This is a genomic window from Pseudomonas pharyngis, assembly GCF_021602345.1.
Classification (GTDB): domain Bacteria; phylum Pseudomonadota; class Gammaproteobacteria; order Pseudomonadales; family Pseudomonadaceae; genus Aquipseudomonas; species Aquipseudomonas pharyngis.
In genome coordinates, this window is record NZ_BQID01000006.1 from 281,353 (window position 1) to 338,008 (window position 56,656).

Here is a 56,656-nt window from a genome sequence, read left to right on the forward strand (position 1 = left end):
GTCTGGTCGGCCTACGGCATCTGTCTGGCGGTACTGATCCTCAACGTGGCGGCGCCGATCGCGGCCCGCAAGCGCTATCTGCAACAAGAGGCGCGTCGTCTGCGCCGGGAGAACGGCAAGTGAATCCGCTGCGTAAAAAGCGTCTGATCATCATCCTGGCAATTCTGGTCGGGGTCGGCGCTGCCGTCGGCCTGGCCCTGAGCGCCCTGCAGCAGAACATCAACCTGTTTTACACGCCGACCCAGATCGCCAACGGCGAAGCGCCGCAGGACACCCGCATCCGCGCCGGCGGCATGGTCGAGAAGGGCTCGCTGCAACGCTCCACGGATTCCCTGGACGTCAAATTCGTGGTCACCGACTTCAACAAGTCCGTGACCATCACCTATCGCGGGATCCTGCCGGACCTGTTCCGCGAAGGGCAGGGCATCGTCGCACTGGGCAAGCTCAACGCCGACGGCGTGGTGGTTGCCGATGAAGTGCTGGCCAAGCACGACGAGAAATACATGCCGCCGGAAGTGACCAAGGCCCTGAAGGACAGCGGTCAATCCGCGCCAACCCCTGCGAAGGAGGGTTGATCGATGACATCCAGCATTTTCATTCCCGAACTCGGCCATCTGGCCATGATCCTGGCGCTGTGTTTCGCGCTGGTGCAGGCGGTGGTGCCGTTGCTCGGTGCCTGGCGCGGCGACCGTCTGTGGATGGGCCTCGCCCAACCGGCCGCGTGGGGGCAGTTCGCATTCCTGCTGTTCGCCTTCGGTTGCCTGACCTATGCGTTCATGACCGACGACTTCTCCGTGGCCTACGTCGCGATGAACTCCAACAGTGCTTTGCCGTGGTACTACAAGTTCAGCGCCGTGTGGGGCGCCCACGAAGGGTCGCTGCTGCTGTGGGCGTTGATCCTCGGCGGCTGGACCTTCGCGGTGTCGGTGTTCTCGCGGCAGTTGCCGCAAGTCATGCTCGCTCGTGTGCTGGCGGTGATGGGCATGATCAGCACCGGTTTTCTGCTGTTCCTGATCCTCACCTCGAACCCGTTTTCGCGGATCCTGCCGCAGATTCCGGCCGATGGTCGTGACCTCAATCCATTGCTGCAGGACATCGGTTTGATCGTGCATCCGCCGATGCTCTACATGGGTTACGTCGGTTTCTCGGTTGCGTTTGCTTTCGCCATCGCCGCATTGCTCGGCGGTCGTCTCGATGCTGCCTGGGCACGCTGGTCGCGTCCGTGGACCATCGTCGCGTGGGCCTTCCTCGGCATCGGCATCACCCTCGGTTCGTGGTGGGCCTATTACGAACTCGGCTGGGGCGGCTGGTGGTTCTGGGACCCGGTGGAAAACGCCTCGTTCATGCCATGGCTGGTGGGCACGGCGCTGATTCACTCGCTGGCGGTCACCGAGAAACGTGGCGTGTTCAAGAGCTGGACGGTGTTGCTGGCAATTGCCGCATTCTCCCTGAGCCTGCTCGGCACCTTCCTCGTGCGTTCCGGCGTGCTGACCTCGGTACACGCGTTTGCTTCGGATCCTGAGCGCGGCGTGTTCATCCTGATCTTCCTGCTGTTTGTGGTCGGCGGTTCGCTGACCCTGTTCGCGCTGCGTGCGCCAGTGGTCAAGAGTCAGGTCGGCTTCAACCTGTGGTCGCGGGAAACCCTGCTGCTGGGTAACAACCTGGTGTTGGTGGTGGCGGCGTCGATGATCCTGCTCGGCACGCTGTATCCGCTGATTCTCGATGCGATCAGCGGCGCCAAGCTGTCGGTCGGCCCGCCGTACTTCAACGCGCTGTTCATTCCGTTGATGGCGCTGTTGATGCTGGTGATGGCGGTCGGTGTGATCGTGCGCTGGAAAGACACCCCGGTGAAATGGCTGGTCAGCATGCTGACGCCGGTGCTGCTGGGCAGTGTTGCGCTGGCGGTGGTGGCCGGTGTCGCCTACGGCGATTTCAATTGGGCCGTCATCGCGACGTTCCTGCTCGCGGCCTGGGTGTTGCTGGCCGGCGTGCGCGACATCTTCGACAAGACCCGCCACAAAGGTCTGATCAAAGGCCTGCCGACCCTGACCCGCAGTTACTGGGGCATGCAGATCGCCCACCTCGGTATCGCCGTCTGTGCGCTGGGCGTGGTGTTGTCGAGCCAGAACAGTGCCGAGCGCGACCTGCGTCTGGCACTGGGCGAGTCGATGGATCTGGCCGGTTATCAGTTTGTGTTCGAAGGCGCCAAGCACTTCGAAGGCCCGAACTTCACCTCCGACAAGGGCACCGTCCGGGTGATCCGCAACGGTCAGGAAATCAGCGTGCTGCACCCGGAAAAACGCCTGTACACCGTGCAGAACTCGGTGATGACCGAGGCCGGGATCGACGCCGGTTTCACCCGCGACCTCTACGTCGCACTGGGCGAACCGCTGGGCGATGGCGCCTGGGCGGTGCGGGTGCATGTCAAACCGTTCGTGCGCTGGATCTGGTTCGGCGGTCTGCTGACCGGTTTCGGTGGTCTGCTGGCGGCGCTGGATCGGCGTTACCGGGTCAAGGTCAAAGCCCGCGTGCGTGAAGCGCTGGGCATGGAAGGAGCCGCTGCATGAGACGTTGGTTGATGCTGGTGCCATTGGCGATTTTCCTGCTGGTGGCCGTATTCCTTTATCGCGGTCTGTACCTGGATCCGGCGGAGTTGCCGTCGGCGATGATCAACAAGCCGTTTCCGGAGTTTTCCCTGCCGGCGGTGCAGGGCGACAAGACTCTGACCAAGGCTGACATTCTCGGCAAACCGGCACTGGTCAACGTCTGGGGCACCTGGTGCATTTCCTGCCGGGTCGAGCACCCGGTGCTGAACAAGCTCGCCGAGCGCGGCGTGGTGATCTACGGCATCAACTACAAGGACACCAACGCCGATGCGTTGAAGTGGCTGGCCGAGTTCCACAATCCGTATCAACTCGACATCCGCGACGACGAAGGCTCCCTCGGCCTGAACCTCGGTGTCTACGGCGCGCCGGAAACCTTCTTCATCGACGCCAAGGGCATCATCCGCGACAAGTACGTCGGGGTGATCGACGAGCAGGTCTGGCGGGAAAAACTGGCAGCCAAGTACCAGGCGCTGGTCGACGAGGCCAAGCCATGAAGCGCTTCTTAGCTGCCATGGTGCTGGGCTTGAGCCTGGCCGGGGTGGCCCACGCGGCCATCGACACTTACGAGTTTGCCAAAGAAGGCGATCGCGAGCGTTTTCGCGAACTGACCAAGGAACTGCGCTGCCCCAAGTGCCAGAACCAGGACATCGCCGACTCCAACGCGCCGATTGCCGCTGACCTGCGCAAAGAGATTTTCCGCATGCTCGGCGAAGGCAAGGACAATCAGCAGATCATCGACTTCATGGTCGACCGCTACGGTGATTTCGTCCGCTACAAACCGGCGCTCAATGCCAAGACCGCTTTGCTCTGGTTCGGCCCGGCCGGCCTGTTGCTGGGTGGGTTCGTGGTGATTGCCGTGATCGTCCGCCGCCGTCGCGGGCAACGCGCCGAGACGCCGCAATCGCTGTCCCCTGAAGAGCGTCAGCGCCTCGACCAACTGTTGGATAAAAACCAAGAATGATTGATTTCTGGCTTGCCGCAGGGCTGTTGCTTCTGGTCGCCCTGAGTTTTCTGCTGATCCCCGTCCTGCGCGAACGTCGCGCCCAGCGTGAAGAGGATCGAACCGCTCTCAATGTCGCGCTGTATCAGGAGCGCGTCGCCGAGCTGCAATCGCAGCAGGCCGAAGGCGTGCTCGACGCCGCGCAAATGGACAGCGGCCGTGCCGAAGCGGCCCGGGAACTGCTGGCCGACACCGAAGGTGTGGCGCCGGCGCGGGTTTCGCGTCTGGGCAAGCCGTTGCCATTGCTGGCAGCCGTGCTGGTGCCGGTGTTGGGCCTCGGTCTGTACCTGCACTTTGGCGCGAGCGACAAGGTCGAACTGACCCGGGAATTCGCCCAGGCGCCGCAGTCGATGGAAGAGATGACTCAGCGTCTGGAGCGCGCCGTGGCTGCGCAACCGGATTCGGCTGAAGGCGTGTACTTCCTCGGCCGCACCTACATGGCCCAGGATCGCCCGGCGGACGCGGCGAAGATGTTCGAACGCGCGGTCAATCTTGCCGGTCGTCAGCCGGAACTGCTCGGCCAGTGGGCGCAGGCCCAATACTTCGCCGACAACAAGAAATGGTCGGATAAGGTACAGGCCCTGACCGATGAAGCGCTGAAAGCCGATCCGAAAGAAGTCACCAGTCTCGGCCTGTTGGGCATTGCCGCGTTCGAAGGCGAGCGTTATCAGGAAGCCATCGACTACTGGAACCGTCTGCTGGCGCAACTGCCGCCACAGGACAAATCCCGCGAGGCCCTGCAGGGCGGCATCACCCGCGCCACCGAGAAACTGCAGGCCAGCGGCGGCAAGGTCGCCCAGGCACCGGCGGCAAAAGCGGCGGCGCTGTTGAAAGTGCGTGTGGATCTGGCCAGCGAGCTCAAAGCCAAGGTGCAACCGGGCGACAGCGTGTTCATTTTTGCCCGTGCGGTTTCCGGCCCTCCAGCACCGCTGGCAGCCAAGCGCCTGACCGTCGCCGACTTGCCGGTGACCGTGGAACTGGGCGATGCCGACGCGATGATGCCGCAATTGAAACTGTCGAACTTCCCCGAAGTCCAACTGGTTGCGCGCATCTCCCGTGCCGGTCAACCGACCGCCGGTGAGTGGGTCGGTCGCAGCGGGCCTCTGGCCAGCAGCACCACCGCGCCGCAGACACTGACCATCGACAGCCCGGACAAATAGCCGGAACCCACAGGAAAGCACCGCCATGAACGCCATCGCCCGAATCACAGTCCTCACACTGGCCCTGGGCTTGAGCGCATGTGCGGTGCAACGACCGGAGCCGACCACCAGGCTGCCGCCGATCCCGCCGTCACAACCCAGCCCGACCCCGTCGACCAGCCCGACGCCGAGCAAACCGGGCATCCCGGCCAAACCCGCCAAACCCGTCCCGCGCACCTCCGCCAGCTTCGCCCCGCCACCGGGCGGCAACAGTCACTGGGACCAGAAACTGGGCGTTTACGTGCTCGACGACCAGACCAACACCTTCTACCGTCAGCGCACCTACTACCGCTGGAACAACGGCTGGAGCCGCTCGATCAGCCCCAACGGCCCGTGGGAAGAAACCAACATCCACGGCGTACCGGCGGGACTGGGCAAACAATTTCAGTAACCTCTGACTGGATCGTAAAGTTCTTCCGGCGCTTCTCTTGCTCGAAACACGACAGCGCCGCTTGAGTTTTGCGTAAAGCGCTGCAACAGTGGCGCGATGTAAGTCTATTATCCTGTGCGTTGAATCGACGGGATGAAATGTGGGGAAGGGATTGTGTTAAAGAGTTTGAAACTGAGCCATGTAGGGCCGCTTCCACAACTGGATGTGCAGTTCTCCAGCCGGTTGAATTTGATCACTGGTGATAACGGTCTCGGGAAAAGTTTTCTGCTTGATATCGCATGGTGGGCGTTGACGCGAAAATGGCCAGGAGATTTAAACCGTGCCTTAACGGGAGCGGGCATGGTTCGACCTACCGATCCCGCCAAGGCCAGCATTGAATTCTCCGTTTCAGCGAAAACAAAAGACGTTTCTTACGCAACAACTTTTTCGCCATTGGATCAAGCCTGGACGGGCAAGGCGGGACGTCCGATCAACCCGGGTCTGGTGCTGTATGCCATGGCCGATGGTAGTTTTGCCGCATGGGATCCAGCCAGAAACTATTGGTTGAAAAAAGGCAATCTCGATGTACAGGATCGAGTGCCAGGCTATGTTTTCAGCGCTCGTGAAATCTGGGACGGTTTGGTCGATAGCGAGCGTGGTCTGTTGTGCAATGGTTTGATCGCAGATTGGGCAAGCTGGTACAAGGAGAAAGGCGAGTCTTATGAGCACTTGTGTGCAGCGCTTGCCAAGCTGTCGCCTGAAGAAGGTGAAAGCCTGGAGCTTGGGCCACTTACGAGAATAAGCCTAGATGACCCAAGGGACATTCCAACTTTGAGAATGCCTTACGGCCAGGACGTCCCGGTCGTACACGCGTCTTCAGGTATGAAGCGAGTACTGGCAATTGCCTATTTGCTGGTCTGGAGCTGGCAGGAGCACGTCAAGGCATCGGCACTACTTGGACAGGACACGACCCCTAGACTGACTTTTCTGATCGATGAAGTGGAGTCTCATCTGCACCCACGCTGGCAGCGCTCAGTTGTCGGCGCGTTACTTGATGTTGTAACCGCTCTGTCGCCGACGGCGCAGGTTCAGATTTTGCTGGTGACTCATTCACCGTTGGTGATGGCTTCTGTAGAGCCTCGCTTTGATAAGTCCCAAGACGCATGGTTTGATCTGGATCTGGAAACGAACAGCAAATCTGGCGAGACCGAAGTCCATTTCAGGCAGCGTGAGTTTGTTCGCTTGGGTGAGGTATCACGTTGGTTGATGAGCGATGCCTTTGATTTGGGAAGTGCCAGGTCAATCGAGGCGGAAAAGACGCTGGAGGAGGCATCGCGAATACTCTCCCAGGAAGTAATTGACGAAAAGCTCGCATTGTCTCTGGATGCCAGATTGCGGAAATTGTTGGGAGATACTGATCCTTTCTGGATTCGATGGAGATATGTGGGGGAAAAACAGGGATGGCTTAAATGATTTATGTCAAGCCTCAGCCTGAACCGAGTGATTTCGATAAGAAAGTGCGGGTAAAGGGTATTGCTCATCTGAAGGCAAAAGGCATTGCTCTCAATAAGGCACTCCCTTCAGGAACCGAGGTCACACCACTATGGCGGGAAAGCTTGACGGACCTTCATGTAGCCTATGGAGGTATCTGTGCTTACCTTGGAATGTTCTTTGAGCGCGTTGCGGGTTCCAGCGTCGATCACTTCATTGCCAAGTCTGTCAGCGCGAAGGATATTTACGAGTGGAGTAACTATCGTCTGGCATGTTCAACGCTGAATAGTCGAAAGCGCGAATACAATACGGTACTTGATCCTTTTTATCTGGCCCCTGACTTGTTCCGTCTTCAACTGAGTACCGGGCATATCTATCCGAACCCGAGTCTCTCGCCACACGCAATGCGGCTAGTTGAGCTGACCATAGAGACGCTGAGCCTGGATGACGCTCTTTGCCGAGACACCAGAGCCAGGTGTTACCAAGAGTATGTTAAGTACAAACTTGATAATGATTATTTTAGAAGCAAGTACCCATTTATCTGGTTAGAGGCTTATCGGCAGGGATTGCTGTTGACGTAATCGCGGGCTCATCGCCCACTATTAATTTCACATACTCAACAAACGCCCGCGCCTTGGTGCTCGCCATTCTGCCCGTGGGAAACACCGCCCATAATTCCTGATTCGGCAACACCCAGTCGTTCATGACGGTCTTGACCGTAGCGCTGACCAGTTTCGGCGCGAACAACCATTCCGAGCCCAGTGCCAGGCCTTGGCCTCGGATCTTATGCAGTCACCAGCGCCGGCTTCTGCGCAGCACTCAAAAACCGCACCAGCGCCAGCAGCGGGAACGCGCTGCCGACAATCACGATCCACAACCAGCCGCCATGTTCGTACACCGCACTCGCCACCGACGAGCCGAAGGCACCGCCGACGAAGATGCTGGTCATGTACAGCGCGTTCAGGCGGCCGCGGCTTTTGGCGTCGAGGGAGTAGACTGCGCGCTGGCCCAGCACCATGTTCATCTGTACGCAGAAGTCGAGTACCACGCCGGTCACGGCCAGGCCGATCACGCTGTAGGCCGGGTGGATGAAGGCGGGCAGGAAGCTCAGGCTGGCGAACAGCATGGCCAGCAGCGAGGCGATGCGGGTGTGGCCGGCGTCGGCCAGGCGTCCGCTGATCGGCGCGGCGATGGCACCGATGGCGCCGACCAGGGCGAAGATCGCGATTTCACTCTGGGACAGGCCATGGTTGCGCGCCAGTTCCAGCGGTACGGCGGTCCAGAACAGGCTGAAGGTGGCGAACATGCAGGCCTGATAAAACGCCCGCTGACGCAGCACCGGTTGTTTGCGCAGCAGCGTCCACAACGAACCCAGCAACTGGCCGTAGGAGGCGCTGTGATCCGGCTGGCGCTTGGGCACTGTCAACGCCAGCACTACGCTGATCGCTGCCATCAAGGCTGCGGCGATCATGAACATCGCCCGCCAGCCGAGATGGTCGGCGACCACGCTCGACACCGGACGCGCCAGCAGAATCCCCAGCAGCAGACCGCCCATGATCCCGCCGACCACCCGGCCGCGGGATTCCTCCGGCGCCAAGTGCGCCGCCAATGGAATCAGCACCTGCACCGACACCGAGCTGAAACCCACCAGCAACGAAATCAGCAGGAACACATTCGGCTGATCGGTAAACGCCGCGCCGAGCAGGCTGGCAATTGCCACCACGGTGGTGATGATCATCAGGCGACGGTTTTCCAGCAGGTCCGCCAGCGGCACCAGGAAGAACAGGCCCAGCGCATAGCCGATCTGGGTCAGCGACACGATGAAACTGGCCATGGTGTCGCTCAGGCCGATGTCCGGCGCGATCAGGCCGATGATCGGCTGGGCGTAGTAGATGTTGGCAACGATGGCGCCGCAGCAGAAAGCGAACAGCAGCACCATGCCTCGGGTCATTGCGTGAGTTGTGGCGGTCATAGGGTTTCTCGATCCAGCGAAAAGGAATGCGGTGAGGCTAAGGGACGGGCCGAGCCGGCAGTAGAGGCTTCTGATCGATATCAGTTATTCCGTTGCGGAACAGGTGGCGCCGAACAATCCATTGTTCATCGGCGAACCTTGCGTCCTACCGTTGAGCGTCGATGATACATTCACTTACATCTTGTTCGATAGCGTGCTTATGTTGTGACCGGTTTTCAGCGTTCATCAACGGAGGATTGCGATGTTTCGTCAGTTGCTTCGCCACACCACAACGATTGCCCTGATCAGTCTGCTCGGCGCCACGGCCGCACAGGCCGCCGAAGCGCCCGGCATGCGCATGGGCGTGCGCGGCGAGATCACCGGGGTCAGTCCCGACTCGCTCAAGGTTCACGTCAACAGCGGTGAAAACGTCGTGATCCAATTGACCCCGGACACCAAGGTCCGCGCGGTCACCCTGGCCAACATCGAAGACATCAAGCCCGGCAGCTACATCGGCTCGGCCGCCATTCCCCAGGAGGATGGCACGCTCAAGGCGCTGGAGGTTCACGTGTTCCCGCCGGAGCTGGCCGGCAGCGGCGATGGTCATCGGCCGTTCGACCTGGCCAAGGGCAGCAGCATGACCAACGGCAGCGTCGGCGATCTGGTGGTTAGCAACGGCCGGGTGCTGACCGTCAACTACAAGGGCGGCCAGCAGAAGATCCTGGTGCCGGAGGACGTGCCGATCGTCAACCTGACGCCGGGTGATCGCAGCCTGCTCAAGGTCGGGGTGAAGATCGTCACCTTCGTGACCCAGAGCGCGGACGGCACGCTGACCGCGCAATCGATCTCGGCGGGCAAGGATGGCGTCAAGCCGCCGATGTAAACGCATACAAAAAAAGGCGACCTCTGCAGGTCGCCTTTTTCATGTCAGCTCACGCCTTATTGGCCGTTGTAGATCTGGTCGAAGATCCCGCCATCGTTGAAGTGGGTCTTCTGCACGGTGCGCCAGTCGCCGAAGGTCTTCTCGACCGACAGGAAGTCGACTTTCGGGAAGCGATCGGTGTACTTGGCCAGTACCGCCGGGTCACGTGGACGCAGGTAGTTGGCGGCCGCGATTTCCTGACCTTGCGGCGACCACAGGAACTTCAGGTATTCCTCGGCAGCGGCGCGGGAGCCTTTCTTCTCGACCACTTTGTCGACCACCGACACCGGCGGCTCGGCTTCAGCGGAAACGCTTGGGTAGATGACTTCGAACTGGTCGCGGCCAAATTCGCGGGCGATCATTTCGGCTTCGTTCTCGAAGGTCACCAGCACGTCACCGATCTGGTTGGTCATGAACGTGGTGGTCGCGGCGCGGCCACCGGTGTCCAGCACTGGCGCCTGCTTGAACAGCTTGCCGACGAAGTCCTTGGCCTTGTTCTCGTCACCGCCGTTTTTCAGCACGTAGCCCCAGGCCGACAGGTAGGTGTAGCGGCCGTTACCCGAGGTTTTCGGGTTCGGCACGATCACTTGCACGCCGTCCTTGAGCAGGTCCGGCCAGTCTTTCAGGGCTTTCGGGTTGCCCTTGCGGACGATGAATACGGTGGCCGAGGTGAACGGCGCGCTGTTGTTCGGCAGCCGAGTGACCCAGTCCTTCGGCACCAATTGGCCGTTGTCGGCCAGGGCGTTGATGTCGGTGGCCATGTTCATGGTGATGACGTCAGCCGGCAGGCCGTCGATCACCGAACGGGCTTGCTTGCTCGAACCGCCGAAAGACATCTGCACCGTGATGTTTTCGTTGTGTTCGGCCTGCCAGTGTTTCTGGAACGCAGTGTTGTAGTCCTTGTAGAAATCGCGCATCACGTCGTAGGACACGTTGAGCAGGGTCGGTGCGGCCTGAGCCACGCTGCCGAAGGCAAGACCTGCGGCGAGAAGTGAGGCGCCAAAGAGTTTTTTCACTGCGCATTCCTTGTTCTGTGGGGGTGTTTTTGACAATGATAAGGCCATTTGCCAGCGACTATAGCGGGGCGCGCATAGTCGCTTAAAGATTAAAAAGAACTTTGCTTATTCCATTTTCTTGAATAACGGATTACCGCATCGCGAACAGAATGCGGCGCCGCTTTCATGGCTCTTTTTCTGGCAAACCGGGCAGTCGTGTTGCAACTGTTCACCACGCATCGCATTGGCCAGTTCGGCGGTGAAGATCCCGGTGGGTACCGCGATGATCGAGTAACCAGTGATCATCACCAGCGACGAAATCACCTGGCCCAACGGAGTCTTCGGCACGATGTCGCCAAAGCCGACGGTGGTCAGGGTCACGATAGCCCAATAGATCCCCTTGGGAATGCTGGTGAAGCCGTGTTCCGGGCCTTCGATCACGTACATCAACGTGCCGAACACGGTTACGAGTGTGCAGACGCTCACCAGAAACACCACGATCTTCTGCTTGCTGCCACGCAGCGCCGACATCAGGTAGTTGGCTTGCTTGAGGTACGGACTGAGTTTGAGGACGCGGAAAATTCGCAGCATCCGGATGATCCGGATAATCAGCAAGTACTGCGCATCGCTGTAGTACAGCGCGAGGATGCCCGGCACGATCGCCAGCAGATCCACCAATCCGTAAAAACTGAAGGCATAGCGCAACGGTTTGGGTGAGCAGTACAGGCGCAGAATGTACTCGCCGGCAAAGATGATGGTGAACCCCCACTCGATATACGCCAGCACATCGGCGTAATTGCGGTGAACGCTGTCGATGCTGTCGAGCATCACGATCACCAGGCTGGCGAGAATGATCAACAGCAGGATGCCGTCGAAACGTCGCCCGGCGGGGGTGTCGCTCTGGAAAATCATGACGTAAAGCTGTTCACGCCAGTGCTGGTTACTGTCCATGGATCACGCCTGAATCAAAGATCAGCGCAGCCTAGGTTGATTCTCCCCGCGAGCGCAAGGCGCGCCGCTGATCTGCGGTTGTTGCATCAGGCGAATGCCGGTGCGCAGCAGCCAGCAGGCGAGAATGAACGGTGCCGTGAGGGTTGCCAGACCCAGGGCACTGAACAGCGGCGCCAACAGCAGCGCCAGGCCGATGCCGAACAGCGGCAGCCACGGTTGCTGGCGCTGGGTGCTGAAGGCGAGGGCGGCGAGGACTGCGTTGTAACCACCCAGACCCAGCAACGCGATTTGGCTGTCGTGGTGCAACAGGCTGGAGCCCAGACCTATGACCGAAGCCAGCAGCGCCCAGGCAAAGGCCCGGCGATCGGCGATCAGCAAACCGGCGGCGATCAAACCACCGGCCAACGGATGGTCGAGGAACATCACCTGACCGAAGCCTTTCAGGCCGGCACCGAGCAGGTTCACGGTGTTCAGTTCAAGCGCCGGTGCGGCGGACAAAGGCTCGGCGAAACACAGGAACAGCCAGCTCAGCAATACGAACGGCGCGGTGTAGGCGGGCAGGTATTCGGTGAGGCGCACGCGCTTGAGCCACTGCTGCGTGATCATCGCGCTCAGCCCACCGGCCGCCAGAATCAGCGGCGGCAGCATCGGCGACCAGGGGAAATACAGGCTCAGCAACAGGCCGACCAGCACGCCGTTGTAGCTGAACAGTCCGGCCTGACGATCCGCCTTGGCGTAGTTGCGCCGTTGCGCGGTGAGCAAACCGGCGACCGCGCCGAGCAGCGCACCGGCGAACAGCACCGGCGCGGTGAATAGAATGGCCAAAAGGCACAGGAGTCCACACAGCGGATGACGCTGGAGGAAGATTTGACTGAAGCCGTTGAGCAAAGCCTCGGCCCAGTCAGGGCAGTGGGTGTTGAAATGATTGGCAGGCATGTCTGGAGAATCTGGGCAGTAGGAAAATCAAAGGGTCTTGCTTGAAGCTGTGGCGAGGGAGCTCATGCCCGGTGAATGCGGTGTCTCTTGTGGAAACCGTCATGCCGGGCGTCGGGAGCACGCTCCCTCGCCACACAGGTGTTGCTTAAATCAATGTTTCGATCCGCAGCGAATTAGTCGACCCCGGCTGCCCGAACGGCACACCCGCGGTGATCAGCAACGTATCGCCACGCTCGGCCATTCCTTGCGCCTGAGCGATTTCCAACGCGGTCGAGCACACCTCATCCACCTGACGCAGGCGATCATTGACCACCGAATGAATGCCCCACGCCACGCTGAGGCGGCGGGCGGTCTGCAGGTTCGGCGTCAGGTTGAGGATCGGCGCTTTCGGCCGCTCCCGCGCCGTACGCAGACTCGATGCACCGGACTCGCTGTAGTTGACCAGCACCGCCACCGGCAGCACGTTGCTGATCCGGCGGATCGCACAACTGATCGCATCGGACACGGTCGCTTCGGCTTTCGGCCGGCTGACGTCGAGTTGGGTCTGGTAGTCCGGACCGTTCTCCACCTGGCGGATGATCTTGCTCATCATCTGCACGGCTTCCAGCGGGTACTCGCCGGACGCGGTTTCGGCCGACAGCATCACCGCATCGGCGCCTTCGGCCACGGCGTTGGCCACGTCGGTGACTTCGGCGCGGGTCGGCGCCGGGGAGAAGCGCATCGACTCGAGCATCTGCGTCGCCACCACCACCGGTTTGCCGAGGTGGCGGCAGGTGGTGATGATGTTTTTCTGGATCTGCGGCACGCTTTCGGCCGGCACTTCCACGCCCAGGTCACCGCGAGCCACCATGATCGCGTCGCTCAGTTCGGCGATTTCGCGCAGTTGCTCGACGGCCGACGGCTTCTCGATTTTCGCCATCAGGAACGCCTTGTCGCCGATCAGCGCGCGGGCCTCGATGATGTCTTGCGGACGCTGCACGAACGACAACGCGACCCAGTCCACCCCCAGCTCCAGACCGAAGCTCAGATCGCGACGATCCTTGGTGGTCAGCGGGCTCAGATCGAGCACCGCTTGCGGCACATTCACACCTTTGCGGTCCGACAGTTCGCCGCCATTGAGCACGGTGGTGTCGATCGCGTCGGTGTATTTGGTCACGACTCGCAGGCGCAGTTTGCCGTCATCCAGCAGCAGATCCATCCCGGCTTCCAGCGCCGCGATGATCTCCGGGTGCGGCAGGCTCACCCGGCGCTCATCGCCCGGCGTTGCGTCCAGATCAAGGCGGAACGCCTGACCGCGATGCAAATGAACCTTGCCGTCAGCGAACTTGCCGACCCGCAGTTTCGGCCCTTGCAGGTCCATCAGGATCCCGAGCGGGTAGTTGAGCTGGCGCTCGACTTCGCGGATCCACTGATAGCGCTTGGCGTGGTCGGCGTGATCGCCGTGGCTGAAGTTGAGGCGGAAGATATTGACCCCGGCCTCGACCAGCTCGCGGATGTCTTCGATGCCGTCGACGGCAGGCCCGAGGGTGGCGAGGATTTTGACCTTTTTATCAGGCGTCATGATTTAGAGCTCTCGAGGATCAGGATGGCGCGGAAGTCGTTGACGTTGGTGCGGGTCGGTTCGGTGACGATCAGCGCATCGAGCGCCGCGAAGTAGCCGTAACCGTTGTTGTTATCCAGCTCGTCGCTGGCGCTCAGGCCCAGGGCGGCGGCACGGGCATAGCTGTCCGGGGTCATGATCGCGCCGGCGTTATCTTCCGAGCCGTCGATGCCGTCGGTGTCGCCGGCCAGCGCATAGACGCCGGGCTGGCCCTTGAGGCTGTCGGTGAGGCTGAGGAGAAATTCGGCGTTGCGTCCGCCACGACCATTGCCGCGCACGGTCACAGTGGTTTCGCCGCCGGAGAGAATCACGCACGGCGCTGCCAGTGGCTGGCCGTGATGGATGATCTGGCGCGCGATGCCGGCGTGGACTTTCGCCACTTCACGGGATTCGCCTTCCAGGTCGCCGAGGATCAGCGTGCTGAAACCGGCCTGACGGCATTTCACCGCCGCCGCATCCAGCGATTGCTGAGGGCGGGCGATCAACTGGAAGTGACTGCGGGCCAGGCTCGGATCGCCGGGTTTGACGGTTTCCGATTCCGGGCTTTGCAGCCAGCTGCGCACGGACGCCGGAATCTCGATGCCGTAGCGCTTTATGATCGCCAGCGCTTCGGCGCTGGTGCTCGGGTCGGCCACGGTCGGGCCGGAGGCGATGACCGTGGCAAGATCGCCCGGTACATCGGAAATCGCGTAGGTGTAAACAGTCGCCGGCCAGCAGGCCTTGCCCAGGCGTCCGCCCTTGATCGCCGAGAGGTGCTTGCGCACGCAGTTCATCTCGCCGATGGTCGCGCCGGATTTGAGCAGGGCTTTGTTGATCGATTGCTTGTCGGCCAGGGTGATGCCTTCGGCCGGCAGCGCCAGCAGGGCAGAGCCGCCACCGGACAGCAGGAAAATCACGCGGTCGTCTTCGCTCAGATTGCTGACCAGTTCCAGCACGCGTTTGGCCACGGCCAGACCGGCAGCGTCCGGCACGGGGTGCGCGGCTTCGACCACTTCGATTTTTTCGCACGGGGCGCCGTGACCGTAGCGGGTCACCACAAGGCCCGAGACTTCACCTTCCCAGCAGCGCTCGACCACTTGCGCCATGGCAGCGGCAGCCTTGCCGGCGCCGATGACGATCACGCGACCTGTGCGATCGGCCGGCAGATGCGCTTCGAGGACCTGGTTCGGATGGGCCGCGTCGATGGCTGTGGCAAACAGCTCGCGCAGCAGTTGTTGCGGATCGACCGACATGGCGGGCTCCCGGAATTCTTGTTATTCGAAAGGGCAACTCGGAACCCTGTGGGAGCTAGCCTGCTAGCGATTCAGGCGCTGAGGTCTGGCAGACACTCCGCGTTGATTCCATCGCCAGCAGGCTGGCTCCCACAGGTTTGATGCAGGTTGGGGCAGGCTTACTTCTTGTCGCGAATCGAGAAGTTGGCCATGTGTTCCAGGCCCTTGATCAGCGCCGAGTGGTCCCAGTTGCTGCCACCGATGGCCGCGCAGGTGCTGAACACTTGCTGGGCGTTGGCAGTGTTCGGCAGGTTGATGTTCAGCTCCTTGGCGCCTTGCAGGGCCAGGTTCAGGTCCTTCTGGTGCAGGCTGATGCGGAAGCCCGGATCGAAGGTGCCCTTGATCATGCGCTCACCGTGCACTTCGAGGATCTTCGAGGAGGCGAAGCCACCCATCAGCGCTTCACGCACCTTGGCCGGATCGGCACCGTTTTTCGAAGCGAACAGCAGGGCTTCGGCCACGGCCTGAATGTTCAGGGCAACGATGATCTGGTTCGCCACCTTGGCGGTCTGACCGTCGCCATTGCCACCAACCAGGGTGATGTTCTTACCCATGGCCTGGAACAGCGGCAGTGCGCGTTCGAAGGCATCGGCGTCGCCACCGACCATGATGCTCAGGGTTGCAGCCTTGGCGCCGACTTCACCGCCGGACACCGGAGCGTCGAGGTATTGCGCGCCTTTCTCGTTGATCTTCGCGGCGAAAGCCTTGGTGGCGGTCGGCGAGATCGAGCTCATGTCGATCACGACTTTGCCTTTGCCGATACCGGCCGCGACGCCGTCGGCGCGGAACAGCACGTCGTCGACCTGGGGGGTATCCGGCACCATCACGATAATGAATTCAGCTTCCTGGGCCACTTCTTTCGGGTTGGCCAGGGCAACGGCGCCAGCGGCGACCAGGTCGGCAGGGGCGGCGTCGTGGTGCGCCGACAGGAACAGGCTGTGACCGGCTTTCTGCAGGTTCGCTGCCATTGGGTGGCCCATGATGCCGGTGCCGATGAATCCGATTTTAGCCATGAGAAAATCCTCTTGTTTTTGTCTTGCTCAAGCAAATAGGGGGTCAGATCGCGTTGTGGGTCTTCAGCCAGCCGAGGCCCGCTTCCGTGGTGGTCAGCGGTTTGTACTCGCAGCCGACCCAGCCCTGATAACCGATGCGATCGAGGTGTTCGAACAGGAAGCGGTAGTTGATCTCGCCGGTGCCCGGCTCGTTGCGGCCCGGGTTGTCGGCCAGCTGCACATGGTTGATCTCGGCCAGGTGCGATTGCAGGGTGCGGGCCAGATCGCCTTCCATGATTTGCATGTGATAGATGTCGTATTGCAGGAACAGATTGGCGCTGCCGACCTGCTCGCGAATCGACAGGGCCTGTGCCGTGTTGTTCAGGTAGAAGCCCGGGATATCGCGTGTATTGATCGCTTCCATCACCAGTTTGATGCCGACGGCTTGCAGCTTGTCGGCGGCGTACTTGAGGTTGGCGACGAAGGTCTTTTCAACGGTGGCATCGTCCACGCCCTGCGGACGGATACCGGCCAGGCAGTTGACCTGGGTGTTGCCCAGCACCTGGGCGTAAGCGATGGCCAGGTCGACCCCGGCGCGGAACTCTTCGACCCGGTCCGGCAGGCACGCGATACCGCGCTCGCCCTTGGCCCAGTCACCGGCCGGCAGGTTGAACAGCACTTGGGTCAGACCGTTGGCGTCGAGTTTGGCCTTGATTTCGGCAGAGCTGAAATCGTACGGGAACAGGTACTCGACACCGCTGAAGCCAGCCTTGGCGGCGGCGTCGAAACGGGCAAGGAAATCCTGTTCGGTGAACAGCATGGACAGGTTGGCTGCGAAACGCGGCATGGTGGTCTCCTAAAACAGTTTTGACACGGTTGGTCAGACTGAACGCGATCAAGTCCCCTCTCCTGGGGGAGAGGGACATGTAGCCACCCTCTCCCGGAGGGAGAGGGAGCCGGTTACGTTCAGTCGAGCAACGAAATCGCGGTAGGCGCATCGTTGCCGACCAGCGCCAGGTCTTCGAATTCGTTGACGGCGTTGATCTCGGTCCCCATGGAGATGTTGGTCACACGCTCCAGAATGATCTCGACGATCACCGGCACCTTGAACTCTTCGATCAGCTCTTCGGCCTTGCGCAGGGCAGGGGCGATGTCAGCCGGTTCGAACACACGCAGTGCCTTGCAGCCCAGGCCTTCGGCGACTGCGACGTGGTCGACACCATAACCGTTGAGTTCCGGCGCGTTCAGGTTATCGAAGGACAGCTGCACGCAGTAGTCCATATCGAACCCGCGCTGGGCCTGACGGATCAGCCCCAGGTACGAGTTGTTCACCACGACGTGGATGTACGGCAGTTTGAACTGAGCGCCGACCGCCAGTTCTTCGATCATGAACTGGAAGTCATAGTCCCCCGACAGGGCCACGACTTTACGGTTCGGATCGGCCTTCACCACGCCCAGCGCTGCCGGAATGGTCCAGCCCAACGGGCCGGCCTGGCCGCAGTTGATCCAGTGACGCGGCTTGTAGACGTGCAGGAACTGCGCGCCGGCAATCTGCGACAGACCAATGGTGCTGACGTAGCAGGTGTCCTTGCCGAACACCTGGTTCATTTCTTCGTAGACGCGCTGCGGCTTGACCGGCACGTTGTCGAAGTGGGTCTTGCGGTGCAGGCTGGCCTTGCGCTGCTGGCAATCCTGCAGCCAGGCAGAGCGGTTTTTCAGCTTGCCGGCGGCTTGCCATTCACGGGCGACTTCGATGAACACGGTCAGCGCGGCGGCAGCGTCGGAAACGATGCCCAGGTCCGGGGTGAACACGCGGCCGATCTGGGTCGGTTCGATGTCGACGTGAATGAACTTGCGGCCTTCGGTGTAGACGTCGACCGAGCCGGTGTGACGGTTCGCCCAGCGGTTGCCGACGCCCAGTACCACGTCGGACTTGAGCAGGGTGGCGTTGCCGTAACGGTGCGAAGTCTGCAGACCGACCATGCCGACCATCAGCGGGTGATCGTCCGGAATGGTGCCCCAGCCCATCAGGGTCGGGATGACCGGAATGCCGGTCAGCTCGGCGAACTCGACCAGCAGTTCGCTGGCGTCGGCGTTGATGATGCCGCCCCCGGCCACCAGCAATGGACGCTCGGCCTGATCCAGCATTGCCAGGGCTTTTTCGACCTGCACGCGGGTGGCGCTTGGCTTGGCCAGCGGCAGTGGCTGGTAGGCGTCGATGTCGAATTCGATTTCAGCCATCTGCACGTCGAACGGCAGGTCGATCAGCACCGGGCCCGGACGGCCGGAACGCATTTCGTAGAAGGCTTTCTGGAACGCATAAGGCACCTGGCCCGGCTCCAGAACGGTGGTCGCCCACTTGGTCACCGGCTTGACGATGCTGGTGATGTCGACGGCCTGGAAGTCTTCCTTGTGCATACGGGCGCGGGGTGCCTGCCCGGTGATGCAGAGGATCGGGATCGAGTCCGCGGAGGCGCTGTACAGACCGGTGACCATGTCGGTACCGGCCGGGCCGGAAGTACCGATGCACACGCCGATGTTGCCGGCCTTGGTGCGGGTGTAGCCCTCGGCCATGTGCGAGGCGCCTTCAACGTGGCGAGCGAGGACGTGATCGATGCCACCGACTTTCTGCAGGGCGGAGTACAGCGGGTTGATTGCAGCGCCCGGAATGCCAAAAGCGGTATCAACCCCTTCACGGCGCATCACCAGAACGGCGGCTTCGATTGCTCTCATTTTGCTCATGGTTTTGTGCCTCTTTACGTTTTGTAATTGTATACAAGTGGCTTTGCGCAGAGTGTATTCACGGCGGACGGCGCAGGTCAATCCATTTTCTCAAGCGCCTGTTTCATTCGTCGGAAGCCTGTTCTGCTGTGGCTTTTCGTCGCATGGAGCGCTTTTCGGGAATTATTGTATACAAAAAAATAATTCATTGTGTTCTATTTGTTGCATCGGGCTGCGGCACTTGCGCGCAGTCCAACGACTTTCCCAATAACAAAATGAGGACGGCACCATGAGCGCTTTAACCTTGAAAGTCGCAGTCAAGCTGGTCAACGAAGCCATCAATGCAGGGCGGGCCATTTCCGCCGCGCCGCTGACCATCGCGGTACTGGATACCGGCGGCCATCTGGTCACCTTGCAGCGCGAAGATGGCGCCAGCCTGCTGCGCCCGAACATCGCCATCGGCAAAGCCTGGGGCGCCATCGCCCTGGGCAAGGGCTCACGCCTGCTGGCGCTGGACGCGCAACAACGCCCGGCGTTCATCGCCGCGCTCAACAGCATGGGGCAGGGCAGCGTCGTGCCGGCACCGGGCGGTGTGTTGATTCGTGATCAGGCGGGGAACGTGCTGGGTGCGATCGGCATCAGCGGCGATCTGTCGGACATCGATGAACAGGTGGCAATCAAAGCCGTAGAGGCCCTGGACCTGCGGGCGGATGCGGGGGTGGCTGCGTGATTTGCGGCGTTTGAACTGACGCCATTGCGAGCTGGCTTACTGCTACAGGTGGTCACAGGTAGACACATTTCTGTGGCCACCTTAAAGCCCCTGTGGGAGCGAGCCTGCTCGCGATGGCTGCCTGGCAGACACAACCTGATAAGGATCTGAACAGCCCCCCAGCCTTTTCAGGGCTAGCTTTTTTCATGACTGTAATCATGGAGGAGGCTCATCAATGTCCAATTCACCCGCTTCACACCGCCTAAGGATCGGCCGCTATGCCGAACCTGATCGCATTTATTTGCTCACTTCCAATACTTGCCAGAGAAAACCGTTTTTCAGAGATTTTACTTTGGGCAGGTTAGTGGCCAATCAGTTTGTCTTTGCGCAGAAACAGGGTCATGTGAACTCTCTGGCTTGGGTTGTTATGCCCGATCACTTTCACTGGCTCGTTGAGCTGAAGAGGGGATCGCTCGGTGAGTTGATGCAACGGACTAAATCATTCAGTACCAAAGCCGTGAACCAGTCCATTGGCGGAAAAATCAATCTTTGGCAAAAGGGGTTTTATGACCAGGCTCTGCGCCAAGAAGATGACTTGGTGAAAATGGCACGGTATGTCGTGGCTAACCCATTGCGGGCCGGACTGGTGGAAAAGCTGTCTGACTATCCGTTGTGGGATGCCATTTGGGCTCAAGCCAAAATCGAGTCGCCTTCATCGCTAGCAGGCTAGCTCCCACAGGAGAGCTTGCGGATGCAGGAGAGTGGGAGCTAGCCTGCTAGCGATGAGGTCGCCGGAGATTTCAGTCCGGCTCGCAGCCCTTGAGCACCAACCGGATGATGGTTTGTGCTGCGGCTTCATAGTCGGCTTCGTCGAGCTTGTCCTTGCCGGTTACGGCGGAGATCTGCCAGTCGAAGTCGGCGTAGGTCTGGGTCGCGGCCCAGATGCTGAACATCAGGTGGTTGGGGTCGATCGGGGCGATCTGGCCGCGGTCGATCCAGGTCTGGATGCAGTCGATGTTGTGCTTGGCCTGGCCGTTGAGCTGCTCGACCAGGTCGGCGCTCAGGTGCGGGGCGCCGTGCATGATTTCGCTGGCGAACACCTTGGAGGCGAAGGGCAGGTCGCGGGAGATGCGGATCTTCGAGCGGATGTAGCCGCTCAGCACTTCGCTCGGTACGCCGTCCGGATTGAACGGGGTCGAGGCCTGCAGGATCGGCACGATGATACTTTCCAGCACCTCGCGGTAGAGGTTTTCCTTGGACTTGAAGTAGTAATAGACGTTGGGCTTGGGCAGTCCTGCCTTGGCGGCGATGTCGCTGGTTTTGGTCGCAGCGAAGCCCTTGTCGGCAAACTCTTCACTGGCTGCACGCAGGATCAGTTCTTTGTTGCGCTCGCGGATTGTGCTCATAAACCCGGTGGTTCCTTGCCTGTTCTGGCGGTTGCGCATGGTAGCACCGGCCTCGCGCGGCGCTCAACAATGCCCCGTGTGGCCCGCAGTCGCGGTATGCTGCGCGGCATTATTCACATAAGGAAACATGATTCATGGCAGGAAGCAGTTTGCTGGTGCTGATCGACGACATCGCTACCGTTCTGGACGACGTTGCGTTGATGACCAAAATGGCTGCCAAGAAGACCGCCGGCGTGCTCGGCGACGACTTGGCGCTCAACGCCCAGCAAGTCTCCGGCGTACGCGCGGAGCGGGAAATCCCGGTGGTCTGGGCGGTGGCCAAGGGCTCGTTCGTCAACAAACTGATCCTGGTGCCGTCGGCGCTGGCGATCAGTGCGTTCGTGCCGTGGCTGGTGACGCCACTGTTGATGGTCGGTGGCGCCTACCTGTGTTTCGAAGGTTTCGAAAAACTCGCGCACAAGTTCCTGCACAGCAAGGCCGAAGACGAGGCCGAGCATGCGCAACTGGTCGACGCCGTGGCCGATCCTGCCACCGATCTGGTGGCCTACGAGAAGGACAAGATCAAGGGCGCGATCCGCACCGACTTCATCCTCTCGGCGGAAATTATCGCCATCACCCTCGGCACCGTGGCCGATGCTTCGCTGACCCAGCAAGTGATCGTGATGTCGGGCATCGCCATTGTCATGACCGTGGGCGTTTACGGCCTGGTGGCCGGTATCGTCAAACTCGATGATCTCGGTCTGTGGCTGACTCAGAAACCCGGGCAGATGGCCAAAAGTATCGGCAACGGCATCCTGCGCGCTGCGCCGTACATGATGAAAAGCCTGTCGGTAATCGGCACGGCGGCGATGTTTCTGGTCGGTGGCGGCATCCTGACCCACGGTGTGCCGGTGGTGCATCACTGGATCGAAAGCGTCGGCGCAGCGGCCGGTGGCGCCGGGTTCGTGGTGCCGATGCTGTTGAACGGCGTGGCGGGGATCATCGCGGGTGCGGTGGTGCTGGCGGGCGTGTCCGTGATCGGCAAAGTCTGGAAATCGCTGAAGGGTTGAATCCTGAGGCAAACAAAAAGGCCATTCGACTCGCATCGAATGGCCTTTTTTGTGGCTGGCGTTTTTACTCGGCGATCTGCAACTTGCGCGACTCGGTGTAGACGTAGCGCACCTTCTCGTACTCGAACGGTGAGTTCAGCTGCCCATAGCGGAAGCTGGTCTGGTAGCGCTTGTCGACGCCACGCAGTGCCCAGACTTCCGGGTGGTTGGAGCTGACTTCCGAGACATTGAGGAAGTTGATCGCGGACTCGGCGGTGTAGTCCACGGCGAGACCTGCGGTATCGCGCAGGTTCGACGGGCCGAGGATCGGCAGCACGAAATAGGCGCCGCCCGGTACGCCGTAGAAGCCCAGGGTCTGGCCGAAGTCTTCGCTCTGGCGCGGCAGGCCCATGGCGGTAGCCGGGTCCCAGAGTCCGGCGATGCCGATGGTGGTGTTGAGCAGCAGGCGCGCGGTGGTTTCCATCGAGCGCTTGCCCTTGAACTGCAACAGGCTGTTGACCAGGTTCGGCACGTCGCCAATGTTGTTGAAGAAGTTGCTCACGCCGGTGCGCACGAAGCTCGGGGTGATGTAGCGATAGCCATCGACCACCGGCAGGAACACCCATTGGTCGAAGCGGTAGTTGAAGTGGTAGACGCGGCGGTTCCACTCTTCCAGCGGGTCATAGACGTTCAGCGCGCTGAGGGTCGAGCGCTCGAACTCGCGCTGATCCAGCCCCGGGTTGAACTTGAGTTTGGACAGCGGCTCCTTGAAACCGTCGCTGTCGATGACCACCGGTGCATTGGCTTTGCTGTTGTCGGCCTGGGCCATACCTGCACTGAGGAGCGCTGCAATCAGCAGGAGATATTTAGCCACGGAAGAACTCCAGCATGGCGTCGCTGTTGACGCGGTAGTTAAGGTTGCCGCAATGGCCGCCCAGCGGGTAAACGGTCAGGCGATCGCCGAAGGTCCGGCGCAGGAAGCCGAGGTCGCCCGGGCCGAGGATCACGTCGTCGGCGTTGTGCATGACGGCGATTTTCGGGCTGTCGTGCAGGTAATCCTTCAACGCATACAGGCTGACCTGATCGATCAGTTGCAGCAGGCTGCCGCCGTCGGTGCGGGCGCGCCACATCGGGATCACCTGTTCGGTGAGGTAGCAGTCGAAGTCGCATTGCAGCGCACGCTTGAGGAACGGCGTGAGGCTGGTGCCTTCGGTGATCGGGAATTTGGGCGGGGTGATCAGGCCGCGACGGTTGATCAGGTCCGACGTGAACGCAATATCGGCTGCCGAGAAGCGGAAGGAGGTGCCGATCAGCATCGCCATCTGCTCGTTGCTCAGGTGCTGCTTGGACTGCTGAAAGTCGTAGAGCAGCGCATCGTTGAGGTCGATGTAGCCCTTCTGCTGGAAGTAGCGGGTCAGTTTGTTCAGCACCAGTTCATAGAAAGTAGTGCTGTTGTTGATGCCCTTGACCTCGGTCTGCACCAGCTTGTCGAGGTTGGTGATCGAGGTGTAGAGGTTGACCGGCGGATTCAGCAGCAGGACTTTCTTGAAGTTGAAGCTGCGACGGGTTTCATCCAGATGCGCCACGAAGGCCGCGTCCAGGGCGCCGAGGCTGTAGCCGCTGAGGTAATAGTCGGTGACCGGCAGTTTCGGGTTCTGCGCCCGCACGGCCTGCATCACCCGGTACATGTCTTCGGCGTCTTCCTTGGTCACGCCGGGGGTGGCGAAACGCGAGGCGGCGCTCATGAAGTCGAAGCTGGTCGGCGAGGACAACTGCACCACGTGGTAGCCGGCCTTGTAATAAAGCTTCTTCAGGTACTCGTTGAGCGTGCTGTCGTAGCGCGCGCCGGTGCCGGCGATCAGGAAGATCAGCGGCGCGGCCTTGTCCTGAGTGGCGATGCGATAGGTGAGTTTTTTCACCGGCCAGAAATTGTCCGGCAGGATGAATTCCCGCTCGGGGCGCAGGGTGACGCTGCGATCGGCCTGATCGATGTCGTCGTCCAGTGGCAGTTCCGGGCGCAAGTCCGGCGGCGTGGTGGCGATGGTCGCCTCGAACGGGTTGGTCAGGGGATAGCCATAGCTGGCGGCGTCGATATCCACCGCCAGCGCGGACGCACTCAGAATAAGGCCGCCAAACAGGGCGGCGAAGCGCAAGGAACGGAGCATGACTGGATCCCTTAGAGGAAGGTGCCGAATGAAGTTCGCAGGCTATGACCACCGGGTTTGCGTCAAAGTGCCATGCCACGGCACCAAACTGACAGAATTCGGAGTAATAGTAGCCGGACGATACACTTTGCAAGGAAGGAATGACCAGCTAAGAGTTGTTAGTCCTTGCGTATGCGCGGCGGCAGATTAAGCTGGCCGCCGATTTCGTCGATTGGAGTGTTCCATGTCCCGCCGCTTGCCCGTGATTCTGCTGCTCGTTCTGTTGCCGTTGTGGCTGGCTGCCAGTTATGGCGCGCGTTATGGCTTCATGGAGGACGCGCAGTGGGTGGGCATCTGCGTGGATGAGGCGAGCCGCTGGGAATGCTCGGTGCGCTCGAACCTGGGCCTGATGATTCATTTCCAGCTGCTGGGCTGGGCGGCGGTCGCTGCAGCCGTGCTCGGTTTTGTCGTGCCGGGCCGGGCAGGGTGGTGGCTGGCGGTGCTGGCGCTGGTGTTCGGGTTGCCGGCGCTGGCGCTGTACAACACGACGCTGGCGGTATTTGCGGTGGTGATTGCCGGGTTGCGACTGGTTAGAGAGTCTCGCGGCGTCTGACAGTCAGCCATCGCTGGCAAGCCAGCTCCCACACTTGATCTATGTCGACACCGAACCTGTGGCAGACAGGAATCCTGTGGCAGCTGGCTTGCCAGCGAAGAGGCCGGTACAGCCTTTGAAGATCAGCCTTTGCGAACCCGCAGGCAGCGCCACAACGCAGCCACCAGCAACACGCTGACCAGCGCCCAGCCCCACGCCTGCTGATTCTGCAATCCTTCACGGAACAGCTGCGGCGCAATGCCCGCGCCGATGATGAAGGTCAGCAGGGCGATCTCCCGACGGGCCACGCTGACCGGGCGGCACAGGTAAACCAGCGCCGGCAGAATGAAGGCCATGCTCGGAAAACTGCGATAACGCGGATCGAACACCAGCTCGAGCATCATCACGGCAGCGGCGAAACCGGCTGCCGCCACCAGCCAGCCGGCCCGTCGCTCGAAAGCGTTGAACGCCTGTTCACGCCAGCCATTGCGGGCGCTCAAGGTCAGCGCGGCATGGGCCAGCACCAACAGATTCAGGATCGTCAGCAAGCCGACCCACAGCCATTCGCTGGCAAACCGCGTGGTCACCCGCGCCAGATCGCCCCAGGCGCCGATCGAGCAGGCGGCGAGGGCGCCGAGCAGCGGCAGGATCAGTGCCGAACGCGTCGTACGAACCCGACCGCCCAGCAGCAATGTGCCGAGGAAGATCACTCCGCCGACCGCCAGCCACTGCGACCAGTACGGCACATTCGATACTGGCCCGGCCAACACGCCCTTGTCCTGGCGGTCCGCATCGAACAGCCCCCAGTAACCACCGACCGCGCCTTCGCTGCCGCGCTTCCACGGCTGGTCGAACGCTTCGATCAGGTTGTAGCGCCAGCCTTCCTGTTCGGCGAGGGTGACAAAACCACGAATGAACTTGGCTTCGTTGACCCGGCTCGGCAGGGCGGTCTCCCGCTGTCGGCCTTCGCTCGGCCAGCCGGTTTCGCCAATCATCACGTCTTTGGGCGCGAACTTGTTGCCGAACACCTGACGCACTTGCGCCACATGATGCAACGCGGCGTCGATGTTCGACGGATCGTCTTCCCAGTACGGCAGCAAATGTATGGTCAGGAAATCCACCGCCGGCGCGACTTCCGGGTGCTTGAGCCAGAACTCCCAGACATCCGCGTAGGTGACTGGTTGCTTGATATGGCTCTTGACCTTGTTGATCAGCTTCGCCAGTTGCGCACCGGTGACTTCCTTGCGCAGCAAGGCTTCGTTGCCGACGATCACGGCGCTGACCACGTCCGGGTTGGCGTTGGCCGAGGCAATCAGCAAGTCGACTTCCTTCTCGGTGTCGACCGGATTGCTGTTGACCCACGCGCCGATCATCAACTTCAAACCATGTTTGCGCGCCAGATCCGGCAGCGCTTCGAGGCCGGTCATGGAATAGGTGCGGATGCATTCGAAGCGGGTGGCAAGCAGGGCGAGGTCGGCGTCCATGCGCTCCGGGCGCAGTTTGAACGGCACGTCGAACGGCGACTGGTCTTTATCGAACGGGGTGTAGGAGGCGCATTGCAACTTGTGGGTCGGGGTGGCGACGTCCGGCAGGATCACCGGTTTGCCGAGGCCGTACCAGAAGCCGCACAGGGCAAACAGCCCGAGCAGGCAGGCGAACAGATAGGGAAGAAAGGGGAAACGGGAAGTCGCGGACATGGTCAGGCCGAGTGGCTGCAAAGCGACGCATGTTACCTGCATTTATAAGCAGGTTGGTGGCCCGCACGATTTTGACATGCAAAGTTCGGGCGGATTGTCTGGCGCCAAATATCCGGACTCAGTTAATGGCTTTCTGATGTCGTTTCTCGTTGCTTCGAGGTCGCTGGCAGAGCAGGTCTTAACGGGCGTCAGGTTGATGATCGGACTCATCAGTACTCCGCTGATGTTCGAACGAGTTCGCGAACGGGCGTGATGGGGGCGCCGAGCACCATAACAACACGTTGACGATGCCCGGCATCCGTCGGGCGCAGCATTTCGGGGAAGTAACGATGAAGATGCGACGACTTTTAGGCGCAGGTGCCGCTCTGGTACTTGCGATGGGCTCCACTTTCGCCAGCGCTGAAAAACAGACCCTGAACATCGGTTACGTTGACGGCTGGTCCGACAGCGTCGCGACCACCCACGTGGCGGCCGAAGTGATCAAGCAGAAACTTGGCTACGACGTGAAACTGCAGGCCGTCGCCACCGGCATCATGTGGCAGGGCGTTGCCACCGGCAAACTCGACGCCATGCTCTCGGCCTGGCTGCCCGTGACCCACGGCGAATACTGGACCAAGAACAAGGATCAGGTCGTCGATTACGGCCCGAACTTCAAGGACGCGAAAATCGGTCTGATCGTGCCGGAGTACGTCAAGGCCAAGACCATCGAAGACCTGAAAACCGACGACTCCTTCAAGAAACGCATCGTTGGCATCGACGCCGGTTCAGGCGTGATGCTCAAGACTGATCAGGCGATCAAGGATTACGACCTGACCGGCTACCAACTCAAGGCCAGTTCCGGCGCCGGCATGATTGCCGAGCTGACCCGCGCCGAGAAGAAAAACGAATCCATCGCCGTTACCGGCTGGGTGCCGCACTGGATGTTCGCCAAGTGGAAACTGCGCTTCCTCGACGACCCGAAAGGCGTGTACGGCGCGGCTGAAACCGTGAACAGCATCGGCAGCAAGGAACTGGCGACCAAGGCGCCGGAAGTGGCCAAGTTCCTGAAGAACTTCCAGTGGGCTTCGAAGGACGAAATCGGCGAAGTCATGCTGGCGATTCAGGACGGTGCAAAACCTGACGCAGCGGCCAAGGATTGGGTTGCCAAGCACCCTGAGCGTGTTGCCGACTGGACCAAGTGATTTAAGCCGAAGCGTCTAATCTGCGCTTCCCAGGGTCGCCCGACATGACAGTCGGGCGGCCTTTTTTGTTTGTCCTCTATTAATAGGCAGGGGGGGCGGTTTTCGGCTCGTCTGGAAATTGGCAAAAACGTCATGGCGTTCTACTACTAAGGTCGTCTGGAACCCGGCTCGCAGCCGCATACAGTGGATACGTTCCAAAAATAAAAATCTGTGCTGCGAGGATAAAAACAATGAACGACAGCATTTACCTCTCGATTCAGAACAGCCCGCGCTTCAAGGAGCTGGTCAAGAAAAGAGAAAGGTTCGCCTGGATACTCTCGGCGATCATGCTCGGGCTCTACTCCGGCTTCATCCTTCTGATCGCGTACGGGCCGCAAGTGCTCGGGACGAAAATCAGCCCCGAATCATCCATCACCTGGGGCATCCCGATCGGTGTCGGACTGATTGTCTCGGCCTTCATCCTGACCGGCATCTATGTGCGCCGCGCCAATGGCGAGTTCGACGACCTGAACAACGCGATTCTCAAGGAGGCTCAGCAATGATCCGGCGTCTACTGGCTCTTTTGAGCATCGCAGCGTTTGCTCCAGCCGTCTGGGCCGCTGACGCCCTGACCGGCGAAGTCCACAAACAACCGCTCAACGTTTCCGCGATCGTCATGTTCGTGGCGTTCGTTGGCGCAACCCTGTGCATCACTTACTGGGCGTCCAAGCGCAACAACTCGGCGGCCGACTACTATGCGGCGGGCGGCAAGATCACCGGGTTCCAGAACGGTCTGGCGATTGCCGGTGACTACATGTCGGCGGCGTCCTTCCTGGGGATTTCCGCGCTGGTGTTCACCTCCGGCTACGACGGCCTGATCTACTCGATCGGCTTCCTGGTGGGCTGGCCGATCATTCTGTTCCTGATCGCCGAGCGCCTGCGTAACCTGGGCAAATACACCTTTGCCGACGTGGCGTCCTACCGCCTCGGGCAAACCCAGATCCGCACCCTGTCTGCCTGCGGTTCGCTGGTGGTGGTGGCGTTCTACCTGATCGCGCAAATGGTCGGTGCCGGCAAGCTGATCCAGCTGCTGTTCGGTCTCGACTACCACGTTGCGGTGATTCTGGTCGGTATCCTGATGTGCATGTACGTGCTGTTCGGCGGCATGCTGGCGACCACCTGGGTGCAGATCATCAAGGCGGTGCTGTTGCTGTCCGGTGCCTCGTTCATGGCGCTGATGGTGATGAAGCACGTCAACTTCGACTTCAACACCCTGTTCTCCGAAGCGATCAAGGTTCACGCCAAGGGCGAAGCGATCATGAGCCCGGGCGGCTTGGTAAAAGACCCGATCTCGGCGTTCTCCCTGGGTCTGGCACTGATGTTCGGTACCGCCGGCCTGCCGCACATCCTGATGCGCTTCTTCACCGTTAGCGACGCGAAAGAAGCCCGCAAGAGCGTGCTGTACGCGACCGGTTTCATTGGCTACTTCTACATCCTGACCTTCATCATCGGCTTCGGCGCGATCCTGCTGGTCAGCACCAATCCGGCCTTTAAAGATGCAGCGGGCGCTCTGCTCGGCGGCAACAACATGGCGGCGGTGCACCTGGCCAACGCCGTGGGCGGCAGCGTGTTCCTCGGCTTTATCTCGGCGGTGGCGTTCGCGACCATTCTGGCAGTAGTGGCCGGCCTGACCCTGGCCGGTGCTTCGGCGGTGTCTCACGACCTGTACGCCAGCGTGATCAAGAAGGGCAAGGCCAACGAGAAGGATGAAATCCGAGTTTCGAAGATCACCACCATCGCACTGGGCGTTCTGGCCATCGGCCTCGGCATCCTGTTCGAAAGCCAGAACATCGCGTTCATGGTTGGTCTGGCGTTCTCCATCGCGGCGAGCTGCAACTTCCCGGTACTGCTGCTTTCGATGTACTGGAAGAAACTGACCACCCGTGGCGCCATGATTGGCGGCTGGCTGGGGCTGGTGAGTGCGGTGGGTCTGATGATTCTTGGCCCGACCATCTGGGTGCAGATTCTGCATCACGAGAAGGCGATCTTCCCTTATGAGTATCCTGCGTTGTTCTCGATGATCATTGCGTTTATCGGGATCTGGTTCTTCTCGATCACCGATAAGTCGGTGGCGGCAGAGAACGAGCGTGCGGCGTTCTTCCCGCAGTTTGTGCGTTCGCAGACTGGGTTGGGGGCTAGTGGGGCGGTTTCGCACTGAGGCTTTCAGGTTGAATATGTAGGTTGAGTTGGATGGAAATGCCCTGGTCGAGAGATTGGGGCATTTTTTTTTGTGGGCGGTTATCGGATGTTCTTGGGGATTGGGTGTATATCCGTTGCTGCGGTAACGGCTTCTTGGGGTTCCGCCCTTACGGCGGGTCACTTTTGGCAAACGCCCCAAAAGTAACCAAAAGGTCTCTAACCCTGACGTACGGCCCCTCGCTGAGGCTCGGGGTTCCTTCGCTCCGGGATTGATCCGGGGGCATCGCCTACGGTTTGCTTCGCTGCACCTCCTCTCGATGCATGCGGCTGCGCCGCACGGTCGCTGCGCTCCCACCCCCGGATCAATCCCTCCACTCAGCCTGCCGACGGGCCCTGCGATCAAAAGCGGTACTCGAGCTAACGCTCATCGTTTTGAGTGGGGAGGAGCGGGGCGTGTTCGGCTTTGGTTTTGTGGTGGGTTTACCCACCCCAGCCATCTCCCCGAGGAGAGGGAGCCGATTTTTGTGCTTTTCAAAGCCTGAGCTCAACGCGGTATCGCACGTCGGCGAACCTCTCCCAAACACCTCGTTCAGTTCCCTCTCCCTCCGGGAGAGGGCTAGGGTGAGGGGCTCTTGATCTGGCTCTTGATCTGCTTTTGATCTCAAGCCCCTTCGGCAGGCCGAGCGGAGGTGTCCATCAGGGGGTAGGCGCGCAGCGCCGTGCGGCGAAGCCGCATACATCGAGAGGAGGTGCAGCGAAGCAAACCGTAGGCGATGCCCCCTGATGGACACCGTAGCGAGGGAACACTGAGCCTAGGCGAAGTGCCGTACGCCGGGGCGTAGACTTTTTGGTTACTTTTGAGGCGTTTGTCAAAAGTGACTCGCTGTAAGAGCGAAACCGCCAGCGGCAGCTCCCGAAGCAACGGATATACACCCAATCAACAAAAAAATAGTCGGCCCAGAGGCCGCTGAGATGCCCAAAACGAAAAACGGCCCCCATTCTCATGGAGGCCGTTCCCGGTACAACGCTAAGACGCTATCGCAAGACAGCCCTTATTTGCGGTCTTCCAGCTTGGTGATATCCCGCGACTCATAACCCGTGTAAAGCTGACGCGGACGGCCAATCTTGTACGGGCTTGAGAGCATTTCCTTCCAGTGCGAGATCCAGCCGACAGTACGTGCCAGGGCGAAAATCACAGTGAACATGCTGGTCGGAATGCCGATCGCCTTGAGGATGATCCCCGAGTAGAAGTCGACGTTCGGATACAGCGAGCGCTCGATGAAGTACGGGTCGGTCAGAGCGATCTCTTCCAGGCGCATGGCCAGTTCGAGTTGTGGATCGTTCTGGATGCCCAGTTCCTTCAACACTTCGTCGCAGGTCTGCTTCATTACAGTCGCGCGAGGGTCGCGGTTCTTGTAGACGCGGTGACCGAAGCCCATCAGCTTGAACGGATCGTTCTTGTCCTTGGCCTTGGCGATGAACTTGTCGATGTTCGAGACATCGCCGATTTCATCGAGCATGGTCAGCACGGCTTCGTTCGCGCCGCCGTGGGCAGGGCCCCACAGTGCGGCGATGCCGGCGGCGATACAGGCGAACGGGTTGGCACCCGAAGAGCCCGCCAGACGCACGGTGGAGGTCGAAGCGTTCTGCTCGTGGTCGGCGTGGAGGATGAAGATCCGATCCATGGCCTTGGCGAGTACCGGGCTGATCGGTTTGATCTCGCACGGGGTGTTGAACATCATGTGCAGGAAGTTTTCCGCGTACGACAGGTCGTTGCGCGGGTACATCATGGGTTGGCCCATGGAGTACTTGTAAACCATCGCGGCCAGGGTCGGCATCTTGGCAACCAGGCGGATCGCGGAGATTTCGCGATGCTGCGGGTTATTGATGTCGAGGGAGTCGTGGTAGAAGGCCGAGAGGGCGCCGACTACGCCACACATGACGGCCATCGGGTGGGCGTCACGGCGGAAGCCGTTGAAGAAGGTTTTCAGCTGCTCGTGAACCATGGTGTGGTTCTTCACGGTGCCGACGAACTGGGCCTTCTGTTCTGCGGTCGGCAGTTCGCCGTTCAGCAGCAGGTAGCAGGTTTCCAGGTAGTCCGACTTTTCAGCCAGCTGTTCGATCGGGTAGCCGCGGTGCAGCAGGATGCCGTTGTCGCCGTCGATATAGGTGATCTTCGATTCGCAGGAAGCGGTCGACATGAAACCGGGGTCGAAAGTGAAGCGGCCCGTGGCCGTCAGGCCCCGAACATCGATAACATCGGGACCAACGGTGCCGGTTAAAATGGGCAGCTCGACGGGGGCTGCGCCCTCGATGATCAACTGCGCTTTTTTGTCAGCCATGTGGCCTCCTATTTATGCTTGAAATCATCAGACAGACCCCCCACGCAGGGCCCGCACCACTATAGTGAGATAAATTCGAATGTCAATTTGCCTAAAGTCTTGCTCCAGAAGGCTTTAACCGTACTTTTTCCTCGAAATTGCCTGCCATTTACGCCTTTTATACGACTTGTGCAATCCGCTATTGGGGGTAGGCGATTGCGTTGTCATTAGTAGCCTAACTGTCTATACTCGGCGACCGACCGCCAAGGGCTTTTGGGCTTGCTTTCATTGGGGGTCGCATCCCTGGGTGGTGGTTACCTGACCAGTGCACTCCCCAACAACTTTGCCCTGATTGTTAGGGGCTCTTCAGTGTGAAAAAAAAGCCGTGAAAAGCCAACGACCTGTAAACCTAGACCTAAGGACCATCAAACTCCCCATCACCGGCGTTACGTCGTTTCTTCACCGTGTTTCCGGCATCATCCTCTTCCTGGGCCTTGGCATCATGCTTTATGCATTGGGCAAATCCCTGGGTTCCGAGGAAGGTTATGTCGAGGTGAAGGCATGCTTGACCAGCCCGCTGGCCAAGTTCGTAGCATGGGGCCTCCTGTCCGCTCTTCTGTATCACCTGGTTGCCGGTGTGCGCCACTTGATCATGGACATGGGCATCGGTGAGACGCTGGAAGGCGGCCGCCTGGGCTCGAAACTGATCATCGCCGTTTCCGTGGTGCTGATCGTTCTGGCAGGAGTTTGGATATGGTAACCAGCGTTACAAACCTTTCGCGTTCGGGCCTCTATGACTGGATGGCGCAGCGTGTGTCTGCGGTCGTTCTCGCGGCTTATTTCATCTTCCTGATCGGCTACCTCGCCGCGAACCCGGGCATTGGCTACGACCAATGGCACGGCCTGTTCGCCCACAACGGAATGCGTATCTTCAGTCTGCTGGCACTGGTTGCCCTGGGCGCTCACGCCTGGGTCGGCATGTGGACCATCGCGACCGACTACCTGACGCCAATGGCGCTGGGCAAGTCCGCGACTGCAGTACGTTTCCTTTTCCAGGCAGTATGCGGCGTCGCGATGTTCGCTTACTTCGTCTGGGGTGTGCAGATTCTCTGGGGTATCTGATTCATGGCTAACATTCCAACGATTTCTTTCGACGCCATCATTATTGGTGGCGGCGGTGCTGGCATGCGCGCAGCGCTGCAACTGGCACAGGGCGGTCACAAGACTGCCGTGATCACCAAGGTTTTCCCGACCCGTTCGCACACTGTGTCCGCACAGGGCGGGATCACCTGCGCCATCGCTTCGGCCGACCCGAACGATGACTGGCGCTGGCACATGTACGATACCGTCAAGGGTTCCGACTACATCGGTGACCAGGACGCTATCGAATACATGTGTCAGGAAGGCCCGGCTGCCGTTTTCGAGCTGGACCACATGGGTCTGCCGTTCTCGCGTACCGAGCAAGGCCGTATCTACCAGCGTCCGTTCGGCGGTCAGTCGAAGGATTACGGTAAAGGCGGGCAGGCTGCCCGTACGTGCGCCGCTTCCGACCGTACCGGTCACGCGCTGCTGCACACCCTTTATCAGGGCAACCTGAAAGCCGGTACCACGTTCCTGAACGAGTACTACGCTGTCGACCTGGTGAAAAACCAGGAAGGCGAATTCGTCGGTGTGATCGCGATCTGCATCGAAACCGGCGAAACCACCTATATCCGCGCGAAAGCCACCGTACTGGCTACCGGCGGTGCAGGTCGTATCTATGCATCCACCACCAACGCCCTGATCAACACCGGTGACGGCGTCGGCATGGCTCTGCGTGCTGGCGTGCCGGTACAAGACATCGAAATGTGGCAGTTCCACCCGACCGGCATCGCCGGCGCCGGTGTACTGGTTACCGAAGGTTGCCGTGGTGAAGGTGGTTACCTGATCAACAAGCACGGCGAGCGTTTCATGGAGCGTTATGCTCCGAACGCCAAAGACCTGGCCGGTCGTGACGTGGTTGCCCGTTCGATGGTTAAAGAGATCATCGCCGGTAACGGTTGCGGTCCGAATGGCGACCACGTGATGCTCAAACTCGACCACCTGGGCGAGGAAGTGCTGCACAGCCGTCTGCCAGGCATCTGCGAACTGTCGAAGACTTTCGCACACGTTGACCCGGTGGTTGCTCCGGTTCCGGTTGTTCCGACTTGCCACTACATGATGGGCGGCGTTGCCACCAACATTCATGGCCAGGCGATCACCCAGGACGCCGAAGGCGTGGATCGGATCATTCCTGGTCTGTTCGCGGTAGGTGAAGTGGCTTGCGTATCGGTTCACGGTGCCAACCGTCTGGGCGGCAACTCGCTGCTCGACCTGGTGGTATTCGGCCGCGCTGCCGGCCTGCACCTGGAGAAGGCGCTGACCGATGGCATCGAATACGACGACGCCACCGAAGCCGACATCGAAGCTGCCCTGGCGCGTCTGAACGCCCTGAACAACCGTACCGACGGCGAAGACGTCGCTACCCTGCGTCGCGAGCTGCAAAGCTGTATGCAGAACTACTTCGGTGTATTCCGTACCGGCGAATACATGCAGAAGGGTATTGCCCAGCTGGCTGATCTGCGCAAGCGCATCGCCAACGTGAAGATCAACGACAAGTCGCAGGCGTTCAACACTGCACGTATCGAAGCGCTGGAACTGCAAAACCTGCTGGAAGTGGCTGAAGCTACCGCCATCGCTGCCGAAGTACGTAAAGAGTCCCGCGGCGCTCACGCCCGTGAAGACTTCGAAGACCGTGACGACGAAAACTGGCTGTGCCACACCCTGTACTTCCCGGGTGAGAAACGCGTCGCCAAGCGTGCCGTGAACTTCTCGCCGAAGACTGTTCCGACTTTCGAACCTAAAGTCCGGACTTATTAAGGGTGACCGCCATGTTGCAAGTCAGTGTTTATCGTTACAACCCTGATCAGGACGCTGCGCCGTTCATGCAGGAATTCCAGGTTGATACCGGTGGTAAAGACCTGATGGTGCTGGACGTGCTGGCCCTGATCAAAGAGCAGGACGAAGGTTTCTCCTATCGTCGCTCCTGCCGTGAAGGCGTGTGTGGCTCCGACGGCATGAACATCAACGGCAAGAACGGCCTGGCGTGCATCACGCCGCTGTCCGCTGTCGTCAAAGGTAACAAGCTGATCGTTCGTCCGCTGCCAGGTTTGCCGGTTATCCGTGACCTGGTTGTCGATATGAGCATCTTCTACAAGCAATACGAGAAGGTTAAGCCATTCCTGCAGAACGACACGCCGGCTCCGGCCATCGAGCGTCTGCAGTCCCCTGAAGAGCGTGAAAAGCTCGACGGTCTGTACGAGTGCATCCTGTGCGCCTGCTGCTCGACCTCTTGCCCGTCCTTCTGGTGGAACCCGGACAAGTTCCTGGGTCCAGCTGCCCTGCTGCAAGCGTACCGCTTCCTGGCAGACAGCCGTGACACCAAGACGTCCGAGCGTCTGGCGTCCCTCGATGACCCGTTCAGCGTTTTCCGCTGCCGGGGCATCATGAACTGCGTCAACGTATGTCCGAAAGGCCTGAACCCGACTAAGGCCATCGGTCACATCCGTAACATGCTGCTTTCGAGCGGCGTGTGATTCAGCTGCTGTAACCGCTGTACCCGCAGAGGGCTTAGGCGCGGGCTTCAACCCGCGCCATGGCTATAACCAGAGCAGCAGCCATAAGCTGCGGCTCTTATTTTGAAGAAATGAGACAAGCAGGGGCATCCGGGCTGGTACCCGGACTATCAGTGTGATCCTAAGTGGCTTGTTTTGGTCGCTGCATTCGGACTTCTGCAAGCTTGCTCGGTGTCGGCACCGATGGTGTTCCCCTAACCGAGGGTGACCAAGCATGCAAGAAAGCGTGATGCAGCGCATGTGGAACAGCGCCTACCTTTCAGGTGGAAACGCTGCCTATGTGGAAGAGCTCTACGAGCTCTACCTGCACGACCCTAACGCTGTGCCAGAAGAGTGGCGCACCTACTTTCAGAAGCTGCCTGCCGACGGCAGCTCTGCCACCGATGTTTCGCACTCCACAATTCGCGATCATTTCGTGCTGCTGGCAAAGAACCAGCGCCGCGCCCAACCGGTTTCCGCCGGCAGCGTGAGCAGTGAGCACGAGAAGAAGCAGGTTGAAGTGCTGCGATTGATCCAGGCCTACCGTATGCGTGGCCACCAGGCAGCCCAGCTTGACCCGCTGGGACTGTGGCAGCGTCCTGCACCTGCAGACCTGTCGATCAATCACTACGGCTTGACCAATGCCGATCTTGATACGACCTTCCGTGCCGGCGACCTGTTCATCGGCAAAGAGGAAGCGAGCCTACGCGAAATTCACGAAGCGTTGCAGCAGACATATTGCCGCACCATCGGCGCTGAATTTACGCACATCACCGATTCCGAGCAGCGCCAGTGGTTCCAGCAGCGTCTGGAAAGCGTGCGTGGCCGTCCGGAATATTCCGCGGACATCAAGAGCCACCTGCTCGAGCGCGTGACGGCCGGTGAAGGCCTGGAAAAATACCTGGGTACCAAATACCCGGGCACCAAGCGTTTCGGTCTGGAAGGTGGCGAAAGCCTGATTCCGATGCTCGACGAACTGATCCAGCGTTCCGGCTCGTACGGCACCAAGGAAGTCGTCATCGGCATGGCCCACCGTGGCCGTCTGAACGTACTGGTCAACACCTTCGGCAAGAACCCGCGCGAGCTGTTCGACGAGTTCGAAGGCAAGAAGAAGGTCGAGCTGGGTTCCGGTGACGTCAAATACCACCAGGGCTTCTCGTCCAACGTAATGACCACCGGCGGTGAAGTTCACTTGGCCATGGCGTTCAACCCGTCCCACCTGGAAATCGTTTCCCCGGTGGTCGAGGGTTCGGTTCGCGCCCGTCAGGACCGTCGCAACGATTCGACCGGTGAGAAGGTTCTGCCGATCTCCATCCACGGTGATGCTGCATTCGCCGGTCAAGGCGTGGTCATGGAAACCTTCCAGATGTCGCAGACCCGCGGTTTCAAGACCGGCGGTACCGTGCACATCGTGATCAACAACCAGGTCGGTTTCACCATCAGCAACCCGCTGGACTCGCGTTCCACCGAGTACGCCACCGACGTCGCGAAAATGATCCAGGCGCCGATCCTCCATGTGAATGGTGATGATCCGGAAGCCGTATTGTTCGTGACCCAGCTGGCCATCGACTACCGCATGCAGTTCAAGCGTGACGTGGTGATCGACCTGGTCTGCTACCGTCGTCGCGGCCACAACGAGGCCGACGAGCCAAGCGGCACCCAGCCTCTGATGTATCAGCAGATCACCAAGCAGCGCACCACCCGTGAGCTGTACGCTGATCGTCTGACCCAGGCCGGTGTGCTGGACGCAGAGCGTGTTCAGGCGAAAGTCGACGAATACCGCAACGCGCTGGACAACGGTCTGCACGTCGTGAAATCGCTGGTCAAAGAGCCGAACAAAGAGCTGTTCGTCGACTGGCGTCCGTATCTGGGCCACGCCTGGACCGCGCGTCACGACACTCGCTTCGACCTAAAGACCCTGCAGGAACTGTCCGCCAAGCTGCTGGAAATTCCGGAAGGCTTCGTGGTTCAGCGTCAGGTCGCGAAGATCTACGAAGACCGTCAGAAGATGCAAGCCGGCGGCCTGCCGATCAACTGGGGTTACGCCGAAACCATGGCGTACGCGACCCTGGCGTTCGAAGGTCACCCGATCCGCATGACTGGCCAGGACATCGGCCGCGGTACGTTCTCGCACCGTCACGCTGTGCTGCACAACCAGAAAGATGCCGGTACCTACATTCCGCTCAAGCATCTGTATGAAGGTCAGCCACGCTTCGACCTGTACGACTCGTTCCTGTCGGAAGAAGCCGTACTGGCGTTCGAATACGGTTACTCGACCACCACGCCAAACGCGCTGGTGATCTGGGAAGCCCAGTTCGGCGACTTCGCCAACGGTGCACAGGTCGTTATCGACCAGTTCATCACCAGCGGCGAGCACAAGTGGGGCCGTCTCTGCGGTCTGACCATGCTGCTGCCGCACGGCTACGAAGGTCAGGGCCCTGAGCACAGCTCGGCACGTCTTGAGCGTTACCTGCAGCTGTGCGCCGAGCACAACATTCAGGTGTGCATGCCGACCACCCCGGCCCAGATCTACCACTTGCTGCGCCGTCAGGTGATTCGCCCGCTGCGCAAGCCATTGGTCGTTCTGACTCCAAAGTCGCTGCTGCGCCACAAACTGGCCATTTCGACCCTGGAAGATCTGGCCGAAGGTTCGTTCCAGACCGTTATCCCGGAAATCGATGCCCTGGACCCGAAAAAGGTCGAGCGCGTTGTTCTGTGCAGCGGCAAGGTCTACTACGACCTGCTGGAAAAACGTCGTGCCGAAGGCCGCGAAGATATCGCCATCGTGCGTATCGAGCAGCTGTACCCATTCCCTGAGGACGACTTGAAAGAAGTCCTGGCTCCTTACACCAATGCCAAAGCGGCCGTGTGGTGTCAGGAAGAGCCGATGAACCAGGGCGCCTGGTACTGCAGCCAGCACCACCTGCGTCGCAGCATCAGCAACCTCAACAAATCTCTCGTACTCGAGTACGCGGGCCGTGAGGCTTCTGCTGCCCCAGCATGTGGTTACGCATCGATGCACGCCGAGCAGCAGGAACAACTGCTGCAAGACGCGTTTACCGTTTAACGCCTTCGCGCACCTGAAACCGAATTTAAGGAACCACAGATAATGGCTATCGAGATCAAAGCCCCCACTTTCCCGGAATCGGTTGCCGATGGCACCGTTGCCACCTGGCACAAACAACCGGGCGACGCCGTCAAGCGTGACGAACTGATCGTCGACATCGAAACCGACAAAGTCGTACTGGAAGTGCTGGCTACCGCCGACGGCGTGCTGGGCGCAATCGTCAAGGGCGAGGGCGACACCGTCCTGTCCGACGAAGTCCTGGGCTCCATCGTTGAAGGCGGCGCTGCTGCCGCCGCTCCGGCTGCCGCTGCTGCTCCGGCCGCTGCTGCCGCTGCACCTGCTGCCGCTGATGGCGAAGACGACCCGATCGCTGCTCCTGCCGCGCGCAAGCTGGCTGAAGAGAACGGCATCAACATCGCGTCCGTTGCCGGCACCGGCAAAGGCGGTCGCGTGACCAAGGAAGACGTGGTTGCAGCCGTTGCTGCCAAGAAAGCCGCTCCGGCTGCCGCGCCTGCCAAGGCTGCTGCTCCGGCTGCCGCCGCTCCTGTGTTCGCCGCTGGCGACCGCATCGAGAAGCGCGTTCCGATGACCCGCGTTCGTGCCACCGTTGCCAAGCGTCTGGTTGAAGCTCAATCGAACATGGCGATGCTGACCACTTTCAACGAAGTCGACATGACCGAAGTCATGGCCCTGCGTTCGAAGTACAAGGACCTGTTCGAGAAGTCCCACAACGGCGTACGCCTGGGCTTCATGTCGTTCTTCGTCAAGGCTGCCACCGAAGCGCTGAAACGCTTCCCGGCGGTCAACGCTTCGATCGACGGCAACGACATCGTTTACCACGGTTATGCCGACATCGGTGTCGCTGTTTCCAGCGACCGTGGCCTGGTAGTTCCGGTTCTGCGTAACGCCGAGCACATGAGCCTGGCTGAAATCGAAGGCGGCATCGCCACCTTCGGCAAGAAAGCCCGTGACGGCAAACTGTCGATGGACGAAATGACCGGCGGCACCTTCACCATCACCAACGGTGGTACCTTCGGTTCGATGATGTCGACCCCGATCGTCAACCCGCCGCAGGCAGCGATTCTGGGCATGCACAACATCATCCAGCGTCCGATGGCCATCAACGGTCAGGTCGTGATCCGTCCGATGATGTACCTGGCGCTGTCCTACGATCACCGTCTGATCGATGGCAAAGAAGCTGTAACCTTCCTGGTGACCATCAAGAACCTGCTGGAAGATCCGGCTCGTCTGTTGCTGGATATCTGATAGAAGCAGTCACGCGCTGCAAGTTTCAAGCTGCGGGAAAACGCAGCCTGGCTTGCAGCGCGCGGCTTGAAGCTTTTCGCTAAAGAGGATTTTTTGAATGTCGCAGAAATTTGACGTAGTAGTGATCGGTGCGGGCCCTGGCGGCTACGTGGCAGCTATCAAGGCCGCGCAACTCGGCCTGAGCACTGCCTGCATCGAGAAGTACACCGATGCTGAAGGCAAGCAAGCCCTGGGCGGCACCTGCCTGAACGTAGGCTGCATTCCTTCCAAGGCGCTGCTGGACAGCTCCTGGAAATACAAGGAAGCGAAAGAAAGCTTCAACGTCCACGGTATCTCGACCGGTGAAGTCAAAATGGACGTCGCTGCGATGGTTGGCCGCAAGGCTGGCATCGTCAAGAACCTGACCGGTGGTGTTGCCACTCTGTTCAAGGCCAACGGCGTTACTTCGATCCAGGGCCACGGCAAACTGCTGGCCGGCAAGAAAGTCGAAGTCACCAAGCCGGACGGCTCGGTTGAAGTCATCGAAGCCGAAAACGTCATTCTGGCTCCAGGCTCGCGTCCGATCGACATTCCACCGGCTCCGGTCGATCAGAAAGTCATCGTTGATTCGACCGGCGCTCTGGAATTCCAATCCGTACCTAAGCGTCTGGGCGTGATCGGCGCTGGCGTGATCGGTCTGGAACTGGGTTCGGTCTGGTCGCGTCTGGGTGCAGAAGTGACTGTCCTGGAAGCCCTGGACACCTTCCTGATGGCAGCGGACACCGCGGTTTCCAAGGAAGCGCTGAAAACCCTGACCAAACAGGGTCTGGACATCAAACTGGGCGCTCGCGTAACCGGCTCGAAAGTGAACGGCGACGAAGTCGTTGTGAACTACACCGACGCCAACGGCGAACAGACCATCACTTTCGACAAGCTGATCGTAGCCGTTGGTCGCCGTCCTGTGACCACTGATCTGCTGGCTGCCGACAGCGGCGTGACCCTGGACGAGCGCGGTTTCGTGCACGTTGACGATCACTGTGCCACCACCGTACCGGGCGTTTACGCCATCGGTGACGTGGTTCGCGGCATGATGCTGGCTCACAAGGCCTCGGAAGAGGGCATCATGGTTGTCGAGCGCATCAAGGGCCACAAGGCCCAGATGAACTATGACCTGATCCCTTCGGTTATTTATACTCACCCGGAAATCGCATGGGTCGGTAAAACCGAGCAGGCCTTGAAAGCTGAAGGCGTTGAAGTTAACGTCGGCACCTTCCCGTTCGCAGCATCCGGCCGTGCCATGGCCGCCAACGATACCGGTGGTTTCGTCAAGGTCATCGCCGATGCCAAGACCGACCGCGTATTGGGCGTGCACGTGATTGGCCCGAGCGCCGCAGAACTGGTTCAGCAGGGCGCGATCGGTATGGAATTCGGCACCAGCGCTGAAGATCTGGGCATGATGGTTTTCTCCCATCCGACCCTGTCTGAAGCCTTGCACGAAGCAGCTTTGGCAGTGAATGGCGGCGCCATCCACATTGCCAACCGCAAGAAGCGTTAAGACACACAATAAGAAACCACGGCGGTACGGCCCGTCGTGAGCCTTGCGTGCAAGACTCACCGCGGAATGTCCGCTGGACGCAGCCTTGCGTAGCTGCACCGGGTATCCGGAAAGGCTACGCAAGCAGCAGTCACAGGTGGCGCGGCACTCGTAAAGAGCGCAGCGCCGAATGCGCAGTACCTAACGAAGACGGTAAAAAGCATGAATCTTCACGAGTATCAGGGTAAGCAGCTGTTCGCTGAATACGGCCTGCCAGTTTCCACTGGTTTCGCAGTAGACACCCCGGAAGCAGCAGCAGAAGCTTGCGACAAAATCGGCGGCAACGAGTGGGTTGTCAAAGCCCAGGTTCACGCCGGTGGTCGCGGTAAAGCGGGCGGCGTCAAGCTGGTTCGCAGCAGAGAAGACGCCAAAGCCTTCGCACAGCAGTGGCTGGGCAAGCGTCTGGTGACTTACCAGACTGACGCCAACGGCCAGCCAGTCACCAAGATCCTGGTTGAATCGTGCACTGATATCGCTAAAGAGCTGTACCTGGGCGCTGTCGTTGACCGTTCGAGCCGTCGCATCGTGTTCATGGCTTCCACCGAAGGTGGCGTGGACATCGAGAAAATCGCTCACGACACTCCAGAAAAAATTCTGAAAGCCACCATCGATCCACTGGTCGGCGCTCAGCCATTCCAGGGTCGCGAGCTGGCATTCCAGCTGGGTCTGGAAGGCAAGCAGGTTGCTCAGTTCGCCAAGATCTTCGTAGGTCTGGCCAAGCTGTTCAAGGATCACGACCTGGCTCTGCTGGAAGTGAACCCGCTGGTGATCAAGGCTGACGGCGATCTGCACTGCCTGGATGCAAAGATCAACATCGACGCCAACGCAATGTACCGTCAGCCCAAGCTGAAGACTTTCCACGATCCGTCGCAGGACGATCCGCGCGAAGCGCACGCTGCCAAGTTCGAACTGAACTACGTAGCGCTGGAAGGCAACATCGGCTGCATGGTGAACGGTGCCGGCCTGGCCATGGGTACCATGGACATCGTCAACCTGCACGGCGGCAAGCCAGCCAACTTCCTCGACGTAGGTGGTGGTGCTACCAAAGAACGCGTAACCGAAGCTTTCAAAATCATTCTGTCCGACAGCAACGTCGCTGCAGTACTGGTTAACATCTTCGGCGGCATCGTTCGTTGCGACATGATTGCCGAAGGCATCATCGGTGCAGTGAAAGAAGTCGGCGTGAAAATCCCGGTTGTTGTTCGTCTTGAAGGCAACAACGCTGAACTGGGCGCTAAAGTACTGGCAGAAAGCGGTTTGAACATCATCGCTGCTACCAGCCTGACCGACGCTGCTCAACAAGTCGTTAAAGCTGCGGAGGGCAAGTAATGAGCGTCCTGATCAATAAAGACACCAAAGTAATCTGCCAGGGCTTCACCGGCGCGCAGGGTACTTTCCACTCCGAGCAAGCCATTGCCTACGGCACCAAAATGGTTGGCGGCGTGACCCCAGGCAAAGGTGGCACCACTCACCTGAACCTGCCTGTGTTCAACACCGTGAAAGAAGCTGTAGAAGCTACTGGCGCCACCGCCAGCGTAATCTACGTTCCGGCTCCTTTCTGCAAGGACTCGATCCTGGAAGCAGCTTTCGGCGGCATCAAGCTGATCGTCTGCATCACCGAAGGCATTCCTACCCTGGACATGCTGGACGCCAAAGTTAAGTGCGACGAGCTGGGTGTTACCCTGATCGGCCCTAACTGCCCAGGCGTGATCACCCCAGGCGAATGCAAGATCGGCATCATGCCAGGTCACATTCACTTGCCAGGCAAGGTCGGTATCGTTTCCCGTTCCGGCACCCTGACCTACGAAGCTGTTAAGCAGACCACTGACGCCGGTTTCGGTCAGTCGACTTGCGTCGGCATCGGCGGTGACCCGATCCCGGGTTCGAACTTCATCGACATCCTGAAGCTGTTCCAGGAAGACCCGAAGACCGAAGCGATCGTCATGATCGGCGAGATCGGCGGTTCGGCTGAAGAAGAAGCGGCTGCCTACATCAAGGCTAACGTGACCAAGCCGGTTGTTTCCTACATCGCTGGTGTGACTGCTCCTCCGGGCAAGCGCATGGGCCATGCTGGCGCAATCATCTCCGGCGGCAAAGGCACTGCAGACGAGAAATTCGCTGCTCTGCAAGACGCAGGCGTGAAAACCGTGCGTTCGCTGGCAGACATCGGCAAGGCCCTGGCCGAGCTGACTGGCTGGGAAGTGAAGAAGTAAGCTTCGGCTGACTTCTCTGCTCCAGCAACAAAGGCCACCTTCGGGTGGCCTTTGTCGTTTCTGGCGTTCGGGTGGACGATGGCAATTTATAAGCACTCACCCAATAACATGCAAAAACGCGACACAGAAACGTCGCGTATCGGATAGTTCGCCCTCTAACAGTGCGTTTGTCGGGCAAATTCGTTAGGCTAGCCGCCATTTTGCGTCTGCCGCCCACAAGGCATGCAACGCGCTAAACGGGTCAGTCTTATACGGATTGACAGCATTTCCCTAACCCCACAGGGAAATCCCCCTCTAAATTCCGATTCAGTAGTGTGGTATTTCCTTAATGAAAGTTTTGAAAGGTCAGGACATCCTGGCACTTGGCTTTATGACATTCGCCCTGTTCGTCGGGGCCGGCAACATCATCTTCCCGCCTATCGTCGGTTTGCAGTCCGGGCCTAACGTCTGGATCGCGGCGCTGGGCTTTCTGATCACGGCGGTCGGTCTGCCGGTGGTCACCGTGGTCGCACTGGCCAAGGTCGGTGGCGCAATGGACGCCCTGAGCAGCCCGATCGGCAAAATCGCTGGTGGCGTGCTGGCAGCGGCTTGCTACCTGGCCGTCGGCCCATTGTTCGCCACCCCGCGAACCGCGACCGTCTCCTTTGAAGTGGGTCTGGCGCCGCTGACCGGCGAGAGCCCGCTGGCACTGTTCCTCTACAGTTCGGTGTACTTCCTGCTGGTGTTCTTCATTTCGCTCTACCCTGGGCGTCTGCTGGACACTGTCGGTCGCTTCCTCGCGCCGCTGAAAATCATCGCCCTGGCCGTGCTCGGCATCGCCGCATTCGCACTGCCGGCTGGTGATATCGGCGTGGCCACTCCGGAATACGTTGCGGCACCGTTCTCCCAGGGCTTCATCAATGGTTACCTGACCATGGATACCCTCGGCGCGCTGGTGTTCGGCATCGTCATCGTCAACGCGATCCGCTCCCGTGGCGTCGAGTCGCCGGCGCTGATCACCCGTTACGCGATCATCGCCGGGCTGATTGCCGGTGTCGGTCTGGCGCTGGTGTATGTCAGCCTGTTCCGTCTGGGTTCCGGCAGCCATGAAGTGGCGGCGGGCGCGACCAACGGTGCGGCGGTGCTGCACGCCTACGTGCAACACACCTTCGGTTCGCTGGGCAGTGGCTTCCTCGCCGTGCTGATTTCCCTGGCGTGCCTGGTGACAGCGGTTGGCCTGACCTGCGCCTGTGCCGAATACTTCAGCCGCGTATTGCCGCTGTCCTACAAGACCCTGGTGATCATCCTGGCGGCGTTCTCGCTGCTGGTGTCCAACCTGGGCCTGACCAAGCTGATCGCGTTCTCGATCCCGGTGCTAACCGCGATCTACCCGCCGTGCATCGTGCTGGTGGCCCTGAGCTTCTGTGCGGCGTTCTGGCATGAACAGAGCCGCATCATGGGCCCGGTAATGTTGGTGTCGTTCGTGTTCGGCACCATCGATGCGTTGAAAGGTGCTGGCCTGGCTGACTGGATGCCATCGCAACTGGCTCACCTGCCGCTGAGCGAGCAAGGTCTGGCGTGGCTGGTGCCGTGCGTGATGACCCTGGTGGTTGCCGTGGTTTGCGACCGCCTGCTGGGCAAGCGCGCCGAAGCACTCGCCTAAGATTGCCGGGCCGCCACAAGCGGCTGCCGAGCGATTAAACAGAAATGCCCCGTATCAATCGATACGGGGCATTTTTGTATTTCACACACTATTGTTGGTTGGTAGCGAGATAGCGGACGACGGTAGCCGTATTGAATTGGTAGCGACAGTTGCCGGATGCAATGATTTTGTTGTCAGGTTGCACGACGACTGACTCCCATAGTTCTCGATCAAACCCGATATTCGTTTCTTGAAATCCAGCGGTTCCGAAGGTGGTATCAGGTTTGCCTGTCACATCGTATCGAGCGACTAGCGAACTTTCATTACTCCTGAGGCCGATCAGGCCTACAACAACAATTCCACTGATTGTGTTTCCACCTATCGCGTTCCATGCGTTGGCCTCTCCTGTTGGCGCTTCACTGACCACAGGCTTGCCTCCGTTGAAAACGAGGTTGGGGCTGCCATTAGCGTTGTAAAAAGCAATTACGCCTCTTCGCTCACGCCCCCAGACGTCATTCGAATTCAGATCTCGCGATCCAGCGACAATAACGCTGCCATCCGGATTCAGCATCATGCTCGAAAACCCCGTGTATACGCCGTCCACTCGGATTCGGATTTCGCCGTTCTGCCCAAATCCCTGGTCGGGTGTTCCATTGGGGTGGTAGCGGGCGATGAGGCCCTCATAGTCAAATGTGGAGCCTGCAATGGTGATCTTTCCGTCGTTCGATACGGCCACAGCTGCGATGCGGTACTTGGTTATCAGACTGCCGCTGCCATTGAACGATAAGTCTGGAGAACCGTCGTGTGAGAATTTTTGGATCAGTGTCCATGAAGTGAATACGATTGCACCATCAGGGCCGATTGCAACGTTGGAAAGGGGAGAGTTCGAAGTATTTGCCGACATCGCTATCAGGCTCAATACATTTGGATTCGCAATCGGTGGGACGATCACTACGCCGTCATCACCAAAAGTTTGATCACGAGTTCCATCTGGAAGAAGGCGCAGGATGGCGTCATTCTTAGCATCAGTACCATAATGGGTGCCGATCAAAATAATGCTGCCATCGTCATTTCGTTGAGCCCCAAATGGAAACGCGGGAGCACCATCCTTGAAGCCGCCGGTGAAAATTCCGTTATTGGCGAATCCGGTATCCAGGGTGCCGTTTTCCAGGAGTTGAACCAGCTGGAAGTCCAGGCGATCCTCCCATCTGACGCTTCCCCACATCAAGATTTTGCCTTCGTCGAGTCGTGCCACAATATCAAGGGTGTCGCTGCCTGGAAGGGAAAAATCATAGGCAACTCCATCTTCACCAAAAGTTTGATCAAAGCCTTGGTTGTTCTGACTTTTTTTCGCGCGTATCTGAGCTGGTCTTGACATGGTTGATGCTCCGGGATGGCGGTTGGTCGTTCTCCAATGACGTTACTCGGCTGAAGCCCACCTTGCACCTGTCAGAACTGACAGCTATTGATTGCACGCGACCAATAGAATTCTCAGTAAGCGGTGCCTTTTGCGCTCACCTGGCGTCCAAGCTGGGTTCATGTCGCGAGGGTAAAACTATGAAGTTATTGCTTGCGCGGAAACTTTCTTGCTACTTGCCTAGCTATCATCAAAGGACCTGCATGTCGTTCATCCAAGCCAACCTGATCCATCTGCAGGCCGCGCTCTGGTTTGTCATCTGCTGGGGCGGATACACCCGTTATGCCACCTGGAAGGGCCGTGACACCGCGTGCCTGGCCAGCGTGCTGCACCTGTACCGCGAAGACTGGATGCGCCGCATGCTGCTGCGCGACAACCGCATCGCCGATGCCAGCGTGATCGGCAACCTTGAACGCAACGCCTCGTTCTTCGCTTCTAGCACACTGATTATTCTGGCGGGCATTCTGACCGTGCTCGGCGCTTCCGAGCGCGCGGTGTCATTGCTGGCGGACATTCCGATGGTGCAACAGGCCTCGCAGGGCATGTCGGAGATCAAGTTGCTGTGCCTGGCGCTGGTGTTCGTCTATGCCTTCTTCACCTTCAGCTGGTGCATGCGCCAGTACAACTTCGCCGCCATTCTGGTCGGCTCGGCCCCGATGATCGGTGAGCGGCAAGTCTCGGAGCAGGAGCGCAAGGCGTTCGCCTCGCGGGCGGCGCGGGTGATTTCGATGGCGGCCAACCAGTTCAACTTCGGTCTGCGTTCGTATTACTTCGGGATGAGCATGCTGGCGTGGTTCGTCAGCCCGTGGCTGTTCATGTTGATGAGCGCCGGCGTGGTGCTGGTGTTGTATCGCCGGGAGTTTCATTCCGACGTGCTCGATGTAATGGTCTATACCCCTACAGAGGCGCCATTGCCCGAAGCGAACAAAGAGGCTGCTTGATGAGTATTCCGTTCTGGTGTGTGTTTATCAGTGCATTGTTGATCTACGTGGCGCGTATGCCGGTCGGCAAGGCCATGAAAGAGCAGGGCGGTTACAACAACCACCTGCCGCGTCAGCAGCAGGCGCAACTCACCGGTTACGGCGCCCGGGCACTGGCGGCACATCAGAACAGCATCGAAGCGTTCATCCTGTTCGCCGTTGGCGTGCTGATGGCGCATACCACGCAGACGGCGGGATGGCTGATCGATACATTGGCGATCATCTTCGTGATCTCACGGATTCTCTATCTGTGGTTCTACCTGGCGGATATTCCCAAGCTGCGCAGTCTGGTCTGGCTGGTCGGCTTAGTGTGTTCATTGTTGCTGATGATTAGTCCGACTTTTAGAACTGTTTTGCTCTAAGACGGCATGGGCAAAAAATCACAGGCAAAAGAAAACCCGCACTTGGCGGGTTTTCTTTTTTGGCCATCAAGAGCGGCTTATTGCTTCTTGGCAGCTTCTTCTTGCGCTGCAGCATTCGATTCGGCCTGAGCTTTGGCAGCTTCGGCGTTTTCTTTCGCTGCGTCGTTCACTTTATCCTGAGCTTTGTTCATGTCTTGCTGAGCTTGTTCAGCATGTTGGTTGGCATCTTGAGCTTTGTCCTCGGATTTTTTATCGCAGGCAGCGAGACCGAGGGAAGCGGTCAACATCAAGGCAATAGCTAAAGTCTTACGCATGGGGTGTTTCTCCTTATGGAAAATAACTACTGGCCTTAAGAGCTCAGGCCCACGGCTTAAGTTCCTCATTTCTTTCAGATATATAAGTTTGTTTTGCAATGGAACTTTTGCTGTTCTTTCCACTACTGGGAATAGCGACTAACAAGAGTAATTATCAAATGGCCGAAAACCCCGTTTTTGAGCGCGCGACACGGTTTCTCTCGGCCTTGCGCCACTGTCAGGTGCTGGGATTGAAGGTGCACAGCGCAAGTAGCGAAGGCCTGACGGTGATGCTGCCGTACAGTGCGCAGATCGTTGGCAATCCGCTGACCGGCGTGATCCACGGCGGGGCGATCACGTCGCTGATGGATACCGCGTGCGGCATGTCGACCCTGTGCGTCCTGCCGGAATTCGAAGTCTGCCCGACCCTCGATTTGCGCATCGATTACATGCACGCCGCCGAGCCGTATAAAGACGTCTATGGCTTCGCCCAATGTTATCGAGTCACCACCGATGTGATCTTCGCCCGCGGCTTTGCCTATCAAGATGATCCCGAGCAGCCGATTGCCCATGTCGTCGGAACCTTCATGCGCATGGGCAAGGGCCTTAAAGGCACCAAAGGCTTTGGTGGCGCGATCAAGGGAGAAACCCCATGAGCGACGATTTCAAGCAGCAACTGCAAGAGGCCCACGAGAAGGGTGACTACGCGCCGTTGCTGAAGCTGATTCCCTACGCCGGACTCATCGGCGTCGAGTGCTCGCGAGTCGGTGATGACTTGCTGTTCAGGCTGCCAGCAAACAAGGACAACATTGGTAACCCTTTATTGCCAGCGATCCACGGCGGAGTGATTGCCGGGTTCATGGAGCTGTCCGCGGCCCTGCACCTGCTGATTTTCACCGGCGCGCCCGGTGTACCGAAAATTATCGATTTCTCCCTCGATTACCTGCGGGCCGGGCAGTTTCGCGACACCTGGGCCCGGTGTCAGGTCTGCCGTCAGGGCCGGCGGGTGGCCAACGTCGCGGTCACGGCCTGGCAAAGTACCGAGAGCCAACCGATCGCCACTGCCCGCGCGCATTTCAAAATCGATGAGCCCTTGAAATCCTGAAGCACGCCCCCAACTCACAGAACAACCCGCCGCCGACCGGTAAGGTCGCGGCCAATGCCATCTGATTGGAGTTTGATGACCATGAGTGTGGAAACTCAAAAGGAAACCCTGGGCTTCCAGACCGAGGTGAAGCAACTGCTGCACCTCATGATCCATTCGCTGTATTCCAACAAGGAAATCTTCCTTCGCGAATTGATCTCGAACGCCTCTGACGCTGTCGACAAATTGCGCTTCGAAGCCCTGGCCAAGCCTGAGCTGCTCGAAGATGGCGCTGAACTGAAAATCCGTGTGAGCTTCGACAAGGACGCCAAGACCGTCACCCTCGAAGACAACGGCATCGGCATGAACCGTGACGATGTGATCACCCACCTGGGTACCATCGCCAAATCCGGCACTGCCGATTTCATGAAGAACCTGTCCGGCGATCAGAAGAAGGATTCGCACCTGATCGGTCAGTTCGGTGTGGGTTTCTACTCGGCCTTCATCGTTGCTGACAAAGTTGACGTGTACAGCCGTCGCGCCGGCACTGCTGCCAGCGAAGGCGTGCACTGGTCGTCGAAAGGCGAGGGCGAATTCGAAGTCGCCACCATCGACAAGCCGGAGCGCGGCACTCGCATCGTCCTGCACCTGAAATCCGGTGAAGACGAGTTTGCCGATGGCTGGCGTCTGCGCAACATCATCAAGAAGTACTCCGACCACATCGCGCTGCCGATCGAGTTGCCGAAAGAAGTGGCCGCTGCCGAAGGCGAAGAGAAGCCTGAAGTTGAATGGGAAACCGTCAACCGCGCCAGCGCCCTGTGGACCCGTCCTCGCACCGAAGTGAAGGACGAGGAATACCAGGAGTTCTACAAACACATCGCTCACGACTTCGAAAACCCGCTGTCGTGGAGCCATAACAAGGTCGAAGGCAAGCTCGAGTACAGCTCGCTGCTGTACGTGCCGGCCCGCGCACCGTTCGATCTGTACCAGCGTGAAGCGCCGAAAGGCCTGAAGCTGTACGTACAGCGCGTGTTCGTGATGGATCAGGCCGAGTCGTTCCTGCCGCTGTACCTGCGCTTCATCAAGGGCGTGGTCGACTCCAACGACCTGTCGCTGAACGTGTCGCGGGAAATCCTGCAGAAAGACCCGATCATCGACTCGATGAAGTCGGCGCTGACCAAGCGCGTGCTGGACATGCTGGAAAAACTGGCGAAGAACGAGCCTGAGCAATACAAGGGCTTCTGGAAGAACTTCGGTCAGGTCATGAAAGAAGGCCCGGCAGAAGATTTCGCCAACAAGGAAAAAATTGCCGGTCTGCTGCGCTTCGCATCGACCAACGGCACCGACGGCGAGCAGATCGTCGGTCTGGCCGAGTACCTGGCGCGCGCCAAGGAAGGTCAGGACAAGATCTACTACCTCACCGGCGAAACCTACGCGCAGGTCAAGAACAGCCCGCACCTGGAAGTCTTCCGCAAGAAAGGCATCGAAGTGCTGCTGCTGACCGACCGTATCGACGAGTGGCTGATGAGTTACCTCAGCGATTTCGACGGCAAGACGTTTGTCGACGTCGCGCGCGGTGACCTGGATCTGGGCAATCTGGACTCGGAAGAGGACAAGAAGGCCGCAGAAGAAGTCGCCAAGTCGAAAGAAGGTCTGGTCGAGCGCCTGAAAACCGCACTGGGCGATTCCGTTGCCGAAGTCCGGGTTTCCCATCGCCTGACCGATTCGCCGGCTATTCTGGCCATCGGCGAGCAGGACCTGGGTCTGCAAATGCGTCAGATCCTCGAGGCCAGTGGGCAGAAGGTGCCGGATTCGAAGCCGATCTTCGAATTCAACCCGAGCCACCCGCTGATCGAGAAGCTCGACAACGAGGCCAGCGAAGATCGCTTCAGCGACCTGTCGCACATCCTCTTCGACCAGGCCGCCCTGGCGGCGGGCGACAGCTTGAAAGACCCGGCCGCTTACGTGACCCGTCTGAACAAGCTGCTGGTCGAGCTGTCGGCCTGATCAAGCTGTAGAAAAACCCGCTTCGGCGGGTTTTTTCATTCTGGAATTCAACCAATCTGGAGTCAGAAATGAGCCAAGTCACTGTACGTTCCGTGGTCTATCAGATTGACGGCCAGCCTTATGAAGGTCGCCTGGCCTTCGACGCCGAGCACAAAGGCGCGCGTCCGGGTCTGCTGATGGCGCCGAACTGGATGGGTGTCAGCGCTGGCGCTGAAGAAATCGCCAAGTCGGTGGCGGCCAAGGGTTATGTGGTGCTGATCGCTGACGTGTATGGCCAGGCCGTGCGTCCGCAGAACGCTAATCAGGCTGGTGCGGCGATGATGCCGCTGAAGAATGATCGTGCGCTGCTGCGCAAGCGTATGCAGGCCGCATTCGAGCAATTGCAGAAGCAGGGCGAGGCGGTGGTCGATACCTCGAAACTGGCGGTGTTCGGCTTCTGCTTCGGCGGTTGCTGCGCGCTAGATCTGGCCCGCACCGGTGCCCCGGTGAAAGCGGCGGTGTCGTTCCACGGCACACTGGATTCGCCGAACCCGGCGGACGCGAAGAACATCAAGGGCTCGGTGCTGGTGCTGCACGGTGCTTCGGACCCGCTGGTGCCGAAAGAGCAGTTGCCGGCATTCGAGGACGAGATGAACGCTGCTGGCGTGGACTGGCAGTTGCTGAGCTACGGTGGCGCCGTGCACTCGTTCACCGATCCGCACGCCAATGTGCCGGGCAAGATGATGTACGACGCGAAGACCGCAGCGCGGGCGTTCAAGTCGATGCATGACTTGCTGGAAGAAGTGTTCAAGGGCTGAAGCCTGAAGAGCAAAAGCCCCTCATCGGAACGCCGCCCGCCTAACCCTCTCCCGAAGGGAGAGGGGATCGATTGGGGCATATTTCAGAGCTACGCCGACCTGAACTTGCATTGTTGAATCCATAATCGACTCGGTGTTTCAGGTCGATGTATAACGCAAGACACCTCGGTCGGCTCCCTCTCCCCCCTGGGAGAGGGCTGGGGTGAGGGCCGGCGGTTTAACGCGGCAGTTCAATTCGCTCGACTTCCCCCGGCACCGTCGGCCAGTCCCCGGCCGCCCACTTGCGTCGCGCCTCATCGATCGCCGCCGGATCGCTCGCGACAAAATTCCAGTTGATTCGCCGTGGCCCATCCAGTGGCGCACCACCGAACAACACCGCGTGGCTGTCGCTCTCGGCGAAGAGGCTCATCTCTTCCCCGGCTGGCAACACCACCAGCGCATGGGGTTCGACCGCTTCGCCATTCAGCTGCACATCACCACTCAACACATACAGCGCCCGCTCTTCATGTTCGGTCGGGATCAGCAACGTGGTCGCGGTTTGCATCTTCAGTTCGGCATACAGCGTAGGAGAAAGCACCGGCACCGGTGATTCCAGGCAAAAGCCTGACCCGGCGATCATGCGGATCTGCACGCCGAGGTTGTCGCTGACCGGCAAGGTCGCGGCCGGGTGGTGGCTGTAATGCCCCGGGCCTTGTTCGTGATCCTTGGGCGAGGCGAGCCAGATTTGCAGGCCGTGCATCTTGAAGCTTTGCTCCCACAGCGGTTCGGGCGTGCGCTCGACGTGCGCGATCGCCGTACCAGCCGTCATCCAGCTGACATCGCCGGCGCTGACCACCTGATCCGAACCCAGGCTGTCCTTGTGCTGGATCTGTCCTTCGAACAAATACGTGAGGGTCGACAGACCGATGTGCGGATGCTGTCGGATGTTCATGCCTTTGCCCGCCGGATAAACCGTTTCGAGCATGTGGTCGAAAAACACAAAAGGCCCGACGCTGCGGCATTTGGCTGACGGCAGCGGGCGCAGGATCGGCTGGCCTTCGACGTCTTCGGCGCGCGGGCGGATGATCAGGGGTTGGGTGTCCATGGTCCATTCCAGGCTGAGCGGGTGATGCGTGGAGCATAACCCGCCGGTGTCATCGAGGTGATTACTGGCTGTCGAAGCCGACTGGCGCGTGGGTTTCGATGGTGACTTCGCTGGTGGTCATCAGCTTGTGGATCGGGCAGCGATCGGCGACGCGCAGCAGTTCTTCGCGCTGGGCATCGGTGAGCACGCCCTTGAGGGTGAGGGTCACGTGCAGGGCGTATTTGCCTTTCTGTTCCTGGCTGTTGTCGCGTTTGACCTCAACGCCGACGCCGGTCAGCGGGATGTCCTTTTTCTTCGCGTACAGCTTCAGGGTCAGGGCCTTGCAGGCACCGAGGGCGGCGTCGAAGTAATCGTGCGGCTCCGGAGCCGAGCCTTCGCCGCCAGCCGTCGTCGGGACGTCTGCAAACAGCTCATGCTCATCGATCTGAACGGTGTGGCGAAAACCTTCGGCGGACACGGTATTGACGGTAACGGTCATGTGAACCTCGCAAGCTGTAGGAAAAGGGATTCGATCAAAAAGACCTTGCAGGTATAGAGCATTTCCCACACAGGCGCGTTCCACTTTCTTGCCGGGTGAACCCTCGTTGCCCGGCGAGGGTCTAGGCTATGCCTGTCTGCCGGAGAATGCTTGTGTCCGTGTTTCGTTTGAGTCTTGCCTGCCTGATGGCTTTCACTGGCGCCGCCAGTGCCCGGGAATACACCTACAGTGACGCGCACCTGCATTACGTGGATTTTTTCCAGGAAACCGCCGGCATGCCGAAATTGCTGACGGCCATGAAGGAAAATGCCATCGAGCATGTGATGATTTCCGGCATTCCCGTGGCGAAGAAATGGCACGAAGACGAGCCGAAGCGCCCGCGTTACTACGCCGGCGATGACGCCGATGCCTATTGGTACAGCGCGACTGACGTGATCGTCGCCGACGCGGTGCAGAAGCTGACGCCGGAGCAACGCCAGTACTTTCACCCGTTTCTTTCAGGCTTCAACCCCAACGACAAGAACTCCGCCGCGCACATCCAGCGCATGCTCGATCTGTATCCCGGCTTGTGGCAGGGCATCGGCGAGGTATTCACCCGTCACGACGATCTCACCGCACTCACCTCCGGCGACACGCCACGCGCCAACAACGAAGCCATGACCCGCATCTATCACCTGGCCGCTGAAAACGATCTGCCGGTGATGCTGCATTCCAATATCACCTCCAAGCGTGAGAAGAATCCGCTGTACCTGAAGGAAATCGAAGAGCCGCTGCGTAATCATCCGCACACCCGGTTCATCTGGGCGCATGCCGGCACCAGCGCCGAAATCCACCGTCATCAGACGCAGCTGGATTTTCTGCTGCCGACCCTGACGCGAATGCTGGAGGCGTACCCGAACCTGTTCATCGATCTGTCGTGGAGCTTGCTGACGCCTTATCTGCTGGACGAAAAGGGTCAGCCGCGAGCGGAATGGGTGCAACTGGTAGAGCGCTATCCGGATCGGTTCATGATCGGTTCGGACGTGGTCGGGCGATTCAACAAACTCGGCAAGGAAATCCACGGCTTCAAGCCGTTTCTCGACGCCTTGCCGGAAGCCGTGGCGAAAAAAGTCGCACGGGACAACTTCTTGGCGATATTGCCGCGAACAGCGCTCAAGTCCGGCAAACCCGCGCTGAATCGTTAATGCCGAGGGTTCGTAGGATCAAGGCCTTTTGATATCGCGTTTTGGTCTTACGCATTTTTTAAAAGGGCCGATACCTTCTAGAACAACCAGCTGCAGGGTTGATGCAGCGCTTTTGGAAGGAACCAGAGCAATGAGTATCCGTAGTCTCAATATTGCGCCCAGGGCCGGCCTGGGTTTCGGCGTGTTGGCGCTAATGGTGTTTGCCCTTGGGGCGTTCGCCCTGCTGCAGATGTCGAACATGCGTACGCAATCCGACGAGGTCGACAATAACTGGCTGCCCAGCGTGATGGCGGTGGGCGAGATGAGTCAGGACATGCTGCGCCTGCGCGCGCTGACCATGCGCCTGTTGCTCAATCGCGATCCGCAGGCGCTGGAGCAGAACGTGGCCAAGCTCAATGATTTGCGCGGTGTGCTGAGTGAAGCCCAGCAGCGTTACGACAGCCTGATCGCGTTGCCCGCAGAGCGCGCGCTGTTCGACCGCTTCAAGGTCGCTGAACACAAGTACCTGGAGCTTCAGGCACAGGTGATGACGTTGTCTGCTCAGGGACGAGTGGAAGAGGCGGCCGCCATTCTCAATGGACAGATGAGCCCGCTGGCGGATGAAATTGCAGTGACCCTGCGTGAGTTGGTCGAATTGAACAAGCACAACGCCAACCTCGCCACAGAGGCCGCACGGCTGGTGTTCACCAACTCGCGGGTGTGGGTCGGGGTGATGATCGGCATCACTGCGCTGATTACCATCGCGCTGGCGTTATTGCTGACCCGCAGCATCGTGCTGCCGCTGTCGCAATCGCTCAATGTCGCGGAAGTGGTGGCAGGAGGCGATCTGACCGGGGATATCAGCATTTCCGGCAAGGACGAACCGGCGCGGCTGCTGCACGCGCTCAAGAGCATGCAGCACAACCTGCGTGACACTATCCGCCGGATCTCGGAGTCCTCCAGTCAGTTGGCCTCGGCCTCGGAAGAGTTGAGCTGCGTCACCGAAGACGCGACGCGGGGGCTGCATCAGCAGAGTCTGGAAATCGAACAGGCGGCTACGGCGGTCAACCAGATGACGGCGGCGGTGGAGGAGGTGGCGAGCAATGCCGTCGCGACTTCCGAGGCGTCCCGTGAGTCTGATCGTATTGCCCAGCATGGCCGCGAGCAGGTGCAGCAGACCGTGTCGTCCATCGAGCTGCTGGCGGACGATGTCACCGCCAATGCCACGCAGGTGGAGGATCTGGCGCAGAAGGTCTATAGCATCAGCAAAGTGCTGGACGTGATCCGCTCGATTGCCGAGCAGACCAATCTGCTGGCGTTGAACGCGGCGATCGAGGCTGCCCGGGCTGGAGATGCCG

General features: G+C 59.7%; 53 protein-coding genes and 1 pseudogene (2 of these 54 running past the window's edge). 35 read left to right on the forward strand and 19 right to left on the reverse strand.

What is annotated here, in order from left to right; all coding sequences use genetic code 11:
• From ccmD to L6D74_RS15125, 9 genes are all read left to right on the forward strand, one after another.
• Positions 1-123, forward strand: the 3' portion of a protein-coding gene (ccmD, locus tag L6D74_RS15085) for a heme exporter protein CcmD (RefSeq protein ID WP_011333085.1). 54 nt of this gene lie to the left of the window's left edge; the window shows 123 of its 177 coding nt (coding positions 55-177); its start codon lies beyond the left edge, outside the window; the stop codon is at positions 121-123.
• Positions 120-575, forward strand: coding sequence for a cytochrome c maturation protein CcmE (ccmE, locus tag L6D74_RS15090; RefSeq protein WP_011333086.1), 456 nt, complete (start codon positions 120-122; stop codon positions 573-575). The genes ccmD and ccmE overlap by 4 nt, the downstream gene beginning before the upstream one ends.
• A 3-nt stretch (positions 576-578) precedes the next feature.
• Positions 579-2,567 (forward strand): heme lyase CcmF/NrfE family subunit, encoded by a 1,989-nt coding sequence (locus L6D74_RS15095; protein WP_236189669.1) that lies wholly within the window; start codon positions 579-581, stop codon positions 2,565-2,567.
• On the forward strand, positions 2,564-3,100 hold the full coding sequence (locus L6D74_RS15100; RefSeq protein ID WP_007959246.1) for a DsbE family thiol:disulfide interchange protein: 537 nt from the start codon (positions 2,564-2,566) through the stop codon (positions 3,098-3,100). Before L6D74_RS15095 ends, L6D74_RS15100 begins: the two co-directional genes overlap by 4 nt.
• Entirely contained in the window at positions 3,097-3,567 is a 471-nt protein-coding gene (locus tag L6D74_RS15105; RefSeq protein WP_011333089.1) for a cytochrome c-type biogenesis protein, read from the forward strand. Before L6D74_RS15100 ends, L6D74_RS15105 begins: the two co-directional genes overlap by 4 nt.
• Positions 3,564-4,766, forward strand: coding sequence for a c-type cytochrome biogenesis protein CcmI (gene ccmI, locus L6D74_RS15110; RefSeq protein ID WP_064594421.1), 1,203 nt, complete (start codon positions 3,564-3,566; stop codon positions 4,764-4,766). The genes L6D74_RS15105 and ccmI overlap by 4 nt, the downstream gene beginning before the upstream one ends.
• A 25-nt stretch (positions 4,767-4,791) precedes the next feature.
• Positions 4,792-5,196 carry a hypothetical protein gene (locus L6D74_RS15115; protein WP_064594424.1) on the forward strand — a complete coding sequence of 135 codons (405 nt, stop codon included), beginning with the start codon at positions 4,792-4,794 and terminating at the stop codon, positions 5,194-5,196.
• 153 nt (positions 5,197-5,349) lie between these two features.
• The gene (locus L6D74_RS15120) at positions 5,350-6,648 is read left to right on the forward strand and encodes an AAA family ATPase (protein ID WP_064600717.1); all 1,299 of its coding nucleotides are present in this window, start codon (positions 5,350-5,352) and stop codon (positions 6,646-6,648) included.
• Positions 6,645-7,247, forward strand: coding sequence for an HNH endonuclease family protein (locus tag L6D74_RS15125; RefSeq protein WP_236189670.1), 603 nt, complete (start codon positions 6,645-6,647; stop codon positions 7,245-7,247). The genes L6D74_RS15120 and L6D74_RS15125 overlap by 4 nt, the downstream gene beginning before the upstream one ends.
• Here L6D74_RS15125 and L6D74_RS15130 read toward each other — a convergent pair.
• Both L6D74_RS15130 and L6D74_RS15135 read right to left on the reverse strand, forming a co-directional pair.
• Positions 7,204-7,440: pseudogene (locus L6D74_RS15130) on the reverse strand (hypothetical protein); the annotation flags it as partial. The gene L6D74_RS15125 and the pseudogene L6D74_RS15130 sit on opposite strands and share 44 nt — an antisense overlap.
• 10 nt (positions 7,441-7,450) lie before the next feature.
• Positions 7,451-8,638: an MFS transporter gene (locus tag L6D74_RS15135; protein ID WP_236189671.1), complete on the reverse strand. Its 1,188-nt coding sequence runs from the start codon at positions 8,636-8,638 to the stop codon at positions 7,451-7,453.
• A 241-nt stretch (positions 8,639-8,879) separates the two neighbouring features.
• Here L6D74_RS15135 and L6D74_RS15140 point away from each other — a divergent pair, with 241 nt between their 5' ends.
• Complete coding sequence (locus L6D74_RS15140; protein WP_085605828.1) at positions 8,880-9,500, forward strand: DUF5666 domain-containing protein; 621 nt, start codon at positions 8,880-8,882, stop codon at positions 9,498-9,500.
• A gap of 56 nt (positions 9,501-9,556) precedes the next feature.
• Here L6D74_RS15140 and L6D74_RS15145 read toward each other — a convergent pair whose 3' ends face one another.
• The 8 genes from L6D74_RS15145 to gcl form a co-directional block, all read right to left on the reverse strand.
• A complete protein-coding gene (locus L6D74_RS15145; protein ID WP_236189672.1) occupies positions 9,557-10,555 on the reverse strand; it encodes a sulfate ABC transporter substrate-binding protein in 999 nt (332 codons plus the stop codon).
• Positions 10,556-10,660: 105 nt separating this feature from the next.
• The gene (locus L6D74_RS15150; protein WP_039769763.1) at positions 10,661-11,485 is read right to left on the reverse strand and encodes an ion transporter; all 825 of its coding nucleotides are present in this window, start codon (positions 11,483-11,485) and stop codon (positions 10,661-10,663) included.
• A 21-nt stretch (positions 11,486-11,506) separates the two neighbouring features.
• Positions 11,507-12,421: an urea transporter gene (locus tag L6D74_RS15155; protein ID WP_236189673.1), complete on the reverse strand. Its 915-nt coding sequence runs from the start codon at positions 12,419-12,421 to the stop codon at positions 11,507-11,509.
• A 145-nt stretch (positions 12,422-12,566) separates the two neighbouring features.
• Positions 12,567-13,982 carry a pyruvate kinase gene (gene pyk, locus L6D74_RS15160; protein WP_236189674.1) on the reverse strand — a complete coding sequence of 472 codons (1,416 nt, stop codon included), beginning with the start codon at positions 13,980-13,982 and terminating at the stop codon, positions 12,567-12,569.
• Entirely contained in the window at positions 13,979-15,253 is a 1,275-nt protein-coding gene (locus L6D74_RS15165; protein ID WP_085611505.1) for a glycerate kinase type-2 family protein, read from the reverse strand. Before L6D74_RS15165 ends, pyk begins: the two co-directional genes overlap by 4 nt.
• Positions 15,254-15,411: 158 nt before the next feature.
• Positions 15,412-16,305: a 2-hydroxy-3-oxopropionate reductase gene (locus L6D74_RS15170; protein ID WP_085648499.1), complete on the reverse strand. Its 894-nt coding sequence runs from the start codon at positions 16,303-16,305 to the stop codon at positions 15,412-15,414.
• A gap of 43 nt (positions 16,306-16,348) precedes the next feature.
• A complete protein-coding gene (hyi, locus tag L6D74_RS15175; RefSeq protein WP_007959286.1) occupies positions 16,349-17,131 on the reverse strand; it encodes a hydroxypyruvate isomerase in 783 nt (260 codons plus the stop codon).
• Between the two features lie 119 nt (positions 17,132-17,250).
• Positions 17,251-19,026 carry a glyoxylate carboligase gene (gene gcl / locus L6D74_RS15180; protein ID WP_064594456.1) on the reverse strand — a complete coding sequence of 592 codons (1,776 nt, stop codon included), beginning with the start codon at positions 19,024-19,026 and terminating at the stop codon, positions 17,251-17,253.
• 268 nt (positions 19,027-19,294) lie between these two features.
• Between gcl and L6D74_RS15185 the strand changes: the two genes are divergently transcribed.
• Positions 19,295-19,735: a GlcG/HbpS family heme-binding protein gene (locus L6D74_RS15185; protein WP_011333104.1), complete on the forward strand. Its 441-nt coding sequence runs from the start codon at positions 19,295-19,297 to the stop codon at positions 19,733-19,735.
• A 214-nt stretch (positions 19,736-19,949) separates the two neighbouring features.
• On the forward strand, positions 19,950-20,444 hold the full coding sequence (locus tag L6D74_RS15190; protein ID WP_236189676.1) for an REP-associated tyrosine transposase: 495 nt from the start codon (positions 19,950-19,952) through the stop codon (positions 20,442-20,444).
• 70 nt (positions 20,445-20,514) lie between these two features.
• On the opposite strand, the gene L6D74_RS15195 is transcribed toward L6D74_RS15190, so the two are convergent.
• Entirely contained in the window at positions 20,515-21,120 is a 606-nt protein-coding gene (locus tag L6D74_RS15195) for a TetR/AcrR family transcriptional regulator (RefSeq protein WP_007959290.1), read from the reverse strand.
• Between the two features lie 134 nt (positions 21,121-21,254).
• Between L6D74_RS15195 and L6D74_RS15200 the strand changes: the two genes are divergently transcribed.
• The gene (locus L6D74_RS15200) at positions 21,255-22,169 is read left to right on the forward strand and encodes a DUF808 domain-containing protein (protein ID WP_085611503.1); all 915 of its coding nucleotides are present in this window, start codon (positions 21,255-21,257) and stop codon (positions 22,167-22,169) included.
• Between the two features lie 64 nt (positions 22,170-22,233).
• On the opposite strand, the gene L6D74_RS15205 is transcribed toward L6D74_RS15200, so the two are convergent.
• Both L6D74_RS15205 and L6D74_RS15210 read right to left on the reverse strand, forming a co-directional pair.
• The gene (locus tag L6D74_RS15205; RefSeq protein WP_236189678.1) at positions 22,234-23,022 is read right to left on the reverse strand and encodes an MlaA family lipoprotein; all 789 of its coding nucleotides are present in this window, start codon (positions 23,020-23,022) and stop codon (positions 22,234-22,236) included.
• Positions 23,015-24,313 (reverse strand): serine/threonine protein kinase, encoded by a 1,299-nt coding sequence (locus L6D74_RS15210; protein WP_085611502.1) that lies wholly within the window; start codon positions 24,311-24,313, stop codon positions 23,015-23,017. The genes L6D74_RS15205 and L6D74_RS15210 overlap by 8 nt, the downstream gene beginning before the upstream one ends.
• A 223-nt stretch (positions 24,314-24,536) precedes the next feature.
• Between L6D74_RS15210 and L6D74_RS15215 the strand changes: the two genes are divergently transcribed.
• Positions 24,537-24,905, forward strand: coding sequence for a hypothetical protein (locus tag L6D74_RS15215; protein ID WP_064594465.1), 369 nt, complete (start codon positions 24,537-24,539; stop codon positions 24,903-24,905).
• A gap of 122 nt (positions 24,906-25,027) precedes the next feature.
• Here L6D74_RS15215 and L6D74_RS15220 read toward each other — a convergent pair whose 3' ends face one another.
• Positions 25,028-26,623 carry a glycoside hydrolase family 17 protein gene (locus L6D74_RS15220; protein WP_236189679.1) on the reverse strand — a complete coding sequence of 532 codons (1,596 nt, stop codon included), beginning with the start codon at positions 26,621-26,623 and terminating at the stop codon, positions 25,028-25,030.
• Positions 26,624-26,910: 287 nt separating this feature from the next.
• Here L6D74_RS15220 and L6D74_RS15225 point away from each other — a divergent pair, with 287 nt between their 5' ends.
• The 3 genes from L6D74_RS15225 to L6D74_RS15235 all read left to right on the forward strand — a co-directional run bounded on the left by L6D74_RS15225 (position 26,911) and on the right by L6D74_RS15235 (position 29,959).
• On the forward strand, positions 26,911-27,762 hold the full coding sequence (locus tag L6D74_RS15225; protein WP_064594471.1) for a glycine betaine ABC transporter substrate-binding protein: 852 nt from the start codon (positions 26,911-26,913) through the stop codon (positions 27,760-27,762).
• Positions 27,763-27,992: 230 nt separating this feature from the next.
• The gene (locus L6D74_RS15230; RefSeq protein ID WP_011333111.1) at positions 27,993-28,304 is read left to right on the forward strand and encodes a DUF485 domain-containing protein; all 312 of its coding nucleotides are present in this window, start codon (positions 27,993-27,995) and stop codon (positions 28,302-28,304) included.
• Positions 28,301-29,959, forward strand: a complete 1,659-nt coding sequence (locus tag L6D74_RS15235) for a cation acetate symporter (protein WP_074687559.1) — start codon at positions 28,301-28,303, stop codon at positions 29,957-29,959. Before L6D74_RS15230 ends, L6D74_RS15235 begins: the two co-directional genes overlap by 4 nt.
• A gap of 1,033 nt (positions 29,960-30,992) precedes the next feature.
• On the opposite strand, the gene gltA is transcribed toward L6D74_RS15235, so the two are convergent.
• Positions 30,993-32,282 carry a citrate synthase gene (gene gltA, locus L6D74_RS15240; protein ID WP_007959044.1) on the reverse strand — a complete coding sequence of 430 codons (1,290 nt, stop codon included), beginning with the start codon at positions 32,280-32,282 and terminating at the stop codon, positions 30,993-30,995.
• A gap of 364 nt (positions 32,283-32,646) precedes the next feature.
• Between gltA and sdhC the strand changes: the two genes are divergently transcribed.
• The 10 genes from sdhC to brnQ all read left to right on the forward strand — a co-directional run bounded on the left by sdhC (position 32,647) and on the right by brnQ (position 45,654).
• Positions 32,647-33,021, forward strand: a complete 375-nt coding sequence (sdhC, locus tag L6D74_RS15245) for a succinate dehydrogenase, cytochrome b556 subunit (RefSeq protein ID WP_011333113.1) — start codon at positions 32,647-32,649, stop codon at positions 33,019-33,021.
• Entirely contained in the window at positions 33,015-33,383 is a 369-nt protein-coding gene (gene sdhD, locus L6D74_RS15250) for a succinate dehydrogenase, hydrophobic membrane anchor protein (RefSeq protein ID WP_007977503.1), read from the forward strand. Before sdhC ends, sdhD begins: the two co-directional genes overlap by 7 nt.
• Before the next feature lie 3 nt (positions 33,384-33,386).
• Positions 33,387-35,159: a succinate dehydrogenase flavoprotein subunit gene (gene sdhA / locus L6D74_RS15255; RefSeq protein WP_236189681.1), complete on the forward strand. Its 1,773-nt coding sequence runs from the start codon at positions 33,387-33,389 to the stop codon at positions 35,157-35,159.
• A gap of 11 nt (positions 35,160-35,170) precedes the next feature.
• Positions 35,171-35,875: a succinate dehydrogenase iron-sulfur subunit gene (locus L6D74_RS15260; protein ID WP_007959035.1), complete on the forward strand. Its 705-nt coding sequence runs from the start codon at positions 35,171-35,173 to the stop codon at positions 35,873-35,875.
• Between the two features lie 253 nt (positions 35,876-36,128).
• Complete coding sequence (locus L6D74_RS15265) at positions 36,129-38,960, forward strand: 2-oxoglutarate dehydrogenase E1 component (RefSeq protein WP_039769786.1); 2,832 nt, start codon at positions 36,129-36,131, stop codon at positions 38,958-38,960.
• Between the two features lie 42 nt (positions 38,961-39,002).
• Complete coding sequence (gene odhB / locus L6D74_RS15270; RefSeq protein ID WP_039769789.1) at positions 39,003-40,226, forward strand: 2-oxoglutarate dehydrogenase complex dihydrolipoyllysine-residue succinyltransferase; 1,224 nt, start codon at positions 39,003-39,005, stop codon at positions 40,224-40,226.
• A 97-nt stretch (positions 40,227-40,323) separates the two neighbouring features.
• On the forward strand, positions 40,324-41,760 hold the full coding sequence (lpdA, locus tag L6D74_RS15275) for a dihydrolipoyl dehydrogenase (RefSeq protein WP_011333117.1): 1,437 nt from the start codon (positions 40,324-40,326) through the stop codon (positions 41,758-41,760).
• A gap of 201 nt (positions 41,761-41,961) precedes the next feature.
• The gene (gene sucC, locus L6D74_RS15280; protein WP_064594483.1) at positions 41,962-43,128 is read left to right on the forward strand and encodes an ADP-forming succinate--CoA ligase subunit beta; all 1,167 of its coding nucleotides are present in this window, start codon (positions 41,962-41,964) and stop codon (positions 43,126-43,128) included.
• Positions 43,128-44,012, forward strand: a complete 885-nt coding sequence (sucD, locus tag L6D74_RS15285; RefSeq protein ID WP_011333119.1) for a succinate--CoA ligase subunit alpha — start codon at positions 43,128-43,130, stop codon at positions 44,010-44,012. The genes sucC and sucD overlap by 1 nt, the downstream gene beginning before the upstream one ends.
• A gap of 328 nt (positions 44,013-44,340) precedes the next feature.
• Positions 44,341-45,654, forward strand: a complete 1,314-nt coding sequence (brnQ, locus tag L6D74_RS15290; protein ID WP_039769790.1) for a branched-chain amino acid transport system II carrier protein — start codon at positions 44,341-44,343, stop codon at positions 45,652-45,654.
• A gap of 88 nt (positions 45,655-45,742) precedes the next feature.
• On the opposite strand, the gene L6D74_RS15295 is transcribed toward brnQ, so the two are convergent.
• On the reverse strand, positions 45,743-47,011 hold the full coding sequence (locus L6D74_RS15295; protein WP_236189683.1) for an NHL repeat-containing protein: 1,269 nt from the start codon (positions 47,009-47,011) through the stop codon (positions 45,743-45,745).
• Positions 47,012-47,253: 242 nt separating this feature from the next.
• Here L6D74_RS15295 and L6D74_RS15300 point away from each other — a divergent pair, with 242 nt between their 5' ends.
• Positions 47,254-47,991 carry a DUF599 domain-containing protein gene (locus L6D74_RS15300; RefSeq protein ID WP_236189685.1) on the forward strand — a complete coding sequence of 246 codons (738 nt, stop codon included), beginning with the start codon at positions 47,254-47,256 and terminating at the stop codon, positions 47,989-47,991.
• Entirely contained in the window at positions 47,991-48,392 is a 402-nt protein-coding gene (locus L6D74_RS15305; protein WP_085611497.1) for an MAPEG family protein, read from the forward strand. The genes L6D74_RS15300 and L6D74_RS15305 overlap by 1 nt, the downstream gene beginning before the upstream one ends.
• Positions 48,393-48,469: 77 nt before the next feature.
• Here the strand turns inward: L6D74_RS15305 and L6D74_RS15310 are convergent, their stop codons facing one another.
• Positions 48,470-48,706 carry a hypothetical protein gene (locus tag L6D74_RS15310; RefSeq protein WP_007959016.1) on the reverse strand — a complete coding sequence of 79 codons (237 nt, stop codon included), beginning with the start codon at positions 48,704-48,706 and terminating at the stop codon, positions 48,470-48,472.
• 158 nt (positions 48,707-48,864) lie between these two features.
• Here L6D74_RS15310 and L6D74_RS15315 point away from each other — a divergent pair, with 158 nt between their 5' ends.
• From L6D74_RS15315 to L6D74_RS15330, 4 genes are all read left to right on the forward strand, one after another.
• On the forward strand, positions 48,865-49,341 hold the full coding sequence (locus L6D74_RS15315; protein WP_236189686.1) for a PaaI family thioesterase: 477 nt from the start codon (positions 48,865-48,867) through the stop codon (positions 49,339-49,341).
• The gene (locus L6D74_RS15320) at positions 49,338-49,790 is read left to right on the forward strand and encodes a PaaI family thioesterase (protein ID WP_236189687.1); all 453 of its coding nucleotides are present in this window, start codon (positions 49,338-49,340) and stop codon (positions 49,788-49,790) included. The genes L6D74_RS15315 and L6D74_RS15320 overlap by 4 nt, the downstream gene beginning before the upstream one ends.
• Before the next feature lie 81 nt (positions 49,791-49,871).
• Positions 49,872-51,776 carry a molecular chaperone HtpG gene (gene htpG / locus L6D74_RS15325; protein ID WP_236189688.1) on the forward strand — a complete coding sequence of 635 codons (1,905 nt, stop codon included), beginning with the start codon at positions 49,872-49,874 and terminating at the stop codon, positions 51,774-51,776.
• A 68-nt stretch (positions 51,777-51,844) separates the two neighbouring features.
• Complete coding sequence (locus L6D74_RS15330; RefSeq protein WP_236189689.1) at positions 51,845-52,573, forward strand: dienelactone hydrolase family protein; 729 nt, start codon at positions 51,845-51,847, stop codon at positions 52,571-52,573.
• A 217-nt stretch (positions 52,574-52,790) separates the two neighbouring features.
• Here the strand turns inward: L6D74_RS15330 and L6D74_RS15335 are convergent, their stop codons facing one another.
• Both L6D74_RS15335 and L6D74_RS15340 read right to left on the reverse strand, forming a co-directional pair.
• Positions 52,791-53,657 (reverse strand): pirin family protein, encoded by an 867-nt coding sequence (locus tag L6D74_RS15335; protein ID WP_236189690.1) that lies wholly within the window; start codon positions 53,655-53,657, stop codon positions 52,791-52,793.
• A gap of 61 nt (positions 53,658-53,718) precedes the next feature.
• Positions 53,719-54,135 carry an OsmC family protein gene (locus L6D74_RS15340; RefSeq protein ID WP_007959010.1) on the reverse strand — a complete coding sequence of 139 codons (417 nt, stop codon included), beginning with the start codon at positions 54,133-54,135 and terminating at the stop codon, positions 53,719-53,721.
• Between the two features lie 146 nt (positions 54,136-54,281).
• Between L6D74_RS15340 and L6D74_RS15345 the strand changes: the two genes are divergently transcribed.
• Together L6D74_RS15345 and L6D74_RS15350 are read left to right on the forward strand one after the other, a co-directional pair.
• Positions 54,282-55,319, forward strand: a complete 1,038-nt coding sequence (locus L6D74_RS15345) for an amidohydrolase family protein (RefSeq protein WP_373874473.1) — start codon at positions 54,282-54,284, stop codon at positions 55,317-55,319.
• A 130-nt stretch (positions 55,320-55,449) separates the two neighbouring features.
• Positions 55,450-56,656: the 5' portion of a methyl-accepting chemotaxis protein gene (locus L6D74_RS15350; RefSeq protein WP_236189693.1), read on the forward strand. 419 nt of this gene lie beyond the right edge of the window; 1,207 of the gene's 1,626 nt are visible here — the first part of the coding sequence; it begins with the start codon at positions 55,450-55,452; the stop codon falls past the right edge of the window.

Bases quoted from the DNA above. Each gene is read 5' to 3' on its own strand.
- L6D74_RS15095 (WP_236189669.1), top strand. From the start codon at position 579: ATGACATCCAGCATTTTCATTCCCGAACTCGGCCATCTGGCCATGATC.
- L6D74_RS15100 (WP_007959246.1), top strand. From the start codon at position 2,564: ATGAGACGTTGGTTGATGCTGGTGCCATTGGCGATTTTCCTGCTGGTG.
- L6D74_RS15105 (WP_011333089.1), top strand. From the start codon at position 3,097: ATGAAGCGCTTCTTAGCTGCCATGGTGCTGGGCTTGAGCCTGGCCGGG.
- ccmI (WP_064594421.1), top strand. From the start codon at position 3,564: ATGATTGATTTCTGGCTTGCCGCAGGGCTGTTGCTTCTGGTCGCCCTG.
- L6D74_RS15115 (WP_064594424.1), top strand. From the start codon at position 4,792: ATGAACGCCATCGCCCGAATCACAGTCCTCACACTGGCCCTGGGCTTG.
- L6D74_RS15125 (WP_236189670.1), top strand. From the start codon at position 6,645: ATGATTTATGTCAAGCCTCAGCCTGAACCGAGTGATTTCGATAAGAAA.
- L6D74_RS15135 (WP_236189671.1), bottom strand. From the start codon at position 8,638: ATGACCGCCACAACTCACGCAATGACCCGAGGCATGGTGCTGCTGTTC.
- L6D74_RS15140 (WP_085605828.1), top strand. From the start codon at position 8,880: ATGTTTCGTCAGTTGCTTCGCCACACCACAACGATTGCCCTGATCAGT.
- L6D74_RS15150 (WP_039769763.1), bottom strand. From the start codon at position 11,485: ATGGACAGTAACCAGCACTGGCGTGAACAGCTTTACGTCATGATTTTC.
- L6D74_RS15155 (WP_236189673.1), bottom strand. From the start codon at position 12,421: ATGCCTGCCAATCATTTCAACACCCACTGCCCTGACTGGGCCGAGGCT.
- pyk (WP_236189674.1), bottom strand. From the start codon at position 13,982: ATGACGCCTGATAAAAAGGTCAAAATCCTCGCCACCCTCGGGCCTGCC.
- L6D74_RS15165 (WP_085611505.1), bottom strand. From the start codon at position 15,253: ATGTCGGTCGATCCGCAACAACTGCTGCGCGAGCTGTTTGCCACAGCC.
- L6D74_RS15170 (WP_085648499.1), bottom strand. From the start codon at position 16,305: ATGGCTAAAATCGGATTCATCGGCACCGGCATCATGGGCCACCCAATG.
- hyi (WP_007959286.1), bottom strand. From the start codon at position 17,131: ATGCCGCGTTTCGCAGCCAACCTGTCCATGCTGTTCACCGAACAGGAT.
- gcl (WP_064594456.1), bottom strand. From the start codon at position 19,026: ATGAGCAAAATGAGAGCAATCGAAGCCGCCGTTCTGGTGATGCGCCGT.
- L6D74_RS15185 (WP_011333104.1), top strand. From the start codon at position 19,295: ATGAGCGCTTTAACCTTGAAAGTCGCAGTCAAGCTGGTCAACGAAGCC.
- L6D74_RS15190 (WP_236189676.1), top strand. From the start codon at position 19,950: ATGTCCAATTCACCCGCTTCACACCGCCTAAGGATCGGCCGCTATGCC.
- L6D74_RS15195 (WP_007959290.1), bottom strand. From the start codon at position 21,120: ATGAGCACAATCCGCGAGCGCAACAAAGAACTGATCCTGCGTGCAGCC.
- L6D74_RS15200 (WP_085611503.1), top strand. From the start codon at position 21,255: ATGGCAGGAAGCAGTTTGCTGGTGCTGATCGACGACATCGCTACCGTT.
- L6D74_RS15210 (WP_085611502.1), bottom strand. From the start codon at position 24,313: ATGCTCCGTTCCTTGCGCTTCGCCGCCCTGTTTGGCGGCCTTATTCTG.
- L6D74_RS15215 (WP_064594465.1), top strand. From the start codon at position 24,537: ATGTCCCGCCGCTTGCCCGTGATTCTGCTGCTCGTTCTGTTGCCGTTG.
- L6D74_RS15220 (WP_236189679.1), bottom strand. From the start codon at position 26,623: ATGCAGGTAACATGCGTCGCTTTGCAGCCACTCGGCCTGACCATGTCC.
- L6D74_RS15225 (WP_064594471.1), top strand. From the start codon at position 26,911: ATGAAGATGCGACGACTTTTAGGCGCAGGTGCCGCTCTGGTACTTGCG.
- L6D74_RS15230 (WP_011333111.1), top strand. From the start codon at position 27,993: ATGAACGACAGCATTTACCTCTCGATTCAGAACAGCCCGCGCTTCAAG.
- L6D74_RS15235 (WP_074687559.1), top strand. From the start codon at position 28,301: ATGATCCGGCGTCTACTGGCTCTTTTGAGCATCGCAGCGTTTGCTCCA.
- gltA (WP_007959044.1), bottom strand. From the start codon at position 32,282: ATGGCTGACAAAAAAGCGCAGTTGATCATCGAGGGCGCAGCCCCCGTC.
- sdhD (WP_007977503.1), top strand. From the start codon at position 33,015: ATGGTAACCAGCGTTACAAACCTTTCGCGTTCGGGCCTCTATGACTGG.
- sdhA (WP_236189681.1), top strand. From the start codon at position 33,387: ATGGCTAACATTCCAACGATTTCTTTCGACGCCATCATTATTGGTGGC.
- L6D74_RS15260 (WP_007959035.1), top strand. From the start codon at position 35,171: ATGTTGCAAGTCAGTGTTTATCGTTACAACCCTGATCAGGACGCTGCG.
- L6D74_RS15265 (WP_039769786.1), top strand. From the start codon at position 36,129: ATGCAAGAAAGCGTGATGCAGCGCATGTGGAACAGCGCCTACCTTTCA.
- odhB (WP_039769789.1), top strand. From the start codon at position 39,003: ATGGCTATCGAGATCAAAGCCCCCACTTTCCCGGAATCGGTTGCCGAT.
- lpdA (WP_011333117.1), top strand. From the start codon at position 40,324: ATGTCGCAGAAATTTGACGTAGTAGTGATCGGTGCGGGCCCTGGCGGC.
- sucC (WP_064594483.1), top strand. From the start codon at position 41,962: ATGAATCTTCACGAGTATCAGGGTAAGCAGCTGTTCGCTGAATACGGC.
- sucD (WP_011333119.1), top strand. From the start codon at position 43,128: ATGAGCGTCCTGATCAATAAAGACACCAAAGTAATCTGCCAGGGCTTC.
- brnQ (WP_039769790.1), top strand. From the start codon at position 44,341: ATGAAAGTTTTGAAAGGTCAGGACATCCTGGCACTTGGCTTTATGACA.
- L6D74_RS15295 (WP_236189683.1), bottom strand. From the start codon at position 47,011: ATGTCAAGACCAGCTCAGATACGCGCGAAAAAAAGTCAGAACAACCAA.
- L6D74_RS15300 (WP_236189685.1), top strand. From the start codon at position 47,254: ATGTCGTTCATCCAAGCCAACCTGATCCATCTGCAGGCCGCGCTCTGG.
- L6D74_RS15305 (WP_085611497.1), top strand. From the start codon at position 47,991: ATGAGTATTCCGTTCTGGTGTGTGTTTATCAGTGCATTGTTGATCTAC.
- L6D74_RS15310 (WP_007959016.1), bottom strand. From the start codon at position 48,706: ATGCGTAAGACTTTAGCTATTGCCTTGATGTTGACCGCTTCCCTCGGT.
- L6D74_RS15315 (WP_236189686.1), top strand. From the start codon at position 48,865: ATGGCCGAAAACCCCGTTTTTGAGCGCGCGACACGGTTTCTCTCGGCC.
- L6D74_RS15320 (WP_236189687.1), top strand. From the start codon at position 49,338: ATGAGCGACGATTTCAAGCAGCAACTGCAAGAGGCCCACGAGAAGGGT.
- htpG (WP_236189688.1), top strand. From the start codon at position 49,872: ATGAGTGTGGAAACTCAAAAGGAAACCCTGGGCTTCCAGACCGAGGTG.
- L6D74_RS15330 (WP_236189689.1), top strand. From the start codon at position 51,845: ATGAGCCAAGTCACTGTACGTTCCGTGGTCTATCAGATTGACGGCCAG.
- L6D74_RS15335 (WP_236189690.1), bottom strand. From the start codon at position 53,657: ATGGACACCCAACCCCTGATCATCCGCCCGCGCGCCGAAGACGTCGAA.
- L6D74_RS15340 (WP_007959010.1), bottom strand. From the start codon at position 54,135: ATGACCGTTACCGTCAATACCGTGTCCGCCGAAGGTTTTCGCCACACC.
- L6D74_RS15345 (WP_373874473.1), top strand. From the start codon at position 54,282: ATGCTTGTGTCCGTGTTTCGTTTGAGTCTTGCCTGCCTGATGGCTTTC.